The sequence below is a fragment of the Jatrophihabitans cynanchi genome (assembly GCF_027247405.1).
GTDB classification, from domain to species: Bacteria; Actinomycetota; Actinomycetes; order Mycobacteriales; family Jatrophihabitantaceae; genus Jatrophihabitans_B; species Jatrophihabitans_B cynanchi.
The window spans coordinates 3572160-3628106 of sequence record NZ_CP097463.1; the positions used below are offsets into that span (position 1 = coordinate 3572160).

General features: G+C 71.1%; 56 protein-coding genes (2 of these 56 running past the window's edge). 35 read left to right on the top strand and 21 right to left on the bottom strand.

Annotated features, from left to right (window positions below):
- The 5 genes in view from M6B22_RS17365 to M6B22_RS17385 are tightly spaced (at most 5 nt apart) and all read left to right on the top strand, a layout consistent with a single transcriptional unit that may run on beyond the window.
- Positions 1-841, top strand: partial view of an acyl-CoA dehydrogenase gene (locus tag M6B22_RS17365; protein WP_269442830.1) — the 3' portion only. Its footprint begins 161 nt before the window's first position; 841 of the gene's 1002 nt are visible here — the last part of the coding sequence; its start codon lies beyond the left edge, outside the window; its stop codon occupies positions 839-841.
- Positions 842-846: 5 nt separating this feature from the next.
- A complete protein-coding gene (locus M6B22_RS17370; protein ID WP_269442831.1) occupies positions 847-1701 on the top strand; it encodes an enoyl-CoA hydratase in 855 nt (284 codons plus the stop codon).
- Positions 1698-2573, top strand: a complete 876-nt coding sequence (locus M6B22_RS17375) for an SDR family oxidoreductase (RefSeq protein WP_269442832.1) — start codon at positions 1698-1700, stop codon at positions 2571-2573. Before M6B22_RS17370 ends, M6B22_RS17375 begins: the two co-directional genes overlap by 4 nt.
- A gap of 4 nt (positions 2574-2577) precedes the next feature.
- Positions 2578-3753: an acyl-CoA dehydrogenase family protein gene (locus M6B22_RS17380; RefSeq protein WP_269442833.1), complete on the top strand. Its 1176-nt coding sequence runs from the start codon at positions 2578-2580 to the stop codon at positions 3751-3753.
- 2 nt (positions 3754-3755) lie between these two features.
- Entirely contained in the window at positions 3756-4790 is a 1035-nt protein-coding gene (locus M6B22_RS17385) for an acyl-CoA dehydrogenase family protein (protein ID WP_269442834.1), read from the top strand.
- Positions 4791-4797: 7 nt separating this feature from the next.
- Here M6B22_RS17385 and M6B22_RS17390 read toward each other — a convergent pair whose 3' ends face one another.
- Genes M6B22_RS17390 through M6B22_RS17400 form a run of 3 tightly spaced genes read right to left on the bottom strand, consistent with a single transcriptional unit; the run spans position 4798 to position 6889 of the window.
- Positions 4798-5811 (bottom strand): MBL fold metallo-hydrolase, encoded by a 1014-nt coding sequence (locus M6B22_RS17390; RefSeq protein ID WP_269442835.1) that lies wholly within the window; start codon positions 5809-5811, stop codon positions 4798-4800.
- The gene (locus tag M6B22_RS17395) at positions 5808-6359 is read right to left on the bottom strand and encodes a nuclear transport factor 2 family protein (RefSeq protein WP_269442836.1); all 552 of its coding nucleotides are present in this window, start codon (positions 6357-6359) and stop codon (positions 5808-5810) included. Before M6B22_RS17395 ends, M6B22_RS17390 begins: the two co-directional genes overlap by 4 nt.
- Positions 6356-6889 (bottom strand): nuclear transport factor 2 family protein, encoded by a 534-nt coding sequence (locus M6B22_RS17400; RefSeq protein WP_269442837.1) that lies wholly within the window; start codon positions 6887-6889, stop codon positions 6356-6358. The genes M6B22_RS17395 and M6B22_RS17400 overlap by 4 nt, the downstream gene beginning before the upstream one ends.
- A gap of 97 nt (positions 6890-6986) precedes the next feature.
- On the opposite strand from M6B22_RS17400, the gene M6B22_RS17405 reads away from it, so the two are divergent.
- Genes M6B22_RS17405 through M6B22_RS17415 form a run of 3 tightly spaced genes read left to right on the top strand, consistent with a single transcriptional unit; the run spans position 6987 to position 9393 of the window.
- A complete protein-coding gene (locus M6B22_RS17405; protein ID WP_269442838.1) occupies positions 6987-7874 on the top strand; it encodes an LLM class F420-dependent oxidoreductase in 888 nt (295 codons plus the stop codon).
- The gene (locus M6B22_RS17410; protein ID WP_269442839.1) at positions 7871-8752 is read left to right on the top strand and encodes an SDR family NAD(P)-dependent oxidoreductase; all 882 of its coding nucleotides are present in this window, start codon (positions 7871-7873) and stop codon (positions 8750-8752) included. Before M6B22_RS17405 ends, M6B22_RS17410 begins: the two co-directional genes overlap by 4 nt.
- Positions 8753-8763: 11 nt before the next feature.
- On the top strand, positions 8764-9393 hold the full coding sequence (locus M6B22_RS17415) for a hypothetical protein (RefSeq protein WP_269442840.1): 630 nt from the start codon (positions 8764-8766) through the stop codon (positions 9391-9393).
- Positions 9394-9499: 106 nt separating this feature from the next.
- Here M6B22_RS17415 and M6B22_RS17420 read toward each other — a convergent pair whose 3' ends face one another.
- Together M6B22_RS17420 and M6B22_RS17425 are read right to left on the bottom strand one after the other, a co-directional pair.
- Positions 9500-10939: an HNH endonuclease signature motif containing protein gene (locus M6B22_RS17420; protein ID WP_269442841.1), complete on the bottom strand. Its 1440-nt coding sequence runs from the start codon at positions 10937-10939 to the stop codon at positions 9500-9502.
- Positions 10940-11494: 555 nt separating this feature from the next.
- A complete protein-coding gene (locus M6B22_RS17425; protein WP_269442842.1) occupies positions 11495-11920 on the bottom strand; it encodes a nuclear transport factor 2 family protein in 426 nt (141 codons plus the stop codon).
- A 102-nt stretch (positions 11921-12022) separates the two neighbouring features.
- On the opposite strand from M6B22_RS17425, the gene M6B22_RS17430 reads away from it, so the two are divergent.
- Entirely contained in the window at positions 12023-13255 is a 1233-nt protein-coding gene (locus tag M6B22_RS17430) for an amidohydrolase family protein (protein WP_269442843.1), read from the top strand.
- Between the two features lie 19 nt (positions 13256-13274).
- Here M6B22_RS17430 and M6B22_RS17435 read toward each other — a convergent pair whose 3' ends face one another.
- From M6B22_RS17435 to M6B22_RS17445, 3 genes are read right to left on the bottom strand one after another with little or no spacing between them, the layout of a single operon-like run.
- The gene (locus tag M6B22_RS17435) at positions 13275-14249 is read right to left on the bottom strand and encodes an LLM class flavin-dependent oxidoreductase (protein ID WP_269442844.1); all 975 of its coding nucleotides are present in this window, start codon (positions 14247-14249) and stop codon (positions 13275-13277) included.
- Positions 14246-15352, bottom strand: a complete 1107-nt coding sequence (locus tag M6B22_RS17440) for a Rossmann-fold NAD(P)-binding domain-containing protein (protein ID WP_269442845.1) — start codon at positions 15350-15352, stop codon at positions 14246-14248. Before M6B22_RS17440 ends, M6B22_RS17435 begins: the two co-directional genes overlap by 4 nt.
- On the bottom strand, positions 15349-16833 hold the full coding sequence (locus M6B22_RS17445; protein WP_269442846.1) for a class I adenylate-forming enzyme family protein: 1485 nt from the start codon (positions 16831-16833) through the stop codon (positions 15349-15351). The genes M6B22_RS17440 and M6B22_RS17445 overlap by 4 nt, the downstream gene beginning before the upstream one ends.
- Positions 16834-16934: 101 nt before the next feature.
- Here M6B22_RS17445 and M6B22_RS17450 point away from each other — a divergent pair, with 101 nt between their 5' ends.
- On the top strand, positions 16935-18080 hold the full coding sequence (locus tag M6B22_RS17450) for a thiolase C-terminal domain-containing protein (protein WP_269442847.1): 1146 nt from the start codon (positions 16935-16937) through the stop codon (positions 18078-18080).
- 8 nt (positions 18081-18088) lie between these two features.
- On the opposite strand, the gene M6B22_RS17455 is transcribed toward M6B22_RS17450, so the two are convergent.
- Genes M6B22_RS17455 through M6B22_RS17475 form a run of 5 tightly spaced genes read right to left on the bottom strand, consistent with a single transcriptional unit; the run spans position 18089 to position 22975 of the window.
- Complete coding sequence (locus tag M6B22_RS17455) at positions 18089-18805, bottom strand: enoyl-CoA hydratase/isomerase family protein (protein ID WP_269442848.1); 717 nt, start codon at positions 18803-18805, stop codon at positions 18089-18091.
- A 10-nt stretch (positions 18806-18815) separates the two neighbouring features.
- The gene (locus tag M6B22_RS17460; RefSeq protein WP_269442849.1) at positions 18816-19715 is read right to left on the bottom strand and encodes a cyclase family protein; all 900 of its coding nucleotides are present in this window, start codon (positions 19713-19715) and stop codon (positions 18816-18818) included.
- Positions 19715-20959 carry a CaiB/BaiF CoA transferase family protein gene (locus tag M6B22_RS17465; RefSeq protein WP_269442850.1) on the bottom strand — a complete coding sequence of 415 codons (1245 nt, stop codon included), beginning with the start codon at positions 20957-20959 and terminating at the stop codon, positions 19715-19717. The genes M6B22_RS17460 and M6B22_RS17465 overlap by 1 nt, the downstream gene beginning before the upstream one ends.
- A 13-nt stretch (positions 20960-20972) precedes the next feature.
- Positions 20973-22148, bottom strand: a complete 1176-nt coding sequence (locus M6B22_RS17470) for a CaiB/BaiF CoA transferase family protein (protein ID WP_269442851.1) — start codon at positions 22146-22148, stop codon at positions 20973-20975.
- Complete coding sequence (locus M6B22_RS17475) at positions 22145-22975, bottom strand: SDR family NAD(P)-dependent oxidoreductase (protein WP_269442852.1); 831 nt, start codon at positions 22973-22975, stop codon at positions 22145-22147. The genes M6B22_RS17470 and M6B22_RS17475 overlap by 4 nt, the downstream gene beginning before the upstream one ends.
- A 106-nt stretch (positions 22976-23081) precedes the next feature.
- On the opposite strand from M6B22_RS17475, the gene M6B22_RS17480 reads away from it, so the two are divergent.
- Genes M6B22_RS17480 through M6B22_RS17490 form a run of 3 tightly spaced genes read left to right on the top strand, consistent with a single transcriptional unit; the run spans position 23082 to position 27115 of the window.
- A complete protein-coding gene (locus M6B22_RS17480) occupies positions 23082-25160 on the top strand; it encodes an acetate--CoA ligase family protein (protein ID WP_269442853.1) in 2079 nt (692 codons plus the stop codon).
- The gene (locus M6B22_RS17485; RefSeq protein WP_269442854.1) at positions 25153-26391 is read left to right on the top strand and encodes a CaiB/BaiF CoA transferase family protein; all 1239 of its coding nucleotides are present in this window, start codon (positions 25153-25155) and stop codon (positions 26389-26391) included. Before M6B22_RS17480 ends, M6B22_RS17485 begins: the two co-directional genes overlap by 8 nt.
- Entirely contained in the window at positions 26384-27115 is a 732-nt protein-coding gene (locus M6B22_RS17490) for a hypothetical protein (RefSeq protein WP_269442855.1), read from the top strand. The genes M6B22_RS17485 and M6B22_RS17490 overlap by 8 nt, the downstream gene beginning before the upstream one ends.
- A gap of 37 nt (positions 27116-27152) precedes the next feature.
- On the opposite strand, the gene M6B22_RS17495 is transcribed toward M6B22_RS17490, so the two are convergent.
- The 5 genes from M6B22_RS17495 to M6B22_RS17515 are packed head-to-tail and all read right to left on the bottom strand — an operon-like array spanning position 27153 to position 33319.
- Entirely contained in the window at positions 27153-28805 is a 1653-nt protein-coding gene (locus tag M6B22_RS17495) for an amidase (protein ID WP_269442856.1), read from the bottom strand.
- Positions 28806-28807: 2 nt separating this feature from the next.
- Entirely contained in the window at positions 28808-29677 is an 870-nt protein-coding gene (locus tag M6B22_RS17500) for an amidohydrolase family protein (RefSeq protein ID WP_269442857.1), read from the bottom strand.
- A gap of 53 nt (positions 29678-29730) precedes the next feature.
- A complete protein-coding gene (locus M6B22_RS17505) occupies positions 29731-30708 on the bottom strand; it encodes a zinc-dependent alcohol dehydrogenase (RefSeq protein WP_269442858.1) in 978 nt (325 codons plus the stop codon).
- Positions 30705-32219, bottom strand: coding sequence for a class I adenylate-forming enzyme family protein (locus M6B22_RS17510; RefSeq protein ID WP_269442859.1), 1515 nt, complete (start codon positions 32217-32219; stop codon positions 30705-30707). The genes M6B22_RS17505 and M6B22_RS17510 overlap by 4 nt, the downstream gene beginning before the upstream one ends.
- On the bottom strand, positions 32216-33319 hold the full coding sequence (locus M6B22_RS17515; protein ID WP_269442860.1) for a zinc-dependent alcohol dehydrogenase: 1104 nt from the start codon (positions 33317-33319) through the stop codon (positions 32216-32218). Before M6B22_RS17515 ends, M6B22_RS17510 begins: the two co-directional genes overlap by 4 nt.
- Positions 33320-33464: 145 nt before the next feature.
- Here M6B22_RS17515 and M6B22_RS17520 point away from each other — a divergent pair, with 145 nt between their 5' ends.
- The 13 genes from M6B22_RS17520 (at position 33465) to M6B22_RS17580 (ending at position 43887) form a co-directional block, all read left to right on the top strand.
- Positions 33465-34025: a 2-oxoacid:acceptor oxidoreductase family protein gene (locus M6B22_RS17520; RefSeq protein ID WP_269442861.1), complete on the top strand. Its 561-nt coding sequence runs from the start codon at positions 33465-33467 to the stop codon at positions 34023-34025.
- 1 nt (position 34026) lies between these two features.
- Positions 34027-35136 (top strand): hypothetical protein, encoded by a 1110-nt coding sequence (locus M6B22_RS17525; protein ID WP_269442862.1) that lies wholly within the window; start codon positions 34027-34029, stop codon positions 35134-35136.
- Entirely contained in the window at positions 35133-35939 is an 807-nt protein-coding gene (locus M6B22_RS17530) for a thiamine pyrophosphate-dependent enzyme (RefSeq protein WP_269442863.1), read from the top strand. Before M6B22_RS17525 ends, M6B22_RS17530 begins: the two co-directional genes overlap by 4 nt.
- Entirely contained in the window at positions 35936-36673 is a 738-nt protein-coding gene (locus M6B22_RS17535; protein WP_269442864.1) for a GntR family transcriptional regulator, read from the top strand. Before M6B22_RS17530 ends, M6B22_RS17535 begins: the two co-directional genes overlap by 4 nt.
- A gap of 2 nt (positions 36674-36675) precedes the next feature.
- Positions 36676-36927, top strand: coding sequence for a 4Fe-4S dicluster domain-containing protein (locus M6B22_RS17540; RefSeq protein ID WP_269442865.1), 252 nt, complete (start codon positions 36676-36678; stop codon positions 36925-36927).
- A gap of 6 nt (positions 36928-36933) precedes the next feature.
- Positions 36934-38136, top strand: coding sequence for an ABC transporter substrate-binding protein (locus M6B22_RS17545; RefSeq protein WP_269442866.1), 1203 nt, complete (start codon positions 36934-36936; stop codon positions 38134-38136).
- A gap of 9 nt (positions 38137-38145) precedes the next feature.
- The gene (locus M6B22_RS17550) at positions 38146-39021 is read left to right on the top strand and encodes a branched-chain amino acid ABC transporter permease (RefSeq protein ID WP_269442867.1); all 876 of its coding nucleotides are present in this window, start codon (positions 38146-38148) and stop codon (positions 39019-39021) included.
- Positions 39018-39995, top strand: coding sequence for a branched-chain amino acid ABC transporter permease (locus M6B22_RS17555; protein ID WP_269442868.1), 978 nt, complete (start codon positions 39018-39020; stop codon positions 39993-39995). The genes M6B22_RS17550 and M6B22_RS17555 overlap by 4 nt, the downstream gene beginning before the upstream one ends.
- Positions 39992-40792: an ABC transporter ATP-binding protein gene (locus M6B22_RS17560; RefSeq protein WP_269442869.1), complete on the top strand. Its 801-nt coding sequence runs from the start codon at positions 39992-39994 to the stop codon at positions 40790-40792. The genes M6B22_RS17555 and M6B22_RS17560 overlap by 4 nt, the downstream gene beginning before the upstream one ends.
- Positions 40789-41547, top strand: coding sequence for an ATP-binding cassette domain-containing protein (locus M6B22_RS17565; RefSeq protein ID WP_269442870.1), 759 nt, complete (start codon positions 40789-40791; stop codon positions 41545-41547). The genes M6B22_RS17560 and M6B22_RS17565 overlap by 4 nt, the downstream gene beginning before the upstream one ends.
- 42 nt (positions 41548-41589) lie before the next feature.
- On the top strand, positions 41590-42564 hold the full coding sequence (locus tag M6B22_RS17570; RefSeq protein WP_269442871.1) for a YihY/virulence factor BrkB family protein: 975 nt from the start codon (positions 41590-41592) through the stop codon (positions 42562-42564).
- Positions 42565-42595: 31 nt separating this feature from the next.
- The gene (locus M6B22_RS17575) at positions 42596-43084 is read left to right on the top strand and encodes a general stress protein (RefSeq protein WP_269442872.1); all 489 of its coding nucleotides are present in this window, start codon (positions 42596-42598) and stop codon (positions 43082-43084) included.
- 170 nt (positions 43085-43254) lie between these two features.
- The gene (locus M6B22_RS17580) at positions 43255-43887 is read left to right on the top strand and encodes a TetR/AcrR family transcriptional regulator (protein ID WP_269442873.1); all 633 of its coding nucleotides are present in this window, start codon (positions 43255-43257) and stop codon (positions 43885-43887) included.
- Positions 43888-43889: 2 nt separating this feature from the next.
- Here M6B22_RS17580 and M6B22_RS17585 read toward each other — a convergent pair whose 3' ends face one another.
- Both M6B22_RS17585 and M6B22_RS17590 read right to left on the bottom strand, forming a co-directional pair.
- Positions 43890-44384: a nuclear transport factor 2 family protein gene (locus M6B22_RS17585; protein ID WP_269442874.1), complete on the bottom strand. Its 495-nt coding sequence runs from the start codon at positions 44382-44384 to the stop codon at positions 43890-43892.
- Entirely contained in the window at positions 44381-45244 is an 864-nt protein-coding gene (locus tag M6B22_RS17590) for an LLM class F420-dependent oxidoreductase (RefSeq protein ID WP_407935541.1), read from the bottom strand. Before M6B22_RS17590 ends, M6B22_RS17585 begins: the two co-directional genes overlap by 4 nt.
- A gap of 155 nt (positions 45245-45399) precedes the next feature.
- On the opposite strand from M6B22_RS17590, the gene M6B22_RS17595 reads away from it, so the two are divergent.
- From M6B22_RS17595 to M6B22_RS17625, 7 genes are all read left to right on the top strand, one after another.
- Complete coding sequence (locus M6B22_RS17595) at positions 45400-46197, top strand: SDR family NAD(P)-dependent oxidoreductase (RefSeq protein ID WP_269442876.1); 798 nt, start codon at positions 45400-45402, stop codon at positions 46195-46197.
- Between the two features lie 124 nt (positions 46198-46321).
- The gene (locus tag M6B22_RS17600; RefSeq protein ID WP_269442877.1) at positions 46322-47752 is read left to right on the top strand and encodes an ABC transporter substrate-binding protein; all 1431 of its coding nucleotides are present in this window, start codon (positions 46322-46324) and stop codon (positions 47750-47752) included.
- A 136-nt stretch (positions 47753-47888) separates the two neighbouring features.
- A complete protein-coding gene (locus M6B22_RS17605) occupies positions 47889-50111 on the top strand; it encodes an ABC transporter permease (RefSeq protein ID WP_269442878.1) in 2223 nt (740 codons plus the stop codon).
- 8 nt (positions 50112-50119) lie between these two features.
- A complete protein-coding gene (locus tag M6B22_RS17610) occupies positions 50120-50845 on the top strand; it encodes an ABC transporter ATP-binding protein (protein ID WP_269442879.1) in 726 nt (241 codons plus the stop codon).
- 13 nt (positions 50846-50858) lie between these two features.
- A complete protein-coding gene (locus M6B22_RS17615; RefSeq protein WP_269442880.1) occupies positions 50859-51608 on the top strand; it encodes an ABC transporter ATP-binding protein in 750 nt (249 codons plus the stop codon).
- Between the two features lie 4 nt (positions 51609-51612).
- On the top strand, positions 51613-51963 hold the full coding sequence (locus M6B22_RS17620) for a hypothetical protein (RefSeq protein WP_269442881.1): 351 nt from the start codon (positions 51613-51615) through the stop codon (positions 51961-51963).
- A gap of 29 nt (positions 51964-51992) precedes the next feature.
- Positions 51993-52871, top strand: coding sequence for an IclR family transcriptional regulator (locus tag M6B22_RS17625; RefSeq protein WP_269442882.1), 879 nt, complete (start codon positions 51993-51995; stop codon positions 52869-52871).
- A gap of 51 nt (positions 52872-52922) precedes the next feature.
- On the opposite strand, the gene M6B22_RS17630 is transcribed toward M6B22_RS17625, so the two are convergent.
- Positions 52923-53459, bottom strand: coding sequence for a flavin reductase family protein (locus tag M6B22_RS17630; RefSeq protein WP_269442883.1), 537 nt, complete (start codon positions 53457-53459; stop codon positions 52923-52925).
- 167 nt (positions 53460-53626) lie between these two features.
- Between M6B22_RS17630 and M6B22_RS17635 the strand changes: the two genes are divergently transcribed.
- Positions 53627-54490: an alpha/beta fold hydrolase gene (locus M6B22_RS17635; protein ID WP_269442884.1), complete on the top strand. Its 864-nt coding sequence runs from the start codon at positions 53627-53629 to the stop codon at positions 54488-54490.
- Positions 54490-55947 carry the 5' portion of an FAD-binding protein gene (locus M6B22_RS17640; protein WP_269442885.1) on the top strand. It continues 219 nt past the right edge of the window, so only the first 1458 of its 1677 coding nucleotides appear in the window; the start codon lies at positions 54490-54492; the stop codon falls past the right edge of the window. The genes M6B22_RS17635 and M6B22_RS17640 overlap by 1 nt, the downstream gene beginning before the upstream one ends.

The following is a 55947-nucleotide window of genomic DNA, read 5'->3' on the forward strand; positions in this document are numbered from 1 at the left end:
CGGCACGCTCGCCCCCGAAGCGGCCGGCGGGCTCGGGCTCGACCTGAACAGCGCGTTGCCGGCACTGGAGCGGTTCGGGCACAGCGGGCTGCCGATGCCGGTGGTGGAGACCATCGCCGTCGCGGCCCCGCTGCTCGCGGACGCGCGCTCGGACCGGCTCGGCGACGTGCTGTCCGGCACCGCGGTGCTCACCGCGGCTCTCGGCGACAGCGGCCTCGTCCCGTTCGGTGCGGGCGCGGACCTGCTGGTGCTACGCCACGGCGGGCAGCTGCGGCTGTACGAGCGCGGCGAGCTGGCCCTGGAGCCGGTCGATGCCGTTGACGGGTCGCGCGCACTCGCCCGGCGGACCGGCCCGGCCGCCGGCGGCACCGTGCTCACCGACGATCCGGACGAGGTCGAACTCGCCTGGCAGCGCGGTGTTATCGGCACCGCGGCGGTGCTGGTCGGGCTGGCCGACCGGATGCTGGCGATGACGGTCGAGTACGTGCAGCAGCGGCAGCAGTACGGCGTCCCGGTGGGCAGCTTCCAGGCGATCAAGCACGCCTTGGCGTCCGCGCTCGTGGCGGTCGAGTTCGCCCGCCCGGCCGTGCTGGCCGCCGGCTGGGCCCTGGCCGCCGGCGTTCCCGACGCGGACGCGCAGGTGGGCGCGGCCAAGGTGCTCGCGTCCGACGCCGCCCGGCTGCTCGCCCGCACGTCGATCCAGTGCCACGGCGCGATGGGCTACACGACCGAGCACGATCTGCAACTGTTCGCCAAGCGCGCCTGGGCGCTGGCCCCGGACTGGGGCTCGCCGGGCTGGCACCGGGCCCGGCTGGCATCCGCACTGGGAATAGGGGAGTGAGTTCGATGGCCGACGAGGTGCTGTACCAGCGGGACGGCGCGATCGCGCGCGTCACGCTGAACCGGCCCGAGTACCGCAACGCGCAGAACTCGGCGATGACCTACGCACTGGACGACGCGTTCTATCGCGCCGCGGCCGACGACGACGTCAAGGTGATCATCTTGTCCGGCGCGGGCAAGCACTTCTCCGCCGGGCACGACATCGGCACGCCGGGCCGCGACGTGGACACCTCCTTCGACCGGCGCGCCGGGCTGTGGTGGGACCACGTCGGCAAGCTCGGCGGGGAGAGCCGCTACGCGCGTGAGCAGGAGGTGTACCTGGGCATGTGCCGGCGCTGGCGCGAGCTGCCGAAGCCGGTGATCGCGCAGGTGCACGGCGCGTGCATCGCGGGCGGCCTGATGCTCGCCTGGATCTGTGACCTGATCGTCGCCTCCGACGACGCGTTCTTCGCCGATCCGGTGGTGCGCATGGGCATCCCCGGCGTCGAGTACTTCGCGCACCCGTGGGTGATGGGGGCGCGGCAGGCCAAGGAGTTCCTGTTCGTCGGCGAGCGCGTCGACGCCGGGCGGGCGCTGCAGCTGGGCATGGTGAACCGGGTGGTGCCGCGCGAGCAGCTCGAGGCCGAGGTCGACGCGCTGGCCGCGAAGATCGCGACGATGCCGCGTCTCGGTCTCGCCCTCACCAAGAAGGCGGTCAACCAGGCCGAGGACGCGATGGGGCTGCAGGTGGGCATGGACTCGGTGTTCGGGCTGCACCACTTCGCCCACGCGCACAACGCCGAGGCGGGCGTGGACTCACTCGGCGGGCACGACGCACGCTCGATGCGCGACGCCCGCCAGGAAGGGGAGGGAACGTCATGACCGCGATGAGCGACGGGCGCACGGTGATCATCACCGGTGCCGGTCAGGGACTCGGGCGCGAGCACGCCCTCGAGTTCGGCAGGCAGGGCGGCCGGGTCGTGGTGAACGACGTCGGCGACGCGGCCGAGGAGGTGGCGGCGCAGATCCGCGCCGCGGGCGGCACCGCGATCGCCTTCGCCGCCGACGTCAGCGACTGGCAGCAGGCCGAAGCCCTGGTACAGAAGGCGATCGCCGAGTTCGGCACGCTGCACGCGCTGGTGAACAACGCCGGCATCAACCGCGACCGGATGCTGGTCGGCATGTCCGAGGACGAGTGGGACCTGGTGCTGAAGGTCGACCTCAAGGGCCACTTCGCGCCGATGCGGCACGCCGCCGCGTACTGGCGCGACCAGAGCAAGCAGGGCACGCCGGTGCAGGCGCGCATCGTCAACACCAGCTCCGGCGCGGGGCTGATGGGCAGCGTCGGGCAGGGCAACTACGCGGCGGCCAAGGCCGGCATCGCCGCGCTCACCCAGGTCGCCGCCGTCGAGTTCGCGCGGTACGGCATCACCGTCAACGCCATCGCACCCTCGGCCCGCACCCCGATGACCGAGACCGTCTTCGCCGAGCAGATGCGCGCGCCGGAGACCGGCTTCGACGCGATGCACCCGGGCAACGTGTCGCCGCTCGTAGTGTGGCTGGCGAGCGCCGAAGCCGGGGACGTGACCGGCCGGGTGTTCGAGATCGAGGGCGGCACCGTCAGCGTCGCGGACGGCTGGCAGCACGGCCCGCGAATCGAGAAGGACGCGCGCTGGGACCCGGCCGAGCTGGGCGCGCCGCTGCGCGCGCTGCTGAACCGGGCACCCGCGCCGGCACCGGTCTACGGGGCCTGAGCCGGTGGGCGGGCAGGACAACGACGCTGCCGGCGACGCCGCGTTCCGCGACGAGATCCGCTCGTGGCTGGCCGCCAACCTCACCGGCGAGTTCGCCGCACTCGTCGGCAAGGGTGGTCCGGGCCGCGAGCACGAGTTCGTGCCGGAGCGCATTGCCTGGGAGCGGCGGCTCGGTGAGGGCCGCTGGATCGGGATCGGCTGGCCGCAGCAGGACGGCGGGCGCGAGCTGAGCTGGCAACAGCAGGTGATCTTCCATGAGGAGTACGCGCGCGCCGGAGCCCCCGCGCGCGTCGGGCACATCGGCGAGCAGCTGCTCGGCCCGACGCTGCTCATGTGCGGCACCCCGCAGCAGCGCGCCCGGTTCCTGCCCGGCATCCTGACCGGCACCGAGCTGTGGTGCCAGGGCTACTCCGAACCGGAGGCGGGGTCCGACCTCGCCGCGGTCAAGACCCGCGCGGTGCTGCGCGAGGGCCAGTGGCACATCCACGGGCAGAAGGTGTGGACCTCGCTCGCCCAGTTCAGCGACTGGTGCTTCGTGCTCGCCCGCACCGATCCCGGCGAACAGCGCCATCGCGGGCTGTCCTACCTGCTGGTGCCGATGGATCAGCCGGGCGTCGACGTCCGGCCCATCGTCCAGCTCACCGGAACCTCCGAGTTCAACGAGGTGTTCTTCGACGACGCGCGCGCAGCCGAGGCCGACGTCGTCGGTGCGCCCGGCGACGGGTGGCGGGTCGCGATGAGCACGCTCGCCGTAGAGCGCGGCGTCTCGACGTTCGGCCAGCAGCAGGGCTTCGCCCGCGAGTTCGAGGCGGTACTCGCGCAGGCGCGGGCGAACGGCGGCATCGCCGATCCGGACCTCGCGGCGCGCCTGGTCGACGCGTGGATCGGGCTGCGGGTGCTGCGCTACACCGCGCAGGCGACGCTCGGCGTGCCCGCGGGCACCACGCCGGGCACCGAGGCCAACATCGTCAAGCTGCTCTGGGCGCCGTGGCACCAGCGGCTCGGCGAGCTGGCGGTCGACGTGCTCGGCGCGGCCGGCACCGAGGTCGGCCCGGACTACGACCTGTCCGACGCGCAGCGGCTGTTCCTGTACACGCGCTCGGACACGATCTACGGCGGCTCGAACGAGATCCAGCGCAACGTGATCGCCGAGCGGCTGCTCGGCCTGCCGCGGGGATAGCCATGGAATTCACCGATTCACCCGATCAGGCAGAGCTGCGCGAGGTGGTGCGCGACTTCCTGGGCCGGCACGTCACGCCCGAACGGGTCCGCGCGGCCGCCGCCGGGTCCGATGGCTACGACGCCGCGCTGTGGATGCGGCTCTGCGGCGAACTGGGCCTGACCGCGCTGCCTGTGCCCGAGGCGCTCGGCGGTGCCGGGGCGGGCTTCGCCGAGGTCGCCGTCGTCCTGGAGGAGACCGGCCGGGTGCTCGCGCCCGTCCCGTACCTGTCCGGGGCGGTCGCCGCCACGCTGCTGGCGTGCGGCGAGCCGGACGCGGCTCGGCAGTTCCTGCCCGGCCTGGCCGACGGGACGGCGAAGGCTGCGCTCGCGCTCGACGGCGAGGTCACGCTCGAGGACGGCACGGTGAGCGGCACAGCGCGAAACGTGGCCGACGGCGCAGCGGCGGACGTGCTGCTGGTGCGCGCCGTCGACACGCTGGTCGCGGTACGCGCCGCGGACGCTGACGTCGAAGCCGTCGGCACGCTCGATCAGACCCGGCCACAGGCGAACGTGACATTCCGCGCGTCGCCGGCCATCACAGTCGGCGTGCCGGCGGACCTCGCGCAGGACCTGCTGCGGACGGCACTGGCCGTCGAGGCGGTCGGCGCCGCCGACCACTGTCTGGCCGCGACGGTGGCGTACCTGAAGGAGCGCGTTCAGTTCGGCAGGCCCATCGGTCAGTTCCAGGCGCTCAAGCACCGCTGCGCCGGCCTCGCCGTCGAGGTCGAGTCGGCCCGGGCGACCGCGCGCGCCGCGGTGTGGACGGCCGTGCACGATCCCGATTCGCTCGCCGTCGTCGGCCCGCTGGCCAAGCGGCACTGCGCGGACGTGTTCATGCACGTCACGGCCGAGATGATCCAGCTGCACGGCGGCATCGGCTTCACCTGGGAGCACGAGGCGCACCTGTACTTCAAGCGCGCCAAGTCCACCCAGCTGACGGCCGGTACGCCCGCGCAGTTGCGCCGCTTGGTGGGCGAGCGCGCGGGGCTGATCTGACGTGACGTCAGGCGTAGTGCGTGACGCCGTCGAGATCGGTGGCCGTCACCAGCCCGCGCGCCGCCAGCACCTGCAGGTGCGCCCAGGTCTCGATCACGGCGAGCATCCGGTTGAACACGTCGAGGTCGTCGAGCTTGTGATTGCGGCGGGTCCAGGTCAGCCGGCCGGCGACCTCGCGTGCCGTGTGCGCGCCAGCAGCGACCGCGGCGAGCGTGTGCTCGAGCCGGGCGCCGTGATGATCGAGCAGCTGGTCGACACGGGCGTGCACGCTGCCGCCGGCCGGGCCGTGGGCCGGCAGCAGCCGCGCGTCCGGCATCGTCCGCACCAGTAGCAGCGAGGCGAGGTAGGCCCCGAGCGGTGACTCGCCGGGGAACGGCTCGAAACCGATCGACGGGGTGATGTGCGGCAGCACGTGATCGCCGGCGAACAGCACCCCGGCGTCGGCGTCGTAGAAGACCGTGTGGCCCTGGGTGTGGCCGGGCGTGGCGAGCGCGCGCAGCGTGCGGGTGGCCAGCGGGATCTCGGTACCGCCGTGCAGCCACTCGTCCGGCAGCGCCCACGTGGTCGCGGTGACCGTCGGGTCGTCCGGCAGCGCACGCAGCTCGGCAGCGATGTCCGCGGCGCCACAGACGAGCAGTTGATCCTGCTGCCGGACCGGGCGGGCGACCCGGTCGGTGGCCAGCCACTCCATCGCTTCGCGCTCGCCGTCGCCGAGGCTGATCGAGGTGCCCAGGCTGCGGCGGATCGCGACGGCCTGCGTGTAGTGGTCGCGGTGCGCGTGCGTGATCAGGAACCGGGACACCTGCGGCAACGAGTAGCCGATCGAATCGAGCGCCCGCACGAGGGCGTCCTCGCTCTCGGCCAGGGCCCATCCCGAGTCGACGAGCACCAGTCGCTCGGCATCGGCGATCGCGTAGACATTGACCGCGCGCAGTCCGTCGTCCGGCAGCGGCAGCGGGATGCGCCAGATGCCGGGAGCGACCTCGTCGGCCGCGGGCTCGGTCCAGGCCGGTGAACTCATCGCGCCTCGGCCCAGAACTCGCGCCAGCTCGGCCACGCGTCGGGCAGCGTCCCGCGCCCGGTCTGGCTCGCCGGCCAGTTCGCCGGCGGAAGCGCGTTCGGCCTGGTGAGCGGCGCTGCCCCGTACAGCAGGTCGTGCTTGCGTTGCGTGGCGAAGTACCAGGCGCCCTCGTGTCGCGCGTAACGGTCGGTGTAGACGACGGCCTGCTGGTACCCGCTGCCGTCACGGCGGTGCACCTCGACGTGGCAGTAGACGCTGCCGGTGGCGGCGTCCGGCCCGGTCACGTCGATGACGTGGTTGTCGGTGTGCAGGATCACGGTCGCCAGGCCGCGGCCAGGGGTGGCGCCGCGAGTGGCCCGCTCGAAGTGGTCCCGCAGCGCCGCGCGGCCGGTTTCCGCCGTCCCGTCGGCTGCGGGGCGCAGCGGCACGTCGGGCAGGTACAGAGCGGCGAGCGCGTCCAGGTCCAGCCGCGCGTAGGCGTCGGCGTAGCGCGGCGGCAGTGCCCGGATCGCCTCGCGCGCCTCGAGGGTCGCCAGCCTGCTGTTCATGCCGTCGGACTCGCCTGCCAGAACCGCTGCCAGCTCTCCCATCGCTCGGGCAGGTCCGCCTTGGTGATCAGCGGGTTGCCGGGGAACTGGAAGCGACCAGGCACCGTGGTCGGGTTCGCCAGGACGTCCGCTGCGTAGAAGGCGTGCACGCTGCGGCTCTTGAACAGCCACTGCCCGGCACGCCGCTCATAGCGGTCCCAGTACTGCAGCGGCATCACCACCCACAGATCGCCCACCTCATGCTCGGGCCGGCAGTAGAGCACCCCGGTCGCGTGCTCGTCGTCGACCAGGTCGATCACGTGGCCACCGATCAGGTGGAACGTGGTGGTGTACGGGCGCAGCACCGCGTCGAACCAGGTCGCCAGCGCGTCGCGACCCACGCCACCGTCGCCGGTCCGCACGTCGGGGACGAACAGTTCGACCAGGTCGCGCACGTTGCGGCTGTCGAGCGCCAGCGCGTAGCGGGCCACCAGTTGCCGGATCGCCTCCTTCGCTTCGAGGGCGGCGAGGCGGGACTCGATGTCGCTCACGGTGTCGGCCTTCCTGTAGTGATCGACGCGGCGGTACGCTTGCCATCGCTGTCAAACAAGCGCTTGCTAGAGACTACTCGACGGGATCGGATCGTTGATGGAGTTCGCCGTGTTGTTGCCGCCGGAGCTGGGCCACACTGCCGAGCCGGAGTGGGCCGGCGAGTTCGCGATTCAGGCAGAGAGGTTGGGCTTCGACGAGATCTCGGTCGTCGAGCACTCCGTGGTCATCGACAGCACGACGAGTCGCTACCCGTACTCGCCGACCGGCCGTTCGCCGTTGCCCGACGACTGCCCGCTGCCCGATCCGCTGGAGCTGCTGGCCTTCCTCGCCGGGCGCACCACCCGGCTGGGCCTGGCGACCGGCGTGTTGGTGCTGCCCAACCACCACCCTGTCGTGCTCGCCAAGCGGCTGGCGACACTGGACCGGCTCTCCGGCGGACGCACCCGGATCTGCCTCGGGCTGGGCTGGATGCGCGAGGAGATCGAGGCGTGCGGCGGTGATTTCGACCGGCGCGGCGCGATTGCGGACGAGGCTATCGAGCTGATGCGCACGTTGTGGCGTGGCACCGAACCGAACGGGACGTCGTTTCACGGCGCGACATACGCGATCGACGGCGCGCACAGTTGGCCGAAACCGGTCCGGCCCGAGGGCGTGCCGCTGTACATCGGCGGGCACAGCAAGGCGGCCGCGCGCCGTGCCGGGCGGCTCGGCGACGGCTTCCAGCCGCTCGGACTGGCCGGCGACGAACTGAGCGCCGCGATCGAGACGATGCGCTCGGCCGCGCGCGAGGCCGGGCGCGATCCGGCCGAGCTGGGCCTCGTGCTCGGCGGGACGCTGGGCCGGGCCGACGCCGCGCACGTCGAGTGGGCGCGCGCGCTGGGCGCCACCACTGTGCTGCTTTCGCCGTCACGTGGCGCGAACTCGCTGGAGGACCTGATCGAGCAACTGACCGGGTGCGCGGCGCGACTGGGCCTGTCGGCATGAGCCGCCGCTACCTGCAGCCGCCGCCCGAGCCCGAACTGCCGAGCAGCCTGCCCCGCAGCGCCGACGCCCCGCTGCTCGGCGGTCGCGTCGCGGTCGTCAGCGGTGCCGCGCGAGGCATCGGCGCCGGCATCGCGCGCGCACTCGGCTATCACGGCGCCACGCTCGTCCTGGTCGACACCGACGAAGCGGCGCTCGCCGCGACCGCTGCCGGCATCGCCGCGTTCGGGGTGTCGCCGGCCGCCATCGTCGCGGACGTGACGGCTTCGGGTACGCCGGGGCTCGTGTGCACGGCCGCCGACGACCTCGGCGGCGCGGACATCCTGGTGAACAACGTCGGTGACTTCCGTCCGGACGGGCCCTTCCTGGACAGCACGCCGGACGGCTGGGGCCGGATGTTCGCCCTCAACCTCGGGCACGTGCTGGCGATGACGCACGCGCTGCTGCCGGGCATGGTCGAGCGCGGTGGGGGCAACGTCCTGAACGTGTCCTCGGTCGAAGGTCTGCGTGGGATCCCCGGCAATGCCGTCTACGGCGCGATGAAGGCCGCGGTCATCAGCTTCACCGCGAGCCTGGCCGCCGAGGTCGGCCAGCACGGGGTACGGGTGAACGCGCTGGCGCCGGACTTCACCGACACGCCGCAGACGCCGATGTGGGCCAGCACCGACGAGCGGTATTCCGACCACGTGGGCAAGTGGGTGCCCGCCGGCCGGTTCGGTCATCCACGTGATCACGGCGACGCCGCGGTGTTCCTGGTGTCCGACCAGTCGGCGTTCGTCACGGGCAGCACGCTGCGGGTCGACGGTGGCACGCTCGCCGCGCCGGGCTGGTTCCGCCGCGACGCGAAGAGGTTCACCAACCTGCCGCGTCCGCTGGGCTGAAGGAGGAGCTGATGGGTGGTTGCTACAGCATCGACGGGGTGCTGCCGGTCGTACACCCGAGCGCCTTCGTGCACCCGGACGCGGTGCTGATCGGCGCTGTGCGGGTCGGTCCGCGCTGCTACGTAGGCCCGCTCGCGTCGCTGCGCGGGGACATGGGGCAGATCGAACTGCAGGACGGCAGCAACGTGCAGGACGGTTGCGTGCTGCACTGCTTCCCCGGGCGCGAGACGGTGGTCGAGCCAGACGGGCATATCGGCCATGGCGCGGTGCTGCACGGCTGTCGGGTGGGCCGCGGGGCGTTGATCGGGATCAACGCCGTGCTGCTCGACGGTGTGGTGGTGGGCGCGACCGCGTTCGTCGGTGCGCACAGCTTCGTCAAGTCCGGGTTCGAGGTCCCCGCCGGCTGGCTGGCCGCGGGAAGCCCGGCGACGGTGCAGCGCGTGCTCACCGACGAGGAGAAGCGGTGGAAGGCGAACGGCACCGCGGTGTACCAGGAACTCGCGGTCCGCTCGCTCGCGACGATGCAGCGTGTCGACCCGCTGCCGGAGCCGCCGGTCGGGCGACCGGCGCTCGCCGTCGGCGCCGAGCGAGCCCGCCCATTGTCGGAGTTTCGCGCCGCCGCGACGCGCGAGCGCCACTGATCGCCAGAATTCCGGTGGCTGGTGGCGAACATTCACGACACGCAGCGCGACCGACCGCGCACTGCCGCGCGACTTTCTCGGGCATGCAGGAACAGATGCGTCAAGATCAGAAGGGTGGCGGTTCGTCGTTGGGGTCCGGTTCCGTTGCCACCGGTGGTGGTGGTTCGGGGACGGGGAGTTCGGGTGGCCGGTAGCGGTAGTGGTGTCTGGTGGCGGTGGTCCAGTGGTAGGTGCCGTCGGGGGTTCGGGTGAGGGTCCAGCCGGCGTGATGCTTCAGGTCGTGGTGCCGTTTGCAGAGCGGTTCGAGGTTGACTGCGCTGGTCGCGCCGTCCGGCCATGGGAGCCGGTGATCGAGTTCGCAGGTGTGGGCGCGGCGTCGGCAGCCGGGCATGATGCAGTGTTGGTCGCGGGTGATGACGTGTCGGGCGATCGTCACGGTGGGTTGGTAGGTGGCGGTGGTGAGGCTGTTGTCGATCACCGGCCCGGTGGGCACTGTGGATGCTGCGGGTGCGTGCGGGCAGGTGGTGTCGAGGAGTCGGCCGGTGCTGTCGACGGGCCAGTAGAACCGCTTGGCGCCGGGTTGGGTGGCGACGCGTCGGGCGATGTCGGCGGGGATGGGTTCGCCGTTCAGGTGGCCGGGTTGGTTGTCGGCACCGGTGAGGGTGCTGGCGGCGAGGGTGATGTTCACCGTCGGCCTGAGTCCGTGCTGGGCGGGTAGTCCGGGCATGGCCAGGGCTGCCGTGCAGATCTCCACGAGTGCGTCGGCGCGGCGTTGGTCGGCGGTGCGCTGGTCTTCCCGGCTGGTTCGCGTGCCCCAGGTGGTGACGGCGGTCCAGACGGTTTCGATGCCGTCGGCCGGGGCGAACAGGGTCAGCCACCCCATCCCGTCCTCCACCTGCTGTTTGCGCACGTGGCGTTGCGCGGCCGCCTGGCGGTGTTTCTCGTTCTGGGTCTTCGCGTCGTGCCTGGCGATGGCGCGGCGCACGGAGGCGCGGAACTCACCGGGTGTCTGACCGGGCGCCCGCTTCAGGACCTGTGCCTGGACTTTCGCGACCACCGGATCGGGCAGGTCGATGGTGGCGGTGGCCAGGATGCGGGCGTGCACCGCGGACAGGTGCCCGGCACGCAGCAGGTCGAACGTGTCCCACAGGCGCGACGTCAACTCGGCCGCGCAGTCGAGGCGGTCCTGGCTGGTGGCCGGGGCCAGGTGCAGCGCGAGCGCCGCTTCGTCGCGCAGGAACTGCTCGCCGTCCGGGTCACGGCGGGCGAGCTCGGCCAGCAGTTCGCTCTGTTTGGCATCCACCAGGGCCCGCAGCCGGTCACAGGCCTGCAGGGCGTCGATCAGGCCGGTGTCCGACAGCCGGCCCGGCAGCAGCGACTCGACCGCGGTCAACACCGCACCCGAGGGTGTCAGCACGGTCGCCGCGCAGGCGACCTGGTCGGGTCGGTGCAGCACGTCCGACGCGGTCGGTAGTGGGGTGCACTGGGCGGGGTCGACCAGGTCGACGGTGATCCCGTCGACGATGATCTGATCGGATTCGCCCATGCGTCTGATTCTACGGCATGGATCCGACATGTCAATCCTTTGGGACAGACTTTCGCCTTATTTTATCGACTGATCCCGACAGAAGGAGAACGTCCGGAGCGGATGCAAACCACCAACGGACGGCGACCCAGCAGCGCGAACCGACCATGCAGCCAACTCCTCGTCGCCGCGCTCTTGGAACCAGAGCAGCGCGAGCGAGAGGCGACCCGACAGCGGCAACCGACCGAGCACTCAGCTCTCGTCGCCGCGCTCTTGGAACCAGAGCAGCGTGAGCGAGAGCCGGCCCGGACTCGGCAACCGACCGAGAGCCATTCTGGCTCGTCAGCGCGCTCTTCGACGGACAGCAACCAGGACCAGCAGCGACCCGGCAGCGGCAACCGGCCGAGCGCCCAGCTCCTCGTCGGTGCGCACTTCGACGCGGAGCAACCCGAGCGGAAGGCGACCCGGCAGTGGCAACCGGCCGAGCGCCCAGCTCCTCGTCGCCGCGCCCTTCGACCGCGGCGGCCCGAGCGAGAGCCGAGCCGTCAGCTCAAGCGCTGTAGAGGGATGAAGAGCTCAGCCGACTGTGATGGTGCGTTCGGCCAGTTGCCAGCGGCCGTCGCTACCGCGCAGCACATCGTCGTAGCGGCCGACGCTGACCACTCGCGGGGCGGTGCTGGTGTCGGAGAAGAACAGCCAATAGGAGACGGCCTCGGCCAGTTCGGCCGAGCGGACCTGCACGTCGATGCTGATGATCGCGTGCCTGGTCGCGGTGCCCGGCCCCTGTAGTCCGCTCTCCCGACGGGCGCGGACCCCGGCCGCGATGTCCTCGCGCCCTTCCCGGCGATCGGCCGGCGCCCCGACCGCCTCGTTCGCCGGCATCTGCCATACGGCGTCCGCCGTGAACAGTTCGAGGTACTCCTCGATCGATCCGTCGTCGGCCAGGTGGGCGATGCGCGCGAGCAGGCTGCGGATCTGCCCGTCGGCGGCCTCGATGTTCATCCGGCCATGCTGCCACATGAATCAAGCAAGCACTTGACCGGTAACCTGACGGGGCGTCAGACTGGCTGCGGAGCCCCGTAATCCGTCGAGGAGGCGCACACCGTGACCGCAGTTCAGGACCAGCCCGCAACCGAGTTCAGCTTCGGCACCCTGCCGAAGATCATCAGTGTCGACGATCACGTGGTCGAGCCGGCGCATACATGGGAGCGGTGGCTGCCGGCCAGGTTCCGTGAGCGCGGGCCGCGCATCGAGCGCCGGCACATCGGCGCGATGCGGCACATCGGCGGCGGCGCGTACGAGCAGACCTTCGCGGACGAGGGGCCGGAGGCGGACTGCTGGATCTACGAAGACCTGGTTTACATCCACAAGCGGCACGTCGCGGCTGTCGGGTTCAGCCGCGACGAGATGACGATGTCGCCGATCACCTACGACGAGATGCGCCCGGGCTGCTACGACCCGAAGGCCCGCGTCGAGGATCTCGTCGCGAACTGGGTCGACGGCTCGCTCTCGTTCCCGACGTTCCCGCGGTTCTGCGGCCAGACCTTCGCGGAGGCGAAGGACAAGGAACTGGCCGAGGCCTGCGTGTACGCCTACAACGACTTCATGGTCGAGGAGTGGTGTGGTGACTCCGGCGGCGTGCTGATCCCGCTGTGCATCGTCCCGCTGTGGGACGCCGAACTGGCCGCCGCCGAGGTGCGCCGCAATGCCGCTCGTGGCGTCCGTGCCGTCTGCTTCAGCGAGATCCCGCCGCACCTGGGCCTGCCGAGCATCCACAGCGGCTACTGGGATCCGTTCTTCGCGGCGTGCGAGCAGACCGGGACGGTGGTGTGCATGCACATCGGCTCGTCGTCGCGGATGCCGGCGACCTCCGGCGACGCGCCGGTTGCGGTGGCCGCCACGCTGAGCTTCAACAACGCGATGGCTTCACTCGCCGACTGGCTGTTCTCCGGCAAGCTGGTGCAGTACCCGCAGCTCAAGATCGCCTACTCGGAGGGGCAGATCGGCTGGTTGCCGTATGCGCTGGAGCGGGCCGACGACGTATGGTCGGAGCACCGGGCCTGGGGTGGCGTCAAGGACCTCGTCCCGGAACCGCCGTCGAGCTACTTCAGGCGCCAGGTGTACGGCTGCTTCTTCCGCGACCAGCACGGCGTGAACTCGCTGGCCGACATCGGCATCGACAACATCACCTTCGAGACCGACTATCCCCACACCGACTCGACCTGGCCGCACACCAAGAAGCTGGCCGAGGAGATGTTCGCCGGGCTGACCGCCGAGCAGGTGTACAAGATCACGCGCGGCAACGCGATCACCATGCTGGGCCTGGACCGCACCTGATCCCGGCGCTCGCCGGCCGTCAGCCGGGCTGCGCGCGCAGCGCGGGAAGCACCTGCGTGCACAGCAGTTCGACGTGACGGCCGGCGAGCTCGTCCGGCATGCCGGCGACGCTCGCCCAGAGGTACACGTGTTCCACCGGCAGCCCCGCGGTGCGCTCACCGATCGCGGCAACAGCAGCGGCCGGCGTGAGCACGCTGAGCCCCGGGATGCGCCCCTCGCCCCGGCGGCCGGAGGCGAGTTGCGCGACCGTGACGGGCGCCGGCGGCGTACCGCCGACGGGCGTCGCGGCGGCGCGATAGCTGTTGAGCTGGTGCGCGTAGTACGGAAGCAGCGCCGCCAGGCAGGCGGGCGGATCGTCGGCGACGATGATGTCGAGCATGCCGCCCATGCGCGCGGTGCCCGGGTCATGGCCGCCCTCGGCCAGGCCGGCCCGGTACGGCTCGAGCAGTTCGGGCGCCAGGCTCAGCAAGCCGGCACCCAGGCGCCCGGCCCGCCGTGCGCCACGCGGCCCCTGGTAGCCGAGCCACATCGGCAGCGGCTGCTGCACCGGCGGCGGCGTCACCCGGTTCGCCAGCGCCTCCCGGACAGCGACGAACGCCTCGTCGGTAAGGCGGAACCGTCGCGTCAGGTCCACGCCGAACGCCGCGTACTCGGCGGGGGAGAAGCCTGCGCCGAGACCGAGTTCGAGGCGTCCGCCGCTGAGGACGTCGACGACCGCGGCCTGCTCGGCCAGGTGCAGCGGGTGGCGCAGCGCGGCAAGCACGATCGCGGTGCCGATCCGCACCCGCGAGGTCCGGGCGGCGATCGCGGCGGCCATCGTCAGCGGCTGGGGCAGGTAGCCGTCGCCGAACAGGTGGTGCTCGGACAGCCACACCGAGTCGATGCCGGCGCGCTCGGCCGCCTCCACCGTTGCGAGCGTGTCGCGGTACAGCTGTGCCCACGGTCGCCCCCAACCGGGCGGGTTGCGCAGGTCGAGGAACAGGCCGACCTTCACCCGGTCACCTCGCCGGCCGGCGTGCGGCGCGGGTGCGCGTACGGGTGCCAGCCGGCCGGCCCGCCGTCGACGTCCTGCCAGCCCAGCTGCGCGGTGAGCTCGGCGGCCATCCGGTCGTGCGCGGCGAGCACGGCGTCCTCGGCGGGCAGGTCCAGCTCGACGGACGGCGCGCGTTCCCACAGCTCGCGCATCACGTCGGCGAGCACGTCGGCCGGCCGCACCACGTCGCGATAGCCGAGCTCGCGCCGCGCCTTGCCCGTGTCCACGAGGGTGTGCCGGCTCGCGACGGGGCCGGTCGGCAGCAGGTCCCACCACGGCCGCGCCAGCTCCAGCGGGACGGGCACGAACTCGACCTCGACCGACAGCGCCGCGCACGCCAGCTCGGCCCACTGCAGCACCGAGTACGCCTGGTCGTCCGCGCACTGGTACACCTGGCCGGCGCTGACCTCGGGGTGGTCGACCACGAGGCCGACGAGGTGCGCGGCGTTGCGGTCGGCCATCCGCGAGTAGATGCTCAGCCCGCCGTCCGGCAGCACGATCCGGCGCCGCCCGGCCCGGAGCCTGGCGACGAGGCCGCGCTCGAACCCGAGCATCGACCGGCGTCCGTACACCATCGGGTAGCGCAGGTGGGTGGCGACGAACCCCGCGTCGGCAGCCGTGCTGAACACGGCCTCCTCCGCGGCGCGGACCCGCGCGGCGAAGCGGTCGCGGTCGCTGCGGTTCGCGGTCGTCTTCGGCCCGTCCTCCGCAGCGAGGATCCGCATCCCGGTGGGCCAGGTTCCCCGCCGGTCCAGGTGGCCGGCGTGCACCGGGTTGCCGCCCACACCGATGAAGCGCGGGCAGCGGTTGCGGCATGCCTGCGCGTTGAGCGTCATGCGGCCGTAGGTGGCAAGCATCAGGTCGAACTGGCGCGTGCCGAGCGCGGCGCCCAGTGTGTCGGCGAAGTGCGGGTCGGTGTGGATGTGCTCGACCTGCGAGAGAACCGGGTCGTCCGGCTCGTGTGCACCGCGGTGCAGCACCACCACCTCGTGATCGCGCGCCAGCAGTTCGCGGACGACGTCCGGGCCGGTCGGCCCGGTGCCGCCGATCACGAGCGTTCTCATCGGGCCAGCCCGGTGGTGCGGGCGATCAGCGCGCGACGATCGATCTTGCCCAGCGGGGTCACCGGCAATTCGTCCACCAGCACCACGTCGTCGGGCGTCTTGTAGTCGGCCAGCCGTTCGCGCACCCAGGCCTTGAGCTCGTCGCCGCCGACCGGACCGTTTGCGACCACGAACGCGACGCCCGCCTCGCCGAGCACGGTGTCCGTCCGCGCGACGACCGTGGCCTGCACGACCGCTGCGTGCTCGGCGAGCACCTGCTCCACCTCGATCGGGTAGATGTTGTAGCCGCCGCGCACGAACATCTCGCCCAGCCGGCCGACGACACGCAGGTTGCCGGCCTCGTCGAACGTGCCGAGGTCGCCGACGGTGAGCCAGCCCTCGGCGTCGATCGCGGCCGCCGTCGCCTCCGGGTCGCGCCAGTAGCCGCGCATCACTGCGGCCGAGCGCACCTGGATCCGGCCGACCGCGCCGGTGGGCACCTCGGCACCCGCGTCGTCGCGGAGCCGGATCTCGATCCCCGCCCCGGGCCGGCCGACGGTGCCGATGATCACCTCGTCCGGATCGTCGGGACGGGTGCCGCTGATCACGGCCGCCTCCGTCGAGGCGTACCGGTTGATCACCGGGATGCCGAGTTCCTTGCGGATGCGATAGACCAGGTCGACCGGCACCCGGCTGCCGCCCGTCGCGGCGAGGCGCAGGCTGCTGGTGTCGGTCGTCGCCAGGTCGGGGTGACGCAGCATCAGTTCCCACTGCGTGGGCACCCCCTGAGCGACGGTGACCCGCTCCGCGGCGATGACGCGCAGCGCGTCGGCAGCGGTCCAGCGCGCGGGCGTGATCACCGTCGTGATCGCCCTCCCGATCTCGTCCCACGCCCGGGTCATCGTGCCGACGTGCGCGAACGACAGTGGCGACAGCCGCCGGTCGAGCGGTGCCGACAGCGGCCCGGCGGCGGCGGCGACGGCGGCCAGGTTGTCGTGGTCGAACTCGACGCCCTTGGGACGGCCGGTGGTGCCGCCCGTCCAGCACAGGACGACGACGTCGTCGCGATGCAGGGCGGGCAGGTCGGGCGCGGGCTCGGTGCAGAACCCGCGCAGTTCGGGCCACGCCAGTACCCGGGTGCCCGGCGGCGGTTGGGGACCGTCCGGATCCACGACGACCACGGCGGGCCGCGCGCTGCCCACGATGTGCTCGATCTCGGCGCGCCCCAGCCGCTGGTTCAGGCCGCTCGTGATCGCGCCCAGCCGCATCGCCGCCTGGAAGCACAGCATGTAGCGGATCGACGACGGCAGCATCAGGCACACCACGTCGCCGCCTCGCACGCCGTGCCGGGCCAGCCCGGCGGCGATGCCGTCCGCGGCCCGGTCCCAGGCGGCGAAGCTGATCCGGGCGCCTCCGGCCTCGACGAAGGCGTCGACATCGGGGTGCGCGGCAGCGGTCCGGCGGAGCAGGTCCACGGTGTGCTGCGCCGGTTGGTCTGCCATCGGCTCGTTTCGCTCCCTACAGGTGGACGTCCCGCGCTAGCCTAGCAATCGCTTGCTTGGGTAGCCTAGAGCGAATCAGCAACCGGCGAAGGGACGTGTCGATGGCGCGCAGTGAGGTAGCGATCGTCGGCGCGGCACTGTCGGACTGCGGCCGGGTCGACACCGCGACGCCGTTCCAGCTGCACTTCCAGGCGGCGGCGCGTGCCCTCGCCGACGCCGGGCTCACCCACCACGACGTCGACGGCTTCGGCTCGACCGGAACCGGCGTACTGCCGCCCATCGAAGTGGCCGAGTACCTGGGCCTGCGGCCGACCTGGGTCGACTCGACCTCGGTCGGCGGCAGCACCTGGGAGGTCATGCTCGAGCACGCGGTGGCCGCGATTGCCGCGGGCCACGCGAACACGGTGCTGCTCGTGTACGGGTCGACGACCCGCGCCGACCTGAAGAAGGGCCTGCGCACCGCGAATGTGGCGATCTCCTCACGCGGCCCGAGCCAGTTCGACGCGCCGTACGGTCACACGCTGATCGCGAAGTACGCAATGTCGGCGCGGCGGCACATGCACGAGTTCGGCACCACTATCGAGCAGCTCGCGAACATTGCCGTCGACACCCGCTACAACGCGGGATTCAACCCCGACGCGTTCTACCGGGAGCCGATAACGGTCGACGACGTCGCCGCGTCGACGATGGTCGCGGACCCGCTGACCAAACTGCACTGCTGCATCCGCAGCGACGGCGGCGGCGCGGTGGTGCTCACCTCGGCCGAGCGCGCTGCCGACCTGCGTGCACTGCCGGTGCACGTGCTCGGCGCGGCCAGCGCGAGCAACGTGACGACGATGAGCGAGTGGGCCGACTTCACCCGCTCGCCCGCGGCCGACTCGGGGCGGCTGGCGTTCCAGCGCGCCGGGCTCACCCCGGCCGACGTCGACTGCTGCCAGTTCTACGACTCGTTCACGCCCACCGTGCTGCTCACGTTCGAAGCGCTGGGCTTCTGCGGCCGCGGCGAGGGCGGCGCGTACCTCGAGGGCGGCACGATGCGGCTCGGCGGCGCGATGCCCACGAACACCGACGGCGGCGGGCTGTCGGCCTGTCACCCCGGAATGCGCGGGGTGTTCCTGCTGGTCGAGGCGGTGCGCCAACTGCGCGGCGACGCGGTCGGGCGGCAGGTGCCGGACGCGAAGGTCTGCTGCGTCAACGGCACCGGCGGCTGGTTCTCCTCCACGTCGACCGTCCTGCTCGGCGTCTGACCCAGCGGTCAGCTGTCGTCGGCCGCTTTGAGCGCGTGCCGTCGCTCGAACGCGGCCTCCAGTTCGACCTGCCGGGACGCGGCGAAGTCGGCGGCCTCGAGCCCGGCCCAGAGCAATGCCTTGGTCTGCTGTACTGCGCCGGTGTCGCGCTCGGCGATCTGCTCGGCGAGCGCCTGGGTGACGTCCTCGACGTCGTCCGGCGCCACGAGCCGGTCGACCAGCCCGAGGCGGTAGGCCTCCTGTGCGTCCACGGTGCGACCGGTCAGGCACAGGTCCATCGCCCGGCCGAGCCCGAGCTGCCTGCTGAGCAGGTACGACGAGCCCCACTCGGGGGTGATGCCGACGTTGACGAAGCCGAACGTGAAGCTGGCGCGGGTGGACGCGACCCGCAGGTCGCACGCGGTGGCGGTGGTCGCCCCCATGCCGAAGGCCAGGCCGTCGACGCAGGCGATGGTCGGCGTGCGCGACTTCACGAACGCCTCGACGTCGAACGGGGTGGCGACCGGGATGTCGCCGCTGAGCACGCTGCGGTCGATTCCGGCGCTGTACACGCCGCCGACGCCGGCCAGGACGATCACCTTCACCGCCGGGTCGGCGTCGGCGGCGGCGAACTGCTCCGTCAACTGCGCGGCCATCTCGTAGGTCCAGGCGTTCAGCTTCGCGGGCCGGTTCGGCGCCATCCAGCGCACCGGGCCGCGCATCCAGGCGCGGAAGTCGTCGTTCATCTGTACCCCTTCAGAAGATGGCGATCGGATTGACCGGACTGCCGGTCCCGCTGGCCAGACGCAGCGGGGCGATCACGAACAGGAAGTCCCAGCGCCGCTCGCTCTCGCAGGCGGCCGCGAGCTCCTCCAGATCGCAGTTGTCCAGCAACCACAGGCCGAGCCGCACGATGCCGGTGACGTGCAGTTCGTACCGGACGTCGGCGGGAGCGGGCAGCGGATCCTGCGCGGTGTCGGCGCCGGCGACAGCAGCATCGTGCCGGTGCAGCCAGGGCAGGCAGGACGGCGCCCAGCCGGCGTACCCGGTCAGTGGAGCGTCGCCCGGTCGCCACGCGGCAACCCGGGCGCCGTGACCGGTGCGCAGCAGCACCGCGTCGCCGGGCCGCGGCGTGACGCCCTGCGCGCGGGCGATGGCATCCAGTTCGTCCGCCTCGACGGGCGTGCCGTCCGCCAGCTCGGTGACACCGCGGTGACGCGCCGCATCGAGCAGGACGCCCCGGGTCACGATGCCCTCACTCGCGACGGTGACCGCGTGGGTGCGCGTGCCCGCCGGGCTCACCTCGCGCGCGTCCACCTCGTTGTACAGCCGGCCGCGGTCGAACACGTGCGCCAGGCTGTCCAGGTGCGTCACGTACCGGCCGTGAAAGACCATGCCGAGGTGTTCGCTGGCCCCGGCGGCCGCGTCCGGCGGCGCGTCCGCGCCCGAGCGCACCATGTCGAACTCGACCGCGGTGGCGCCCCGCGCGTACGGCATGAGACCGGGTACGAGATCGCGGGCGCAGGACACCGTCCGGCCGCTGCGCACCGAGCCGAGCGCGGCGCGGCGTCGCTCCGGCGTGATCAGGTTGAGCGTGCCGCGTTGGTCCTCGGGTCCCCATCGGTTCCAGTTCGACGGTGCGGTGCCGGACGCCATCAGCCGAGCACGCCCGCGTCGCGCAACCGGACCAGCTCGGCCGCGCTCAGCCCGATCTCGGCGGCCAGCACCTCGTCGGTGTGCTCGCCGAGCCACGGCATCCGACGCTCCGGCCCGATCGCCACGTCGGTCATCTTGATCGGGTTGCCGGGCACGAGGATCGGCTGCGCGACACCGTCGGTGCGGTCGACCTCGACGAGCATGTCGTGCGCCTCGACGTGCGGGTCGGTGACGACCTCTCCGGCGCGCAGGCACGGCGCGGTCGCGACACCGGCCGCGCCCAACTCGGCGCAGGCCTGCTCGCGCGTTCGGCCGGCCGCCCACTGCTCGATGCCCGGCCGGACCACCGTCTCGAGGTGTTCGATCCAACCTGCTCGAGTGGCCAGCCGCGGGTCGGTCAACCACTGGTCCTGCCCGATGCGGCGCGCCAGCCGTTCGAACTCGTACTCGCGGATGACCATCACGATGAACCACCCGTCGGACGCCCGGAAGCCGTGCATGATGTGCGGCGCGAGCTGACCCTCGGCCAGCCCCATCGACCAGAAGTTGGTGACCAGGTCGGTGATCGACAGCATGCAGTCGAACATCGCGACGTCGACGTGCTGCCCACGCCCGGTGTGCTCGCGGTGGCGCAGCGCCGCCAGCACGCCGATCACCGCGAACAGCGCCGAGCCGATGTCCCCGACACCGCCCATCGGCACCGGTATCGGCGCGGCGCCGGGCAGGCGCTTCATCTCGTAGATGCCTGACATCGCCTCCGGCACCGGCGCGTACGCCGGCCGGTCCCTGTACGGGGACGGCTGCGTGTTCCCGAAGCCGGACACGGACAGGTAGACGCTGCGCGGGTCGATGCTGCGGACGTCGTCGTACCCGAGCCCGAGCCGGTCCAGAACGCCGGGACGGAAGTTCTCCGCGACCACGTCGAAGTGCGGGACCAGCTCGAGCACCAGCTGACGGCCGGCGTCCCGGGTGATGTCGATCGCCACGCTGCGCTTGCCGAGGTTGTTGCGCAGGAAGGTCGCACCGACCTGGCGACCCGCGGGGTCGGTCATCGCCGGGAGCGACCCGCGACCCGACTCGCCGGTGCCGGGCTTTTCCACCTTGACCACGTCGGCGCCGAGGCGCGCCAGCAGCTGGGTCGCGAACGGCAGGGCCTGCAGCTGCTCCAGGGCCAGCACGCGCACGCCGTCCAGCGGCTTGCCGGAGGCGAGCGCCTCCGCGTTGCGAATCTCGCCGAGCCGCATGGGCTCTCCTTCCTCAGCGAATGGCCCCGGCGGCGCGCAGCGCGCGCAACCGGTCGGCGGTGTAACCGAGTTCGCCGAGAACGGCGTCGGTATCGAACTGGTCGTCGGCGGGCAGCACGACCGGTTCGGACGGCGGGACGCTGCCCGCCCACACCGCGCCGAGCTGGCCGAAGCTGCCGCGGTCGCGATGCTGCGCCGTGGCGAACAGGCCACGCGAGCGGTGGTGCGCGTCGTGGGTGGCCTCCGCGACGGACAGCACTGGCGCGACGCAGGTGTCGTGGTCGGCCAGGCGCGCGACCCAGTCATCCCGGTCGCGGGTCGCGAACGTCGTGGTGAGTGCGAGGCGCACCTGGTCCTGCCGGTCGTCGTCGTACTGCAGCGCAGCAAGCTCGGGGCAGTCCAGCTCGCGGCACAGGTTGTCGAAGAACTTGGCCTCGACGGCGGCCACCGAGAGCCAGCCGCCGTCGGCGCATTCGTACAGGCCGTAGCAGGCGTAACGGCCGCTGAGGACCCCGCTGAGCGGGCCCGGGTCGCTGCCCGTTGCCAGCTGTTCCTCGATCGGCATCGCCATCAGTCCGAGCATGCCGTCGGTCGCAGCGACGTCGAGATAACAGCCGGACTGCTCCGGGTCGTTCGCCCGCCCGAACAGCGCCGCGAGCACGGCAAGCGCCGCATGCATGCCGCCGCCGGCAGCGTCGGCCACGGTCGCGCCGGGGAGGGTGGGCCGGTCGCCGGCCCGCTCGCCGGCATGCAGGAAGCCGGTGACGGCGAGGTAGTTCAGATCGTGCCCGGCCCATGTCGCGCGGGGCCCGTGCTGGCCGTAGCCGCTCGCGGCGCAGTAGACGACGCGGGCGTTGCGCGCGTGCACCGCGTGGTAGCCGACACCGAGTCGATCGGCGACGCCCGGGCGGAAGCCCTCGACCACCACGTCGGCGGCTACGGCGAGGTCGAGCGTCGCCGCCTTGCCCTGATCCGTGCGCAGGTCGATGCCGCAGCGGCGCACACCGCGCATGGCCGAGTACGCGTAGAACGGCAGCGCCGTGCCGATGCCGGCCGGCGCGACCACACGGGTGACCGACGCCCCCAGATCACCGAGGATGCGGCAGGCTCGCGCGCCGGGGCCCACCGTGCCGAGGTCGAGCACCCGGACGCCGGTGAGCGGGCCGGCCGAGTCGCTCACGGCGTTCATCGCGCTCCGCCGGCGACCGGGACGGTGACGCCCGTGACGTAGGACGCGTCGTCCGAGCACAGGAACTCGACGACTGCGGCCGTCTCGTCCGCCGACTGGCCACGCCCGAGCGGGACGCCTTCAGCGAGCCACGCGGACAGCGAGCCCGCGGCGCGCTCGGCGAACGCGACCAACCCGGGGTTGGCGAACCGATCCTCGGGCAGCACGGCGAGCGGGCTGACCGCGTTGCACCGGATGCCGTGTGGGGCCAGTTCCTGCGCCAGCACCGCGACCAGGTGCTGCACCGCCGCCCGCGCCGCTCCCACCGCACCGACGCCCGCGGCCGGGGACTGCGCGGCGTGCGAGGACAGCGCGACGATGGCGCCCGGACTGCCGCGACCGATCAGCGCGCGCGCCGCCTCCGTCATCAGCGCGAACGACGCCGTCAGGTTGCCGTCCAGGCAACGCTGCCAGGAGTCCGCGGTGAGTTCGATGAGCGGGCCGTTGCCCGCCTCGGCTCCGGTCACGCCGTTGAGCGCGCAGCAGATGTCCAGCCGGGCGAACCGGGTGAGCACCGAATCGACGACACGGTCCCACCCGCCCAACTCGCTCATCGGCAGGGCCAGCACCTCGCCCGGCCCGGCGTCCTCGACCTCCGCGACGATCCGGTCGAACAGCGCGCGGTCCGCCGAACCGGTGTCCGCCGATCCACTGTCGCCGACGAGTTCGGCGCATGCGACGTGTGCCCCGGCTCGGGCAAGACGCAGTGCGGTCGCCCTGCCGATGCCGGGCGAACGGCCCACGCCGGACACCAGGGCGACCTTGCCGGCAAGGTGAGCTGCATGCACGAGCGACCTCCGGGAACGGGCGAAACGATGGCGTCGAGATTAGTTGACGCCCCGTCAGGTTCACCATAGGCTCTAGCAAGCGCTTGCTACAACGAGAGGGTTCCGCGTGCCTGCCGACAACGACACCGCCTCCACTCCACCTGATCTGGACCGGCTGTTCCACCCCCGCACGGTGGCGGTCATCGGCGCTTCGGACACCCCGGGCCGCCCCGCCACCCTCAACTGGCGCCGGGTCCGGGACTGGGCGGCGCGGGCAGGCGGGCAGGCCATCCCGGTCAACCCGAACCGCGCGTCGGTCGACGGCATCACCACCTACGCGTCGATCGTCGACGTCCCCGACGAGGTCGACGTGGCGGTGCTGCTCGTCAACGATGTCGACGACGCGTTGCGCGCGGTGGCCAAGAAGGGCCCGGCGTTCGTCATCGTCTTCGCCGCAGGATTTGCCGAAGTGGGTGAAGACGGCGCGCAGCGGCAGCGGGAGTTGCTGAGACTGCTCGACGGCAGCGGCGTGCGCATGCTCGGCCCGAACACGAACATGAACGCCTTCGAGGAGTTCCTCGACCTGCCCGGCAAGGCGATCGCGCTCATCACGCAGAGCGGCCACCAGGGCCGCCCGGTGTTCCAGGGCCAGGAACTCGGCATCCGGTTCAGCCACTGGGCGCCGACCGGCAACGAGGCCGACCTGGCCGCCGCCGACTTCATCCGGTACTTCGCCGACCAGCCCGGTACCGGCGCGATCGCCGCCTACCTCGAGGGCGTGCACGACGGTGCGGCGTTCCGTCGCGCGGCCGCGCACGCGGCGCGCCAAGGCGTGCCGATCGTGATCGTCAAGGTCGGGCGTACCGCGGTGGGCCGCTCGTGGGCGCAGTCGCACACCGGTCACCTGGCCGGCGCCGACGACGTGACATCCGCCGTGCTGCGCCAGTACGGGATCGCCCGCGTCGACGGGCTGGACGAACTGCTCGACACCGCGGCGCTGTTCGCGCGCGCCCGCCGGCCGTCCGCGCCCGGCGTGTGCGTCTACTCGATCTCCGGAGGAACCAGCGCGCACCTGGCCGACCTGCTCACGGCGGCCGGCATCGGACTGCCGGAGTTGGCGGCCGAGACGCAGACCGCGCTGCGCGAGTGGATCCCCGGCTACCTGCGCATCAACAACCCGGTCGACAGCGGCGGGCACCCGGTGGGCGACTGGCGCGGCCGCAAGATCCTCGACACGATCCTGGCCGATCCCAACGTCGGCATCCTGGTCGTTCCGATCACCGGTGCCTTCCCGCCGATGAGTGACAAGTTCGTGGCCGACCTCGTCGCGGTGTCCGAGACGACCGACAAGCCGATCTGCGTCGTGTGGGGTTCGCCGTCGGGAACCGAGGACGCCTACCGGGTCGCCCTGCTCGGCTCCCAACTGCCGGTGTTCCGCACGTTCGGCAACTGCGTCGGGGCCATCCGCGCCTACCTCGACTATCACGCCTTCGCCGACCGGATCGACGACCTGCTCGACCCGCCAGCCGGGCCGGTACGCATGCCCGCGCCGGGTGCGGTGCTCAACGAGGTCGCGTCCAAGGCACTGCTCGCCGGGTACGGCGTGCCGCTGACCCGCGACGTGCTCTGTGCCGACGCCGACGATGCCGTCGCGGCCGCCGCTGGCTTTTCCGGGCCGGTCGTGCTGAAGGCGGTGTCGGCCGCGATCACGCACAAGTCCGACCTGGGGCTGGTGCGGCTGGGCGTGGCCGGCGAGGCCGCCGTGCGCGAGACGGTGGCCGATTTCGAGCGGATCGTGGCCGGGCAGCCGGGCGCCGGCTACGAGGGGACGCTGGTGTGCGAGCAGATCTCCGGCGGCGTCGAGACCGTAGTCGGCATCGCCACCGACGCTGTCTTCGGACCGGTGGTCATGTTCGGGCTGGGCGGTGTCGCTGTCGAGGTCTACCGCGACGCGACCTTCCGGGTTCCGCCCTTCAGCCGCGCCGAGGCGCACCGCATGATCGCCGAGGTGCGCGGCTTCCCGTTGCTCACCGGACACCGTGGTGCCCCGCCGGCAGACCTGGAGGCGCTGGTCGACGCCGTGATGGCCGTGCAGCGGCTCGCGCAGGACGGCGCCGTGACCGAGTTGGACATCAACCCGCTGGTGGCGCTGCCCGATCGCGTGGTCGCGTTGGACGCGCTGGCCAGGGGAGTGCGCGATGCGTGAACTGCTCGCCGGCGTCCGGGTGTTGGAGAGTTCGCTGCTCGAACCCGGTGCCCTCGGCATGACGCTGGCCGAGCTCGGTGCCGACGTGATCAAGGTGGAGCCGCCCGGCGGCGACTACGTGCGCAGCATGTCCTGGCCGATCATCGACGGCGTCTCGCTGCTGCACTGGCACGTGAACCGCGGCAAGCGCAGCGTCGAGCTGGACCTGCGCACCGACGAGGGCGTCGCGCTGTACCTCGACCTGGTCGAGAAGTCCGACGTGGTGATCGAGGCGATGCGACCGGGCGCTCTCGCACGGCGCGGGATCACCGTCGAGCGGATGCGCGAGCGCAATCCGGCACTCGTCATCTGCAGCGTCTCCGGCTGGGGGATGACCGGGCCGTACCGCGACATCCCCTCGCACGGCATCGGGTTCGACGTATGGGCCGGCCTTGCCGCGCCGGCCACCGACGACGAGGGCTTCGTCTACATGCCGGACCACACGACCGTCGGCACCCGGGTCACCCCGGTGTTCGGCGCGCTCGCCGTGTGCGCCGCGCTGATCCGTGCCCGCTCCACGGGCGAGGGCGCGCACATCGACCTGGCCCAGAGCGACGTCGCCGCGGCGATGAACTGGTTCCGGATCGAGGGCGAGCGCGCGTACGAGCGTCCCGAGGACGAGGTGACCGGCAACCCCGCCGACGGCGGCGAGCGGCGCGCGCCCGGCGTTGCCGGCATGGCCGGATCGGTGCGCTACCAGTACTACCGCACGCTGGACGGGCACGTGCTGCTGATGGCCTCCGAGCGCGAGTTCTGGCAGAACTTCTGCACCGCCGTGGGCCGCGAGGACCTGTTCGAAGCCACCCGGGGGAGTCATCACGCCGACCACGCCCGCGGCAACCGGCAACTGCAACGCGAGCTACAGGACATCTTCGCCACCCGCAGCAGCGCCGACTGGGTGCAGCTCGGTGCCGACAGCAACTGCCCGATCGCCGCTGTGAACAGCGCGGCGACGATCAGCAACGACCCACAGTTCCAGGCCCGGCTGGGTTGGTTGCCGGCGAGCGACGTGGGCACCGACATGGTGCCGAACCCGATCCGGTTGGTCGGCGAGTCGTTGCCCCGCCCGTCCGCCGCGCCGACCGCCGGCCAGCACACCGCCGAGGTGCTGCGCTCGGTGTTGCAACTGGACGAGGCCAAGCTCGACGAACTGGCCCGGGCCGGCGTGTTCGGGGCCGAGCCGCGTGAATGACAAGGTCTACATCCACGAGTTCATCGACATCATCGGCCGGCACCGCAGCGACTACGTCTACCACATGCTGGCGAACTACTCGCCGATCGCGCAGGACGAACGCGGCCAGCAGTGTTTCGGCGTGTGGGGCACGATCGGCAGTACCGGCCGGTGGCCGCAGGTCGTGAACCTGTGGGAGGAGAACGGCTTCGACGGCCTCGCCGCGTCGTTCGGACACGAGACCGGCAACCCCGCCATGCAGGACCCGAAGCTCGCGCAGTGGTGGGCGCGGGCGGCACGGTTCCGCTCGGGAGGCACCGACCGGATCCTGGTCCCGGCACCGTGGAGCCGCCCGATCGACGCCCTCGTCGGCGCCGGAGTGCGCGGCGTGGTCTACGCGCACGAGCTGGTCGTCGTCCCGCCCGGACAGGCTGTGCGGTACCTCGACGGCGTCGGCGACCTGGCTCCGGGAGTGACCGCGTCGTTCGGCTGGCAGCTGGCCGGTGCGTGGCGCACGGCAATGTCGGACGACTCGGAATGCCTGATCCTGTGGGCGATCCCGAGCTGGCCGCAGTGGGCTGCGTTCGAACAGGAAGCCACCCGGACGCTCGGCCTGGGACGTCCCGCCGGCGTCGAGGTGCGCTCGGCCCAACGCATCCTGCTCGTCGAAGCACCGCTGTCGCCGATGCGCACCGGCAGGCAACCGTCCCGTGCCGATCGCCTCGAGCCCTACGAAGAGGCCTGACCCGACGCGTCTGAACACGACGCGGCGCACGTCCCCGTCAGTGCGGCAGGTCGGGAGCGAACCGTACGGCGGGCGCCAGGTCGCCGTACGGTTCGGCGTACAGCGAGTCCAGCGCCCGCCGGTGGCCGGGATAGGCGTACGCGAGCGCGGCGAGTTCGTGCTCGGAGGCACCCGTGATCCCGGCCGCCGCGAGCAGCGCCCGCACCGTCTGCAGGTTCTCGCTGTCGGGCACGGGTGTGCGGAGCACCCGCGGCCCCGGTGTACGCGGCGTGCCCAGCTGCGCATGCCACGTGCCCAACTGCTCACCCGACGGCATGCGGCGATGCCAGTCGGTGGCCCGCTGGATCGCCTCACCGACATCGGTGACCAGGTGGTCGTGGAAGGGTGCGCCGACGATCTGGAACGACAGCGGCAGCCCGGTTGCGGTGAATCCCATCGGAATGGCGAGAGCGGGTGAACCGGTGCAGTTCCAGTACCCGGTGTGGATGGTGTCCAGCATGGACCCGACGTCCACTGCGAAGTCCGGGCCGTACGCCGGTGAGCCGATCGTCAGGGTCGGGGTGACCACGACGTGGTGATCCTCGAACAGCGCCGCAGCCCCGCGCTGCGCGGCCGCGCGGACCCGCTGCGCCTGCACGTAGTCGGCGCCGCTCAGCAGCGCGCCGTACGCCAGCATCTCGCGCGTCGTGTCGAAGAAGTCGCTCCACCGTCCGGCCAGGTTGGTGCGGTGATACGCGAAGCCCTCTGCCTGGATCACCGCCAGGCCGGCGGCCCGGGTGGCGCGGTAGCGAGGCAGCGTTGCCGCACGCACCTCGGCGCCCAGTTGCTCGAGCACGCCGAGTACCGCGTCGAAGCACGGTTCGGCCGCCGGGTCGCAGCCCGGCCCGAAGTGATCGGCGCGAACCGCGCCCACCCGTAACCCGCGAAGCGGACGATCGGCGTTCGCGCCGGCCAGCCGGCGCAGCCGGGTCCGCCGCGAGCGGCGCAGCCCCGAGGGGTCGGCGATCACCTCGAGGATCGTGCGGCAATCCTCGGCGGTGCGTGCCATCGGCCCGACATGGTCCTGGCTGAAAGCCAGCGGGACGCAGCCCTCGGTCGGCACCAGGCCGTACGTCGGCTTCAGCCCGCTGATCCCGCAGAACGCGGCGGGAATCCGGATGCTGCCGCCGGTATCGGTGCCGATCCCGGCGAGGAACAGCCCGGCCGCGATACCGACCGCGGTGCCCGAGCTCGACCCGCCGGGCCAGGTGCCCGGATTCCACGGGTTGCGGGGGATCGGGAACGGCTTGCTCGGGTCGGGCCGGCCGATCGCGAACTCCGACAGGCTGGCCTTGCCGGTGATCACGGCACCGCCGCGTCTGAGTGCGGTGACCACCGCGGCGTCGCGACCGGCTCCCCAGGCCGGATCGAGAACCAGGCTCTGCGCGGTCGTCGGCGCCTCCGCCGTGCAGAGCAGGTCCTTGATCGCAACGCTGATGCCTTGCAGCGGGCCTGCGTCCGCGCCGACTGCGAAGCCGGCGTCGGCCCGTTCGGCGGCGGCCAGCGCAGGGTCGTCCAGGCGCGTCACGTAGGCGCCGAGGAAGCCGAGAGCGTCGGCACGCGCCAGTGCCGACCGGGTCAACCCGACGCTGGAGCAGGCCCCGCTGCGCAGCTCGCGGGCGGCATCGGCGACGGTTGCCGGACCGGCCATGTTCAGCTCGGCAGGTCGAGAACCCGCAGCGCGTTCTCGCGCAGGAACTTCGGCCACACCTCGTCCTTCAGGCCCAGCTTCGGAAGCTCGGCGAAGATCCGCTCGAGCTCGAGCCCGTACGGGTAGTAGCCGGCGTAGAGGATCTTGTCGGCGCCCCGCGTGTTCGCGTAGTCGATGATCGCCTGCGGGTAGTACTTGGGGGCGAACGCGCTGGTCGAGTAGTACAGGTTCTCCCACTTGAGCATCAGCTTGATCGTCAGGTCGACCCACGGTTCGCAGCAGTGCCGGAACACGAACTTCAGCTCGGGGAAGTACCAGCACACCTCGTCGACGTGCCCGGGATACTGGCTGTCCATCGGCACGCGGGGCCCGGGCACCCCGCCGTTCACGAAGATGGGCAGATCCAGTTCCACGCACTTGGCGTAGATGGGGAATGCCTTCTTGTCGTTGATCGGCACCGGCGGAAAGACGCCGGCGGGCATGAACTGCGCCGCGACGACGCCGATCTCCTCGACCGCGCGTTGCAGGCCGCGAACCGCCTCCATGCCGCGATTGGGGTCGACCATCAGGCTGCCGCTGAGCCGGTCCGGGTGCTCGCGAACCGCGGCCACCACGAACTCGTCGGACGGATCGATCGACACCAGCCCGCGTTCGATGCCGAACCGGTCCATCTCGGTGAGCAGTGCTCCAGCACTGTCGGCGGTACGCGGCACGTTCGGCGTCTCGTGATACATGTACTCGGCAGGGTGCCGGAACGCCTTACTGCCCTCGTCGTGCAGCATCGGCTTGAACGCCTCGTACCAGCCGCGCCGGTCGGCGTTCGGCAGCCCGATCAGCGTGTCGACGACTCCGATACCGCTCGGCATTCCCATGGCCCGGAGCCTAGCAAGCGTTTGATTGGCTGACCAGACTTGCTGACGAGTCGTCAGCCCGCCGGCTCCACCGCGACCTTGAGCGAACCGCGGGCGGGATCGCGCGCCAGTTCGAAGGCCTCGCCGATCCGCTCGAGCGGGAAGCGGTGCGACACGAGCCGCTTCGCCGGTTCGGGGTCGGAGAGGATCAGCTGCACGGCGGTGTGCATCGAGCTGAGCCCGGGCTCGAACTGCGCGCCCCAGGCCATCTCGACCGTCGGGCGCCGCCGGAACACCTCCGCTAGCGGGAACGTCGAAAGCCCCGGATGCTCCTCCAGCCCGAACAGCCCGATGCGTCCGTCGAGCCGGACCATCCGCATCGCCTGGTGCCGGGTGACGTCACGCCCGGCCGCCTCGATCACCAGCTCAATGCCGACGCCGGCGGTAAGTTCCAGCGCTGCGGCGAGCGCATCCTCGTCGGGCGCCCGCACGACCGAGGTGGCGCCGAACTCGCTCGCCGCGGCCAACCGGACCGGCGAGGTGTCGCTGGCCAGGATGGGCGCAAACCCCGCTCGGCGCAGGAGTTGGACGAAGGCCAGGCCGGCCGGCCCGCACCCCAGGACAGCTGCCGAGCGCCCGGTGCCGGCGCCGAGCGAGCTCGGCCAGAAGCGTTTGAGCGCGAAGATGGCCGTACCGAGTTGCTGCGCGGTGACCATGGTGTGCGCCGCGCAGGTCGCCGGTAGCGGGACGACAGACTCGGCTGGCAGCACCTGCAACTGCGCGAAGCAGCGGGCCGTGGCAGCCGGCGGGGCGCACAAGACGCGGGCGCCCGGAGCGAGCGCGTCAGTGCGGCTGGACAGCACTGTCCCGACCGCCTCGTGGCCCGGCGCGCCGGGTGCGAGCGCACCCTGGGCCTCGCCTGCCGCATGCAGGTCCGAACCGCAGATCGCGGCCACGTGCGTGCCGATCAGCACCTGGCCCGGCCCAGGGACGGGATCGGGGACCTCGTCTACCACCCAGCGGTGCGGACCGACGAGGACGGCGGCCTTCACCGCTTCGCGACAATCAGGTCACGTAGCACCCGGCGTTGGACCTGTCCGGTCGCTGTGGTTCGCGGGATCTGCGCGACACTCGCGACCAGCCGCGGCTGTTTGAATCGTGCGAGCCTGCCATCCAGGTGGGCAGCTACCAACGTCAGGTCGGGCACCGGTGCGTCCGGCTCCGGGACGAACACGGCGCAGACGAGCTCACCCCACCGCTCGTCCGGCACGCCGATGACGGCCAGGTCCGCGACACCCGGGAGCCCGCGCAGCGCCTGCTCCACCTCGACCGGCCAGACGGACTCGCCGCCGGTACGGATCAGCTCCTTGGTCCGCCCGGTCAGGTACAGGAAGCCCTCGTCGTCGAAGTGCCCGACGTCACCGGAGTGATAGACGCCGTCACGCAGGGCGAGCGCGGTCTCCTCGGGCAGCCGCAGGTAGCCATCCATCGTCGTCGGCGACGACGCGCACACCTCACCGGTGTTCGGATCGGTCCAGAGCACGCCCGGCGTCGCGGGCTGCCCGACGCTGCCGGGATGCGTGGCGATATCGGCGTCGCGCAGCGCGGCCATGCGCCCGACCTCGGTCGAACCGTAGAGCACCGTGGTCCTCGTCTGGGGCAGGAACTGCTTGATCCGTGCGAGCAGCTCGGCAGATGTGTGCGACGTCCCGGTGTCTGCGTGCGCGAGCGAGCGCGGGCCGGTTCCGGCGCCCGAGGCGAGGATGCGCTCCCACACGGCCGGGATCGCGTAGAGCGCCGACGCCTGCCAGCGGGTCACCGCTCCGAGCACCTCATCGGCGGTTGCGCGGCGGACCAGGTGGATCGGCTTGCGGTTCTGCCACGCCTCTAGCACGTAGTGCCAGCCGCCGTAGTGGTACAGCGGGAAGGCGGTGACCACGCCGCCACCGCCGCGGACGCCGCGGCTGAAGGTGCCGCCCCCGGGCGCCGCACGCAACCAACTGGCCCGATGGCTTACCAGCGCGCCCTTCGGCCTGCCGGTGCTGCCGCTGGTCAGGTACACGATGTGCGGGTCGCGGTCATCGACCGCAATCGCGGGTGCGGCCGGCGAGCCCGCGTCCGCGAGCGCATCGAAGTCGAGCCCGGGCAGCGCGGCAGTACCCGGCAGATCGGCCGCACCCGAGATCGCGAGCGGCACGCCGAGTTCCGCGCAGATCGCCGCGGCCGCCTCGGCATGCGCCAGATCGCAGACGAATAGCCGTGGCTGCAAGTAGGAGGTGATTCGCGCGATCTCGCCGGCCGGGAGCAGCGGGTTCAGCGGGGCGAACAGCGCGCCGGCTCGTGCCGCGCCGACGCAGACGTCGAGGCTGCGCAGTGCCGGATCGGACCACCACACGACGACGTCCTGCCGGCCGATCCCTGCAGCCTGCAATGCATGTGCCACCCGGTTCGCCGCGGCGTCCAGTTGGGCGAAGGTCAGCGTTCGTTCGCCGAGCGTGGCGGCCGGACGGTGCGGTTGCGCCCGTACGCAAGCATCGACGATCTGTCCGATGGTGAGCGTCACGAGCCCACCTGCACCTGGGCGGGATTGATCGCGCCGAACCGCTCCTTGTCACAGGTGATCTCGAGCGCCTCCTGGACCGCCTCGAGTCCGCTGAGCCGGTGGGTGATCAGCGCGCCGACGTCCACCTGCCCACGGGCTATCAGACCCAGGGAGTGCTCGAACACGCTGGTGTGCTGTGCGTAGTAGCCCGCGCCGGAGCGCGGATGGACGAGGGTGATGGCCTTCTCGCGCATCGTCCCGGCAGGCAGTTCCGCGCGCGTCGGCAGAACCGAGACGATCGCCACCCTGCCCCCGCGCCGCGCCGCTTGCACCGCCGCATCGACGGTCTCGGTGCCGGCGAGGCCGACGGATCGGCTACCGCCCGCGGTCTCGACGACGACGTCGAAGCCCGCGCCGCCGGTGAACTCGGCGACCGCTCGGGTCAGTTCCTCGCCCGCGCCGACAGCGTCGTCGGCACCGAAACGTCGCGCCAGCTCCCGCTTGCGCTCGCTGCGGGTGCTCACCAGCACCCCTCCGGCGTTGCCGTGCCGGGCGACCGCGACCGCGAGCAGCCCCATCACCCCGCCACCGATCACCAGGATCGACTCGCCGGGTCGCACGGCAAGGGCCGCATGCGCGTGCACCGCCCCGGCAAGGGGCTGCACCGCCGCCGCCTCGCTGAAGCCGACCTCGCTCGGCAGCGGCACCACCGCGGTGGCCGGCACACAGACCCGTTCGGCCAGCGCACCAGGACGGGTGAAGCCGATGACGCCGGGCGTGAGGCAGCCGTCGCCGCGGCCGCGCGCGCACGACACGCAGTGCCCGCAAGGGAGCGTCTCGACCGCTGTCACCCGCTGACCCACGCGAACGCCCGTCACCGCCGCACCGACCGCGCTGACCACGCCGGCGAACTCGTGGCCGCCGAACTGCACCGGGCCGCGCCGCAGCCGATCGGCGAGCTGGTCGTGCAGCGCGACGTCGTCGCCTGCGATGAGCATGCACTCGGTCACGCTCAGCTGCACGCACCGCACATCGATCACCGCGTCGTGCGGCCCGCACTCCGGCTCGGGCACGTCGCCGAGGCGGAGCTCGCCGAAGTCATGAAGCAGAACGGCCCTCATAGCGGCGAAGTCCTCCGAGCGGTGATGGGGGCGGGAGAGGGGCAGCCTAAGAGGCCGGACGGCTCGAAAGCAACGGCTTGCGCACAACGGATCGGTCCGCTAATTTCTGATTCTTGATTTTAGATCTAAAATCTACGGAGGTTGTGTGGAGCGCCAGGTCATCGTCTCGGGCATCGGCGGTCAGGGCATTCAACTGATCTGCAAGGCCCTCGCCCTGGCAGCCACGCGCAGCGGCTCGTACGCCATGCTGGCGGCGGAGTACGGCGGTGAGATGCGCGGCGGCCCGACCCAGGCGAGTGTCGTCGTCGGTGACGCCCCACTGCGCGCCCTGCCGATCCTGCCTTCGACCGAGTCGGTGATCCTGATGCACCACAAGCACTCCGAGCACGCTCGCGGCAGGCTCGTCCCAGGCGGCCTCGCGCTGATCAACACCTCGATAGTCGACGCCGCGTTGCTGGGACCGGACGTGACCGTCGCCGGCCTTGCCGTGACCGACCTCGCCCGCGAGATCGGGGCACCGCAGGCCGCCGGCTTCGTGCTGATGGGTGCGTTTCTCACGCTGCGCCCGCTGGCCGAACCGGATGCGCTGACCGAGGCGATGCGTGAGCTGCTCCCGCCGTACCGGGCGCAGCACGCCGAGCTGAACGCGCGGGCGATCGAGCTCGGCGCCGCACGGATGCGTGCGCAGGCAGGGGCGGTGGCGTGAGATGACCGCGACCCAGGCGCCACGGCTGCAGTTGCTCGACGGCGGCGCGGCGATCACCGCATCCGCGCTGGCCGCCGGTTGCCGGTTCTTCGCCGGTTACCCCATGTCACCGTTCACCGGGCTGCTGGAGAGCATGTCGCGCGAGCTGCCCGAGGTCGGCGGGGTGTGCATGAACGCCGAGAGCGAGATCGAGGCGGTGAACATGGCTCTCGGTGCCTCGGCGGCCGGAACGCGTGCCGCGACCGGCTCGTGCGGGCAGGGCATCGCCCTGATGCAGGAGGCGGTCGCCGAGATGGCGCTCAACGAGACGCCGATGGTGCTGTTCAACATGGCCCGCAACCAGCAGGACTACTTCCAGTGCACCCGGGGCGGGGGCTGGGGCGACTACCGGACGATCACGCTGGCGCCCAAGGACGTGCCGGAGGCGGTCGAGCACACCCAGTTGCTCTTCCACCTCGCCGAGAAGTACCGCGCGCCGGTGATCATGTACGGCGATCCGATCCTCGCGCAGACCCAGGTCGGGGTGGAGATCCGTGAGCTCGACTTCGGGCCCCTCCCGCCGAAGGACTGGGCGCTGGACGGCTCGACGGGCGGGTCCGGTCGTTCGCGGCAGATCTGGACGTGGGCGATGGGTAAGACCACCGACCCCGGCCTCGGTCCCGACGGGCAGTGGCGCATGATCGCGGAGAAGTTCGCGGCCATCGAGGCCGTGGAGCAGCGTTCCGAGAGTTACCTGGTCGAGGACGCCGAGACCGTCGTGGTCGCCTTCGGCACGGCTGCCCTTTTCGCGGCGCACGTGGTCGACGAACTGCGCGCACAGGGCCATCTGGTAGGGCTCTTCCGGCCGATCACCCTTTGGCCGTTCCCTGCCACGGCGCTCGAGGCGGCGACTCGCTCGGCGCGCCGCGTCCTCGTCTTCGAACTCAACGCCGGGCAGATGCTCGACGACGTCCGCCAGTACGTGTACGACCGGGATACCGTCAGGTTCATCGGTGGAGTCAGCATCCACGATTCCGGGATGTCGTTCGGTCCGCTGTTGGACGCCGCGCCGATCAAGGAGCGCATCCTCGCCGAACTGGATCGGCCGAGCACGCAGGAGGTCGCGCCGTGACCGAGTCCCGCATCATCGACACGACCAAGGCTCCGCCGCCACCGGCCGAGCTCGCGGCCAAAGCGCACCCGGACCTGATCCTCGGCGAGCACGGCCTGTGCCCGGGTTGCGGGGAGCCGGTCGCGCTGCGCCTGCTGCTCGAGGTGCTGCAGGAGCTTGATGTGGTGCAGCGTTCGATCGGGGTCGTCGGACACGGCTGCTACGGCAGCTTCGTGCAGATCATGGACGTCGAGGTGCTCCAGTGCCTGCACGGCCGCGCTCCGTCATGCGCCACCGGTATCAAGCGAGTGCGCCCTGACGGTGTCGTGTTCACCATGCAGGGCGACGGGGACATGGTGAACGAGGGGTTGCAGGAGGTGCTGCACACTGCCGCTCGCGGGGAGAACGTCACCTGCATCCTGTTGAACAACGGCGTGTTCGGTGACACCGGCGGCCAGCAGACCGCCACTACGGTCATCGGCCAGCGGACCAAGACCAGCCTCGACGGACGGGATCCGAAGACTCACGGCTACCCGATCCCCATCGCCGACCTCGTCGCCTCGCTCGACGGCGTCGCCTACGTGGCTCGCGGCGCGGTCTCCTCGGCGGGGTCGGTGGCGCGGACGAAGCGGCTGATCCGCACGGCGTTCGAGCATCAGCTCGCCGGCAGCGGGTTCAGTCTCGTCGAGATCCTGACGATGTGCCCGACCGGCTGGTTCGTCCCAGCGGCGGCCGGCCCGGACTACCTGACCGAGTCGCTCGAGAAGACCTACCCGCTCGGCGAGTTGCCGCTTCGGCCGATCCGATTGGAGGCCGGCCGGTGAGCGTGCCCGAGCCCAAACTGCAGCGCAAGCGGACCAGCGACGCGGTCGTCGACTACATCCTCGACGAGCTCTTCTCCGGCAAGCTGCGCGAAGGTGATCGTGTCGACCTGGACCTGCTGGCCGAGACGCTCGGCGTGAGCCGCGTGCCGGTACGCGAGGCCCTTGCGCAGCTCGAACGCGACGGGGTGGTGCGCATGCCGCATCACCGGGGCGCCTTCATCGCCGCGTTCGACGCGCGCACGATCCGCGAGGCTTTTGAGCTGTACGGGATGCTCAACGGTCTGACCAGCAGCCGCGTGGCCACCCGCCGGGACCGCGAGGTGATCGAGGTGCTCGACGCGTTGGAGAAGCGGATCGAGCGCACCCGCGACGTCGACGAGTTCGAGCTGCTCGCCCGTGAGGTCCGCCGCGTGGTCAACCTGGCCGGTGGCGGCCCGCACCTGCGAGCGCTGCTGAAGATCTTCCGTGGGCTTGTCCCTGCTGCGGCCCGGCTCGGCATGAGGGACGCGATGCCGCAGGAACGCCAGTACATCAGCGCCGAGCTCGCGGCGATCCGCCGTGGCTCGGCCGCTACCGCGGCCAAGACCGTCATCGAGCACATCCGCTACTCCGGCGAGTGCGCGATCGCCGGCCTGGTCCGGCGCGGCGTGTTCGAGGACGTCCACACCGAAGAGGTGCCCGAGCCGTCCACCGAGCTGCTGCGCGTGATCCGCGCGACGCTTGGGGGCGCGTGATCATGACCGGAGATCGGCGATCGGCTCCGCGCGGCACCGTCACCATCAGTGCCGAGCTTTGCAAGGGCTGCGAGCTGTGCATCGCGGCCTGCCCACCGGACGTGCTCGCCATGTCCACCGAGGTGAACGGCATGGGTTACCGCTACCCGGTCCTGCACGACGGCTGTACCGGCTGCACCGCCTGCCAGATGGTGTGCCCCGACTACGTCTTCGACGTCTACCGACTGCCCCGCACCACTACCCCGACTTTGTGAGGACCCATGTACCTGCGATCCAAGCGACTGCTTGCCGTGGCGGCAGCCGGACTGCTTCTCGTCTCGACCACAACGGCTTGTAGCGACAAGAACCCCGGCGGCGGGTCGTCCGACACGATCGTGATCGGCCTGGACTGCGACACCACCGGCCCCGGTGCCTCGTACGCCAAACCGTCGTGCGACGCCACGAAGGACACCATCGACCTGGTCAACAGCAAGGGCGGCGTGAACGGCAAGAAGTTCAAGGTCGTCGAGGGCAACGACGAGAGCGACCCGACCAAGACGCCTACGGTCATCCAGAAGCTGGTCAGCCAGGGCGCCAAGGCGCTGATCCTGCTGACCAGCAGCGCCGGGGCACTGCAGGCCAAGTCGCTCATCGAGCGCACCGGCATCCCGGTGTTCATGCCGGTGGCGTCGAACCCGCTGGTGACCCAGGCGCCCAACAACACGTACTTGTACGAACTGGCCGAGACGACTGCCGACTGGGCCAAGCTGCTCTGCGGCGCGTTCGAGGCCAAGGGCATCAAGACTCTCGGCTTCCTGCAGGACAACTCGCCCAGCGAGGTGCAGTTCAACCAGGGCTTCCTCAAGGCCCTGACCTGCGTCAAGGTCGACGTACAGTCGGCCCCGATCGATGCGACGGACCTCAGCGCCGAGGTTGCGCGCATCAAGTCGAAGAACCCCGACGCGGTCATGGTGGGCACCTCGGCGATCAACTTCGAGATCCTCGCGCAGAACACCTTCCACCAGCAGATGGCCGACACCCCGCGGTTCACCGAGGCGACGCTCGGCGCCGTCCCCTCGGCGTGGGCACAGGCACACAGCGGCGCCCTCAACGGTGTCGTCGGCTTCTCCGGCATCACGGCTGCCAACCCGGCCACCAAGAGCGCGGAGGCGTACTTCAAGTCCAAGCACGGTGACTCGTTCACCATGACTCAGTTCTGGGCGCAGGCCTATGACGGCGTGCAACTGCTCGCGAAGGCGTTCGAGCAGGCCGGCAGCACCGACGGCAAGAAGGTGAACGACGCCGTTCAATCGATCACCGGCCACACCGCCAGCTTCGGCTACACAGGGTTCACGCTGTCCTTCAGCAAGGACAAGCACCTCGGTGCGGACGGGCTGTGCGGCGAGGTGCTGGTCGAATGGGGACCGGACAACCAGCTCAAGGGCCCGTGGTCGGGGTATCAGCCGGACTGCACCGCGAGCTGAGCCTCCGCGATGCTGAACTCCCAGCTGTGGGTCGCCGTCATCGAGGACGGTTGCTTCTTCGGCCTGCTCGCCCTGGCGTACTTCATCAACCTGATCGGCGCGGGGTTCTTCAACTTCGCGATCGGTGCGGTAGCGATGGGTGCCGCGCTCGGCGCGAGCTGGTTGGTCGGCGACCACGACTGGGACGTCTGGCCAGCCACCGTGACGGCCGTCTTCGCGGCGATGGTGCTCGCCGCGACTATCGAACTCGCGATCGTGCGGCCGGTGCAGGCGCGGTCCGGGCGCGGCGAACTGCCCGCCCTGGTCGCGGTCGCCGCCACGTTGTTCGCGGTGGTGCAACTCGCTGGCGAGGCGTTCGGGCGCGACTCGCGCGCCGGGCACCCGGTATGGACCACAAGCCAGTTCCACGTCGGGTCCGCCGTCGTGGACCCGATCACCGTGCCGCTCCTGGCAGTGACAATCGCGCTGACCGCCGGACTGGCACTGTGGCTGAGGCGTAGCCGGGCCGGCCGCCTGGTGCGCGCCATCGGCGACAACTCCGACACCGCCCGCACGCTCGGCCTGCCCGTGGGGCGGACCCGGCTTATCGCGTTCGTCATCGGCGGGTTCATCGCGGCCGTCGCTGGGCTGCTGTTCGCCGGCAAGTCCGGAGTGAGCACCAGCAACGCACTGCAGTGGACGCTGAACGGCTTCCTCGCCCTCGTCATCGGTGGAACCGGCTCGGTGTGGGCACCGCTGTTCGGCGGGCTGCTGCTGGCGATGGGACAGATCTTCATCCCGTACTACCTGGGCGGCGCGGCGTTCTCCTACGCGCTCGTCCTCGTGGCCATGGCGTTCTTCGCGTTCCGGCCCGAGGGAATCTTCACCGCGCGGGTGCGCGTATGAGGCGTTACCTGCCGCCGCCCGACGTGTGCACGGCGATCCTCGGCGCCATCGTGCTGCTCGCCCTGACGAACTGGGCGAACGGCAACGGGTTCCGCAGCAGCCTGATGATCACCGGCTACACGTACGGGCTGATCGCGCTCGGCATGTTCGTGCCGTTCGTGCTCGCCGGTTCGCTCTCGCTCGCCTACAGTGCGCACGCGGCGATCGGCGCGTATGCGGTCGCGATCCTGTCCACCCGCGAACACTGGCCGCTGTGGACGGGCTGGCTGGTCGGCCCGCCGATCGCGGCCGCGGTGGCAGTGTTGCTCGGGCTGGCCACGCGGCGACTGTCCGGGTTCTTCCTCGGCGCGGTGACGCTGCTGTTCGCCAACGCGTTCACCCAGTTCCTGGGGCAGTCGCACTTCACCGGCGGCGCCGCTGGAATCTCCACCCTGCCGTTGCTGAGCTTCTTCGGCTGGCAGCCGTCCGTCCAGGACCAGGTGATCGCGGGGGCAGTGCTGATCGCAGTCCTCGCCTTCGCGCTGGACCGGCTGCGGCTGAGCCGCTGGGGGATCCTGGTACGGACCTCGCGGGAGGTGCCGATCGTTGTCGAGACAGGCGGTGTCTCGGTGGCGGCGCTGGAGCTGGTTGCGCTGGGAATCGGTGCAGCGATCGCCTCACTCGGCGGCGCGTTGTTCACGTCCAACATCGGCGCCGTGAACCCCGAGACGTTCAGTACGAACGTCATCTTCCTGGCGGTGTTCATGCCGATCATCGGCGGCATCGGGACGGCCTGGGGCGCGGTCCTCGGCGCCGGCGTGATCGTCGACCTCACCCTGAACGTGGATGCGCTCAGCTCGAGCGGGACGCTGCTCGTCTCGCTCGGCGTGCTCATCATCCTGATCGTGTTCCCCAAGGGCGTCCTCGGCTTCACCGAGACCGTCTCGCGGAACACGAGCCTGCTGCTGCGACGGCGCGGCGCGGTGCGCACATGACGAACCTGACGAAGGCCGGCGAGGTCCTGCTGAGCGCGACCGGCCTGCGCAAGCGGTACGGCGGCGTCGTGGCCGTCGACGACGTCACCGTCGAGGTGCGCGCGGGGGAGGTGCTCGGTCTGGTCGGCCCGAACGGTGCCGGCAAGACCACGCTGGTCGACCTGATCACCGGTGCGCAGGTGAGCGATGCCGGGACCATCAGAGTCGGCGATCGCACCCTGCCGGCCGGTGCGGCCGCCCGGGCGGCCAGCGGGCTGGCCCGCACCTTCCAGCATCCGCAGCTGGCGATGGACCTGTCCGTGCGCGACAACATCGCGCTCGGTTTCATAGCGGCCCGGCACCGCTCCGTCGCGGCCCTGATCGGCGGCGCCGTCCACGGAGTGATCCAGCCGCGGCACCGCGCTGACGACGAGCTGGTGGCGCGGCTCGCGGCCGAGGTGCACCTGAGCGATCTCGATCGGCTCGCCGGCGACCTCACTCTCGGCGAGCAGCGCCTGGTCGAGGTGGCCCGAGCCCTCGGTGCCGACCCTCGCGTCCTGCTGCTCGACGAGCCGTTCGCGGGCGCTGACGGTTCGGGTGTCGGCGGCATCAGCGAGGTGATCGCGATCCTGAAGCGCCGTGATCACGGGGTGATCCTCGTCGATCACAACGTCGACCTGGTCGCCGGGCTGGCCGACCGCGTCCTGCTACTGGATCTAGGCAGGGTGGTTTTCGAAGGGAGCCCGCGCGATTGTATGCAGAGCCAGGAGATGCAGCAGGTGTACTTCGGCACAGCCACGGCGAAGGCGCCGGCATGAAGGGACCGGGTGGACTCACGCTGCAGTCCATCGAGGTGCGCTACGGCCGCGCGGTTGCGGTCTCGGACGTCTCGATGACGGTGCCGCCGGGCAAGGTCACGGCACTCGTCGGGCCGAACGGCGCCGGCAAGAGCAGCCTGGTGCTGGCGGCATTCGGCTCGGTCCGGGCGCGCGGCCGGGTCAGCCTGGACGGTGTGGACCTGACGCGGGCCGCGGCGTCCCGGCGCGGCCGGGCCGGTGTCGCCGTCGTGCCCCAGGGGCGGCAACTGTTCCCCAAGCTGACGGTCCGTGACAACCTGCTCGTGGCCGCGGAGCAGCTGCGGCTTCCGCGGGGGGCTGTCGACGCCGCGCTCGCCCGCTTCCCCATCCTGGCGCAACGTCGCTCGAGCCTGGCGGGCGTGCTGTCCGGCGGCGAGCAGCAGATGTTGGCGGTAACACGTGCGCTGATGGGCCGGCCCAGGGTGCTGCTGCTCGACGAACTGGCGACCGGACTGGCCCCGAAGATCGTGCAGATGCTGGCGACAACCGTTCAGGACTTGGCGGCCGGTGGCATGGCGATCCTGCTCGCGGCTCCGGAGCTGACCGTTCTCGGGCACGCGGTAGACCGAGGTTACGTGCTGGTTCGCGGCTCGGTCACGGCCACGGTCGAAAACGGGTTCGGGCCGCTGCAAGCGCGTTACGAGCAGGCCCTCGGCATACAGCGCAGCGGTTCGGCAGCAGAACCGGCGCGGTTGGAACAGGGGCTGCCCGGGTAGCACCGAGGCAGGAACGCCGCCCGCCCGACGACGAAGGACCCCGTGACCGTAGACACTCCTGCCCAGATGCCCCGGGCCGGCTGGCTGGCGATCGGCAAGCGCGCCGTCCGCCAGGTCAAGCACGACGATGTGACCGACCGGGCCGCGGCACTGACCTATTTCGGCGTCCTCGCGATCTTCCCCGGCATCCTGGTCCTCGTCTCGATCATGGGCCTGCTCGGCAAGGACAAGGCGCAGCAGGTGCTCGACAACCTCGGCAAGATCGCGCCCGGCGGGGTCAACAGCTTCCTGCGCACCGTGATCGAGCAGGTGCAGGGCAGGTCCGGGGCCGCGGGCCTCGCGGCAGTGGTCGGCATCGTGCTCGCACTGTGGTCCGCGTCCGGGTACGTCGCCGCGTTCATGCGGGCGTCCAACGCGATCTACGAGGTCGACGAGGGCCGGCCGATCTGGAAGACCGCGCCGATCCGGCTCGGCATGACGCTTGCGCTGGTGATCATGCTGGTGGCCAGCGTGGTCATCATCGTGGTGACCGGCTCGGTGGCCAGCCAGGTCGGCAGCGCGCTGGGCATCGGCGGCGCGGCCGTGCTGACCTGGAACATCCTCAAGTGGCCGGTGCTGCTCGTGATCGTCGCGCTGATGATCTCGCTGCTCTACAAGGCGAGCCCCAACGTGCGGCAGCCGAAGTTCCGCTGGATCACCCCTGGCGGGGCACTCGCGGTGCTCAGCTGGCTTGTCGCCTCCGGGCTGTTCGCCCTGTACGTCTCCTTCTCCGGCTCCTACAACAAGACCTACGGGACGCTCGCCACCGTCATCGTCTTCCTGGTCTGGCTGTGGATCTCCAACATCGCGATCCTGCTCGGCCTGGAGTTCGACGCGGAAACCCAGCGCGAGCGGGCCATCCGCGCCGGCATGCCGCCGGACCTCGAGCCGTTCGTCGACGTGCGCGACACCCGCAAGCTCGACGACGCGGAGAAGTTGCGGGTCGAGGAGGCGAGCCGGCTGCGGTCAGGTGAGTGAACGCGCGGCGCCGGCATGGCACGCTGGAGGCATGACGAACCCGCGTGGCTTTCCTGGCCCGTCGCTCAGCCTGAACTATCCGATGTCGCTCGGCGTGTACGACGACTACGTCCAGGCCCAGCGCGTGGTCGATCACCTGTCGGACAACGGCTTCCCGGTCGAGAACGTCGCGATCGTCGGCACCGAGCTCAAATCGGTCGAGCGCGTGACCGGCCGGCTCACCCGCGGCAAGCTCGCCGCGGCCGGTGCGGCGTCCGGCTTCTGGATCGGGCTGTTCGTCGGCATCGCCTTCGCACTGTTCAGTGCGGACGGGCAGGTCGGGTTCCTGATCACGACGCCGCTGCTGGGCGCGCTGTTCGGGCTGATCTGGAGCCAGCTCGGCTTCACCGCGGCCACCCGCGGCGGGACGCGCGATTTCACCTCGGTAACCCAGGTGATCGCGACCAAGTACGAGGTGCTCGTCGAGCACAAGTTCGCCGAGCAGGCCCGCGAGCTGATCACCACGATCAAGCCGCTCTGACCCGTCCCGCTGATCGGGAGAGCTGGTCGCGGGCCGGCGGGCACGGCTGGTAGTCAAGAGGCGTGAGCGCGCGCCGTCTCGAGGACAAGGTGGCGTCGTGGTGGGCCGAGCCGCTCGAGGATGCCTGACCGATACTGTCGGATCTGATACAGCGTGCGAGTGGAGGACCGGTGCCGAGAGTTGCCGAGGCGAGGGCTGCCGCCGAGCCCAGCTCGCCCGACCAGCACGCCCGGCAGCTGCGGATCCTGCAGGCGGCCGAGGACCTCGGCGCGGAGACCGACCTCGATCACGTGCAGATGCACGAGGTGGCCAAGCGCGCCGGCGTCGCGATCGGCACCCTCTACCGCTACTTTCCGTCCAAGACGCACCTGTTCGTCGGGGTGATGTCGTATCAGATCGAGCGGATGGGTGAGGCGCTCGCCAAGCGCCCCAAGCGCAAAGGTGACCCCGGGGAGCTGGTGTTCGACGTGCTGGTGCGGGCGAACCGGGCGCTGCTCAGCAAGCCGGAACTCGCCAGCGCGATGATGAAATCGTCCAACGCCGCCAACGCTGCCACCGTCACCGATGTCGCACGCATCGACAACACCATGCGCGACGTGCTGTTGCACGCCGCCGGTATCGAGCACCCGACGGCCGGGGATCTGGCGATCATGCGCGTGCTGCTGCAGGCGTGGGGCGGCATCCTGGCGTCGAGCCTGAACGGCCGGCTGTCGATGCCGGACGCCGAGAGCGACCTGCGGTTGGCGTGCACGATGCTGATGGCCGGCACTTCGGCGGCGCGCGCCGCGGCCGCAGCCCGCTGAGTTCAGCCGATCGTCGAGGCGAACAGGGCGCGCGCCGCGTCGTCGCCGTTCAGCAGCCGGTTGGTGCGATTCGCCACGCACCAGCCGTCGCCCGTGCGCACCAGCTCCCAGCGGTTCGCCGATACCCGGCTGACCTGGAAGATGCCGGTCTCGGTGACGTAGTGGTGCATCAGCGAGTAGCACGTCGCCACGGCGGTGTCGCCGGTGACGACGACGTGCGGCGCCGTGAGCACGTGGGCGCAGCCGCGGTGCAGGTGCGCCCGGTGCGCGTCACTGCGCACCATCGCCGCCAGGCCGGCACGGCCTCGTAACGCGGCCGCGCCGGCCTCGAACTCGTAGCTGCCGTCCTCGGCCCAGAGCGCGGCGGTCGCCTCGGCCGAGCCGCTGTCCACCCGCGGGCCGTAGCCGAGCACCAGCCGGGTGACGGCCAGTTCGTCCTCGACGAGCCGGAGCCGCTGCTCCAGTGCGTCCAGTCGCGCGTCCAGTTCGGTGCTCACTGTGTCTCCTCGTCGCGATGGAGTGCGCGCAGCGCACCGAGTTGCTCGCAGTAGTGCGCCGCCGACCGCGCCGCGATGCTGACGCCGACAACGGTCGCGCCGGCTGCTGCGGCGCGGTCGAGGGCGTGGCGCACGCCGTCGGGGTCGGCACCCGGGTCCAGCGGGCGCCCGGTGCTGACCACCACCTGGAAGCCGGCCGGCAGTTCGACGCGCCGCAACATCGCGGACAACTCATCGGTGGACAGGCCGAACGGCACCCAACCGTCGCCGGATCGCACCGCACGGCGCAGTGAACGCAGGGTGCGCCCGCCGATCCAGAACGGGACGTGCGGCTGCAGCGCGTGCGGCTCGACCACGACGTCCGCGAAGTCGTAGTAGCTGCCGTGGAACACCGGACGTGCGGTGCCGAGCGAGGCCCGCAATGCCGCCAGCGCCTCGTCCGCCCGCGCGCCACGGTCGGCGAACGGGACGCCGAGCAGGTCGAACTCCTGCTGCAGGCTGCCGACCCCGAGCCCGAGGACGAGCCGGCCGCCGCTGACCCGGTCGAGCGTCCCGTACCGCTTCGCGATGGCCAGCGGGTGGTGATAGCCCAGCACCAGCACCTGGGTCACCAACCGGATCTGCTCGGTGACGGCGGCCAGGTAGCCGAAGGTGGCCAGCGGGTCCCAGTAGGTGCTGCCGCGCTCGGCCGCGATCGGCACCGGGACCGCGACGTGTTCGCTGCAGGTCAGGTGGTGAAAGCCGAGCGTGTCCGCGGTGCGGGCGATCTGAGCCACCTGGGCGATGCCCGCGTCGCGCTCCCAGGCCGAGGCCACGCCGGGGTACCGCACGAGCACCGGGCTCACGATCCCGATCCGCATCCGCGCACCCCTCACAGCAACGAGCCGACGAGTGAGTCCTAACAGCACCGATCTGGGCCGGTTCGGCCCGGTCCCGGTGAGCGGGAAGGCGGGGTGCCAGGTGGCAGTTGCGGTGCCACATTCCTCGCAAGCAGCCGGGCAAGGAACGGGGTCCAGTGGTGTCGATCGACAGCAGCGTCTACGGCCCGTGGGCCGTGATCGCCGGGGGCTCCGAGGGTGTCGGCGCCGCCTTCGCCGACGAGCTGGCTGCGGCGGGCATCAACCTGGTGCTCTTCGCTCGCAAGCCCGGCCCGCTCGAGCAGACCGCCGGGCGCGCCCGAGAACGCGGTGTGCAGGTGCGCACGGTGGCGCTCGACCTGATCGCGGCCGGGGCGCTCGACGCGGTGCGCGCCGCGACCGCCGACGTCGAGGTCGGGCTGTTCATCTTCAACGCGGGCGCCAACACCTACGGCGCGGAGATCGTCGAGGGCGACCCGGACCGCTTCCAGCAGGTGATCGACCTGAACATCGGCGCCCAACTGCGGCTGACCCAGCACTTCGGCAAGCGGCTGAAGGATCGCGGCCGCGGCGGCATCATCCTGCTCGGCTCGCTCGCCGGCTACCTCGGTCAACCACAGATCGGCGTGTATTCGGCGGCGAAGGCGTTCGACCGCATCCTCGCCGAGAGCCTGTGGATCGAACTCGCACCGCACGGCGTGCACGTTCTCGGGCTGGTGCTCGGCGTGACCCGTACCCCGTCCATGGAACGCGCCGGGCTGCGGATGGACCTGCCCGGGCTGAACGTCGCCGAACCGGCCGACGTCGCGCGCGAAGGGCTCGAGCACCTCGCCGACGGTCCTCTGTGGATCGCCGGCGGCAACTTCGAGACCGCGCGCCGGCGCAACGGATTCGGGCGTGCCGAGATCGTGCGTCGCGCTGCCGAGGCGACCCGCCGGCTCGTGCCGAGCCGCTGATCCACCCGGCTGCTAACACTCGCGGCCGGATAACGAGACGGGAACGATTCCGTCCTGACAACTGAAATTCATACTACTGTCGGGCCCCATCCGGAGGGACCCGCCGACCCGAGGAGTGCGAATCGTGCAACGCAGGAGCATGAAGCTGGGGGCCGCGTTCGTCGCGCTCCTGGTGGCCGTTTCGGCCTGTAGCAGCAACAAGCGCGGTGGCGGTGGCGGCGGTCCGACGAGCACCGCGCCGGTGGGCGCGGCGAGCAGTGTGGGGTCCACGGGCGCCGCAGCCGACGCGGCCAAGTTCGGCACGCTCGACTCGCCGTGCGGAAAGGGCGACGCGAAGGGCGCCACCGAGCAGGGGGTCACCGACACCTTGATCTCGATCGGCTACGGCGATGACCGCGGCTTCGCGCAGAATCCCGGTCTGAACAAGGAGATCGGCGACGCCGTCAAGGCCATGATCAAGTGGTGCAACGACCAGGGCGGCATCAACGGCCGCACGATCAAGGGCGACTTCTACGATGCCGCGATCACCCAGGTCAACACCGCGATGCAGCAGGCCTGCAAGGCCGACTTCATGCTCGTCGGCGAGGGTTGGGCCGGTGACGAGGGCGCCGAGCAGACCCGGATCGGGTGCAAGCTGCCGGCCGTCCCGGCGTACACCGTCGGCCCGGACTTCGCGAACGCGCCGATGATGTACCAGGCGCTGCCGAACCCGGACGACTACCAGGTGGCCTCGATCTTCTACCAGCTGGCCAAGCAGTTCCCGGGCGCGCTCGACGGCTTCGCGATCGCCAACTCCAACCTGCCGGCCATCCAGGCGACCTCCGCGAAGGTGGCCGCGGCGGTGAAGACCGCCGGCTACAAGGTGCTCGACTGCGGCGTGACCACGAGCTACACCGGTGAGCCGAGCTACGTGCCGTTCGCGCAGAAGTTCAAGCAGTGTGGTGCGAAGATAATCTACCTGCCGACGCCGGGCCCGCTGACGAACAACCTGATCACCGCGATCCATCAGGTGGGTCTGGACCCGATCTACGTCATGCAGGCCAACGGCTACACGGCTGACTTCGCCAAGTGGAACACCGCCGGCTTCGGCAACAAGGTGTACGTGATGAGCGCCTTCGAGCCGTTGGAGAACGCCGCCGCAGTGCCCGCGGTCCGGCAGTACGTCGACGCGGTGCAGGCAGTCGGCGGCAAGACCGCCCTGCTGGGAATGCAGGGGGCCTCCTCGTTCCTGCTGTGGGCGACCGCAGCCAAGGCCTGTGGTGCCGACCTGACCCGGCAGTGCGTGGTCAACAATCTGGCCAAGGAGCACGAGTGGACCGGCGGTGGCCTGAACGCGCCCACCGATCCCGGAGCGAACCTGCCGTCCAAGTGCGGGCTGATCCTCAAGCTCGATGGCACCAAGTGGGTTCAGGACTTCCCGAGCGAGACAGGCAAGTTCGACTGCAACGACGAGTACGCGGTCAAGACGCCCGAAGCGACCTGGGGTACGACGCTGAATTCGGACCGGATCGCGACCAAGTTCCTGACCGGCGACGTCATCAAGCCGCAGAGCTGACCGGAAGCAGGGGCGGTGACCGGCGAGGCCGGCCACCGCCCCTGTCACGTGTGCGAACCGATCCAGGGCACCGGCATGTCTTGCCAAAACTGAAATACATACTAGTCTGAGTCCAGTCCGTCGAGCAGGGGCGCTGATGACGATCTTCCTGACCTACACCGTGCTGGGCCTGGTGCTCGGTGCCGTGTACGGCATCGCCGCATCCGGTCTCGTCCTGACGTACAACACCTCCGGGATCTTCAACTTCGCGCACGGCGCAGAGGCGATGTTCGGCGCGTTCGCGTACTGGCAGGTGCGTTACGGGTGGGGCTGGCCGACGCCACTCGCCCTGCTGGTGACGTTGGGTGTCGTCGCGCCGCTGCTCGGTGGCGGGCTGTACCTGCTCATCATCCGGGGGCTGCGCAACACCGCCGAGGTCACCAAGATCGTCGTCACGGTCGCGATCCTGCTCGGCACGGTAGCCCTCGCGCAGTGGCTCTGGTCGCCGAGCGAGCCGCATGCCGTGCAGCCGTTCTTCGGGTACGCGAGCGACGTGACGGTCGGTGGCGTAACGGTGTCCACGCACGCGCTGATCACCGCGGGCGTCGCGGTGCTGATCGCCGTCGGCCTGCGGCTGCTGTTCTACCGGACCCGGGTCGGCGTGGCGATGCGCGCCGTCGTCGACGACCCGGACCTGGTGCAGCTCAACGGGCACGAGCCGAACCGGCTGTCGCTGTTGTCCTGGTTGCTCGGCGGCGCGCTGGCCGTCCTCGCGGGCGTGCTGATCACGCCGCTGAGCGGTGGCTCGCTGGATGCGAACGCCCTGACGCTGTTGGTGATCGACGCCTTCGCCGCGGCGATGTTCGGCAAGCTGCGGAGCATCCCGCGGACCTTCGCCGGCGCGATCGTGCTCGGGCTGGCCGCAACGTACGTCCTGGCCTACTTCCCGTCGGCGTGGTCGTGGACCAGCAACTTCCGCATCTCGCTGCCGATGATCATCCTGTTCCTGGTGTTGGTCGTGCTGCCGCAGGACCGGCTGCAGGGCGCCGCGGTACGCACCCGCGAGCGGTACCGCGTGCCGACCGTCCGCACCGCCGCCTTCGCCGGGCTGGCGCTGGTCGGCGTGGTACTGCTGCTGCGGCTGCTCATGGTCGATTCGGACATCACCACGCTGACAGTCGGTCTGACGTTCTCGGTAGCCGCACTGTCGCTCACCGTCCTGACCGGGTATGCCGGCCAGCTGAACCTCGCGGTGTGCTCGTTCGGCGCGATCGCCACGCTGGTGGTGTTCCACCTCGGGCTGACCGGAACCGGGTTCGGCGCCCGGATGACGCTGTGGGGCGTGCTGCTGGCTGTGCTGGTCACCGCAGCCGTCGGCGCACTGGTCGCATTGCCCGCGCTGCGCATGCGCGGGCTGTACCTGGCCCTCGCGACCATGGCGTTCGGCGTGTTCGTCTCGGACATGATCCTGGCCGACATCTCGCCGCACCGGCTGCCACTGCTACACACCCGCTTCTCGCTGTTCACGCAGGGCAGCCTGATCGTTCCGCCGTTGAAGATCGGGCCGCTGGACCTGAAGGACGGCACCACGTTCCTGATGAGCGTCACGGTGATCTTTGCCGCGATCGGGATCGGCCTGGTGGCGCTGCGCAACAGTGGCTACGGCCGGCGGCTCGCCGCGCTCAAGGACAGCCCGGTCGCCTCGGCGATGCTCGGGCAGAACCTGGTACGGCTCAAGCTCAGCGTGTTCGCCCTGTCCGCGGCGATCGCCGGTCTCGGCGGGGTGCTGATGTCCAGCGCGATCGGCACCGTCACGATGGACAACTTCTCGATCTTCCTGAGCCTGTCTCTACTGATGCTCACCGTGTCCGCGGGCATCGGCTACGTGACCGGCGCGCTCGCCGGCGGCGTGCTGTCCGGCATCGGGTTCGTCATCATCATCGCGTCGTTCAACCACCTCGCCGACGGCAGCGCCGGGCTGCACGGGCTGTACGCATCCCTCGCCCACATCGCGGCCGTGCTGCCGGCGCTGATCGGCGTCACCATCGGCCGCAGCCCGAGCGGGTTCCTGCACGACCTGTTCGACGGGTACCGGCGGCTGCTGGGCCGCGCCCGGCCGGTCCTGTACGGCGGCGCCGCTGCCGAGGCGATCACCTACCTGCTAGCCCTCACCGGCGTGATCGGCAACTGGTGGTTCGGCGTGATCACCTACGTGCTGCTCGTGATGCTGCCGGTGTTCGGACAGCTGCTGATGCCGGCCGCGATGAGTGATCACCCGACCGAGCCCGAGCCGGACCTGGCCGCCGTCGGGGTGGACGAGCCCTACAGCGAGCGGGCGCTCGGGCTGCTCGACCGCCGGCTCGCCTTGCAGGGCAGGTGAGCGCGGCCATGAGCACCTTGCAGGTAGTCGGGCTCACCGTGCGGTTCGGCGGGCTCAAGGCGGTGGACGACGTCAGCATCGACGTCGCGCCGGCCGGCGTCACTGGCCTGATCGGCCCGAACGGTGCCGGGAAGACCACCCTGTTCAACGCGATCACCGGCCTGCAGCGGCCGAACGCCGGGAAGATCTTGCTGGACGGGCAGGACATCACCGCGCTGTCGCCTGCCAAGCGTGCCCACCGCGGGCTGGGCCGCACCTTCCAGCGCCTCGAGCTGTTCCTGTCGCTGTCGGTGCGCGACAACCTGCGGGTGGCCGGCGACATCCGAAACGCCAACCGGCGCGGGCGCATCGACGTCGACAGCGAGTGTGACCGGCTGCTCGAGCTGACCGGGCTGTCCGCGGTGGCCGACCAGGACGTCGCCGACATCCCCACCGGCCAGGCGCGTGTCGTCGAGGTCGCCCGAGCGCTCATGGCCCAGCCGCGGGTACTGCTGCTGGACGAGCCGGCCTCCGGGCAGACGGAGCACGAGACCGCGGCGTTCGGCCGGCTGCTGCGCCGGCTCGCCGGCGACGGCCTGACGATCTGCCTGGTCGAGCACGATCTGGGGCTGGTGATGGACATCTGCTCGCAGATCCACGTGCTGGACTACGGCGTGGTGCTGGCCTCCGGGACGCCCGAGCAGGTGCAGCAGGATCCGGCCGTGATCGCCGCCTACATCGGTACAGCCGCATGAAGGCGCCCCGCGAATGAACGAGACGCTGCGCAGGGACGTACCCGCCGAGGTCGAGCACGTGCTTCCTGAGCCGGTGCTCGAACTGTCCGCCGTGCGCGCCGGGTACGGCCCGATCGAGGTGCTGCACGGCATCGACCTGCAGCTTCAGCCCGGTTCGGTGCTCGCGCTGCTCGGCCCGAACGGCGGCGGCAAGACCAGCACGCTCAAGGTGTGCTCCGGGCTGCTCACGCCGAGCGCGGGCGAGCTGCGGGTGGCGGGCCGCGTCGTGAACGGGGTGAGCGCCGGCCAGCTCGCCGGCGTCGGCGTCTGCTCGATCCCCGAGGGGCGCGGCATCTTCGCCAACCTCACCGTGCGCGAGAACCTGTGGCTGGCCGCCGGGACGCGGGCCACGCTGGCACAGCTCGAGGAGGTCGCGTACACCCGGTTCCCGAAGCTGGGCGAGCGCCGCAAGCAGTTGGCCGGCACGATGTCCGGCGGCGAGCAGCAGATGCTCGCGCTCTCGCGCGCGCTCGGCACCGATCCGGCCGTCCTGCTCCTGGACGAGCTGTCGATGGGCCTCGCGCCGCTGATCGTGGCGCGCATGTACGAGTCGGTGGCACAGCTCGCGGCTGAGGGTATCGCGGTGCTCGTGGCCGAGCAGTTCGCCCGCGCCGTGCTGCCGATCGCCGACTGCGCCGCGTTGATCCTGCACGGCCAGGTGGTGCGCGTAGGCGCACCGGCCGACGTCGAAGACGAACTCTCCACCCACTACCTAGGAGGCTGAGGCGATGCTCGCCGAACAGCGTCGTGAGCAGTTCAAGGCCGACGTGGCCGAGCTGAAGTTGAAGTCCCGTGGCGGTCGCCGCGACGGGCTGTGGCGCGCCGTCGGCGTCGTCCTCATGCTCGTCGGCGTCGTGGCCGCGTTCCTGGTCTACGAGGTGTCGCTGTCCAAGACGGACTACCGCGACATCGCCTCCGAGCAGATCCTCGCGATCGCGTTCCTCGCGCTGGCGGTGCTCGGTGCTGCGCTGTACCTCGCCGCCGCGATCGCCTCGATCCTGCGGATATGGCTGCTGCGCCAGCTGTACGAGGGCCAGCAGCACGTGGAACAACTCGCCGCCGCAGTCCGCGGCGCGTGACCCGGACCGATCCCACAGGAGGTGTTGACATGAGTGTTGTCGACCTGGACGCGTCCGCCGCGACGCGCCAACTGCCACCGTCGATGGTCGAACGGGTAACGCTGATCATGGACGCCTTCGAGCGCCGGACCACCACGCTCACCTTGGAGCAGGTGACCGCGCGCACCAGGCTGCCGCGGTCCACCGCGCACCGCATCCTCGACCAGCTCGTCCAGGTCGCGTGGCTCGAGCACACGTCGTTCGGGTACGCGCTCGGCCCGCGAGCTCTCGGCTTCGGCGGCCAGGACGGCAGCCACGGCGAGATCCGTGCGGCAGCGGCGCCGGTGCTGCAGGAGCTGTTCCTGCGCACCGGGCTGGTCGTGCATCTCGCGGTGCTCGAGGACGCGCAGATCCACTACCTGGACAAGCTCGGTGGGCCGCTCGCCGCGATGCTGCCGTCCCGTGTCGGCGGGCGCGCACCGGCGCACACCACGGCGATCGGCAAGGCGATGCTCGCCTGGGTCGACCCGGAGCGGGTGGATCAGCTGTCCGGTGGACGGCTGGTGCGGCGCACCGAACGCTCGATCGGCGACCTCGCGGTGCTGCACCAGGAGCTGGGGAGGATCCGCACCCGCAACGGCCTGGCCTACGAGAGCGGCGAGAGCGTGCGCGGCATCGCCTGCGTGGCCGCCGCGATCCGAGGGCAGCGTGGGGCGGTGGCGGCGATCTCGCTGTGTGGCGAGGCGCGCAACACCCAGCTGGAACGGGTGGCGCCGCTGGTGCTCGACGGCGCACGCGAGGTGTCGCGCGAACTGTTCCCGGAGCTGGCCAAGCCGCGCCGCGTTCCGGTGCGAAGCGGCGAACGCACCTGGTCGCCGGAGGCGATGGACCGGTTCTTGGCCAGCGCGGTCGGCGGCAGCTGGGTGTGAGGCCGGTCGGGTGCGGTCGGCCGGTTGTGCGCGCCGCGTACTGCGACCGGCTCAGCCCCAGCCCCAGCCCCGGCCCAGGGTGTCCCAGGCATCGCCCACCGGGTCGAGGCTGAACCCGCCCCGGAAGAAGATCATCGGGCTGTGCTCGCCGGCGGACTCCAGCTCCAGCACGCGGCCGATCACCACGTCGTGATCACCGGCCACGTGCACGTCCTGGATCTCGGCATGCACGCGCGCGAGCACGTCGCGCAGCGCGGGCGTGCCCCAGCGCGAAGCGTCCCAGGGCAGGTCGGTGAACCGCGCGCCGTGCCGTGAACCGAACCGGTCGCAGACCTCGCGCTGGTGCTCGGCCAGGATGTTCACGCAGAACCGCCCGGCCGCCCTGATCCGGGGCCAGGACGTGCCCGCCCGGTCGGCGCAGAACAGCACGAGCGGTGGGTCCAGTGACACGGCGGCGAAGGACTGGCAGGCAAAGCCCACCGGCTGCCCGCCGTCCACGCCGGTGACGATGGTCACGCCGCTGGCGAACCGGCCGAGTACGCGGCGGAACTCGCTCGCGGTGATGCCGGTGGGCTGGCAGGTGTGCATGCCGTCGACGGTAGGGCGGTTGCGTGCGGCCGCGGCGGCACTTCCCGCTCAGCGGTACCGGCCGGTGGGGCCGGGTTCGGCCCGTCGTGGGCATCCCGGTCAACGGGACGGACGCGACCGGCACCGGCCCCGGTCGTTAGCGTCAGAGACAGGAAGGAGTGGTGTCGATGACCGGCGAGCTCACCCGGGACGGGACGCTGCGCGAACTGGCGACCGGGAACGGCGTGCTGCGTTACCACGAAGCCGGCGGCGGCCCGCCCCTGGTGCTCTTGCACGGCTCCGGTCCTGGCGTGTCCGGCTGGCAGAACTACCGAGGCGTACTGGCTGCGCTCGCCGAGCACCATCGCTGCCTGGTGCTCGAGTTCCCCGGCTTCGGTGTCAGCGATCCGGCGAAGGGCCACCCGATGATGACGGCGGCGGCCGCGGTGCTGCAGTTGCTGGACGGGCTCGGGCTGCAGAGCGCCGACGTGATCGGCAACTCGATGGGCGGCATCGTCGCGCTGAATGTCGCGGCCGCGCACCCGCGGCGGGTCGGCAAGCTGGTGACGATCGGCGGCGTCGGGCTCACCCTGTTCAGCGCCTCTCCCGCCGAGGGCATCAACCTGCTGATGGAGTTCGCGGCGAACCCGACCCGCGAGCGGCTCGTCGAGTGGCTGCACTCGATGGTGTACGACCGTGCGCTGGTCACCGAGGAGTTGATCGAGGAGCGCTGGGCGCTCGCCACGGCCGCCGACTCGCTCGCCACCGCGCGGGCGATGTACTCCCGCGAGACCTTCCTGGCGCGGCAGGCGGCGATGGCCGACTCCGATCAGCCGCCGTACTGGGCGATGCTGCACAAGGTCAGCGCTCCCACCCTGCTCACCTGGGGCCGCGACGACCGGGTCAGCCCGCTGGACTCGGTGCTGGTGCCGATGCGCACCATGCCGAACGCCGAGGTGCACGTCTTCCCGCGGTGCGGGCACTGGACCATGCTCGAGCAGCGCGACGCGTTCGTCGCGACGGTGCTGGCCTTCCTGGCCCGGAAGGCTTGATGGGCAGCGAGCACGTCGTCGACTTCCTCGTCGTGGGCAGCGGCGGAGGCGGGATGGCTGCCGCGCTCGCGGCGGCCGACGCCGGCCTGTCCGTGCTCGTCGTCGAGAAGGGCGGCAAGTTCGGCGGTTCGACCGCGATCTCCGGCGGCGGCATCTGGATCCCCAACAACTCGACCCTGGTGCGTGCCGGTGCGGGCGACGCCCCGGAGGCGGTGCTGCGCTACCTGCGGGCGATCACGGCGGGCCGGGTGCCTGACGCGCGGCTGCGTGCCTACGTCGACAACGGCCCGGCGTTGACCGAACTGCTCGAGCGCAGCAGGTGGCTGCGGTTCTACTGGGTGAAGGGCTATGCCGACTACCACCCCGAGGCCGACGGGGGACGGGCTCTGGGCCGCACCATCGAGGCACTGCCGTTCGACACCCGCAAGCTCGGCGCGGACGAGCAGTACCAGCGGCCGAACAGCTTGAAGGGCCCACTGGGACTCTGGGTCACCTCGCGTGACTATCACGACCTCGCGATGGTCAAGCGCACCTGGGCCGGACGGCGGGCCTCGTTGCGCGCCGCGTGGCGGGTGTCCTCGAACCTGGTGCGCCGGCGCCACATGGCCACCGGTGGACGGGCGCTGGTGGCCCGGCTGCGAATGGCGCTCAAGGACGCAGGCGTCGAACTGTGGTTGCGCAGCCCGATGCGCGAGCTGGCTATCGACGCGAGCGGCCGGGTGACCGGCGCGGTGCTCGAGCGCGGCGGCGAGTTCGTGGCGGTGCGTGCCCGGTACGGCGTGCTGCTGGCGACCGGCGGGTTCGACCACAACGCGCAGCTGCGCGCCGAGTACCTGCCTGCGGGCGCGCAGGACGACGCGAGCGCCGGCGCGAAGGAGAACGTCGGTGACGGCATCACAGCCGGCCTCGCGCTCGGCGCAGCGGTGGACCTGATGGACGACGCGTGGTGGATGCCCTCGGTACGGCACCCGGCGGGCCCGGTGATCCCACTGGTGTCCGAGCGCTGCATCCCGCCGTCACTGATCGTCGACGGCTCCGGGCGGCGCTTCACCAACGAGTCCGCGCCGTACGTCAACTTCGTGCACGCGCAACTCGCCGGTGGACACCAGCCCGCCTGGTTCGTGATGGACGCCAAGGCACGCGCGCGCTACCCGTTCGCGCAGGTGCTGCCGGGAGCCCCGTTCCCGAAGGCGTTCTACGAGGCCGGCACCGTGCACCGCGCGGACACGCTGGCCGAGCTTGCGGCCTCGATCGGGCTGCCCGCCGATGCGCTCGACGCGACGGTGGAGCGGTACAACGGCTTCGCGCGGGCGGGTATCGACGCCGACTTCGGCCGTGGCGACAGCGCGTACGACCGCTACTACGGCGACCCGACGCTGAAGAACCCGAACCTGGACGTGATCGGCAAGGCGCCGTTCTACGCGATCTCGCTGCTGACCGGTGACCTGGGCACCAAG

What these genes read in the sequence shown, in the direction of transcription:
- M6B22_RS17410 (WP_269442839.1), top strand. Translation starts at nt 7,871, where the DNA reads ATGAGCCGCCGCTACCTGCAGCCGCCGCCCGAGCCCGAACTGCCGAGC.
- M6B22_RS17540 (WP_269442865.1), top strand. Translation starts at nt 36,676, where the DNA reads ATGACCGGAGATCGGCGATCGGCTCCGCGCGGCACCGTCACCATCAGT.
- M6B22_RS17390 (WP_269442835.1), bottom strand. Translation starts at nt 5,811, where the DNA reads ATGAGTTCACCGGCCTGGACCGAGCCCGCGGCCGACGAGGTCGCTCCC.
- M6B22_RS17415 (WP_269442840.1), top strand. Translation starts at nt 8,764, where the DNA reads ATGGGTGGTTGCTACAGCATCGACGGGGTGCTGCCGGTCGTACACCCG.
- M6B22_RS17470 (WP_269442851.1), bottom strand. Translation starts at nt 22,148, where the DNA reads ATGAACGCCGTGAGCGACTCGGCCGGCCCGCTCACCGGCGTCCGGGTG.
- M6B22_RS17620 (WP_269442881.1), top strand. Translation starts at nt 51,613, where the DNA reads ATGCTCGCCGAACAGCGTCGTGAGCAGTTCAAGGCCGACGTGGCCGAG.
- M6B22_RS17460 (WP_269442849.1), bottom strand. Translation starts at nt 19,715, where the DNA reads ATGGCGTCCGGCACCGCACCGTCGAACTGGAACCGATGGGGACCCGAG.
- M6B22_RS17485 (WP_269442854.1), top strand. Translation starts at nt 25,153, where the DNA reads ATGCGTGAACTGCTCGCCGGCGTCCGGGTGTTGGAGAGTTCGCTGCTC.
- M6B22_RS17575 (WP_269442872.1), top strand. Translation starts at nt 42,596, where the DNA reads ATGACGAACCCGCGTGGCTTTCCTGGCCCGTCGCTCAGCCTGAACTAT.
- M6B22_RS17555 (WP_269442868.1), top strand. Translation starts at nt 39,018, where the DNA reads ATGAGGCGTTACCTGCCGCCGCCCGACGTGTGCACGGCGATCCTCGGC.
- M6B22_RS17550 (WP_269442867.1), top strand. Translation starts at nt 38,146, where the DNA reads ATGCTGAACTCCCAGCTGTGGGTCGCCGTCATCGAGGACGGTTGCTTC.
- M6B22_RS17445 (WP_269442846.1), bottom strand. Translation starts at nt 16,833, where the DNA reads ATGGCAGACCAACCGGCGCAGCACACCGTGGACCTGCTCCGCCGGACC.
- M6B22_RS17635 (WP_269442884.1), top strand. Translation starts at nt 53,627, where the DNA reads ATGACCGGCGAGCTCACCCGGGACGGGACGCTGCGCGAACTGGCGACC.
- M6B22_RS17395 (WP_269442836.1), bottom strand. Translation starts at nt 6,359, where the DNA reads ATGAACAGCAGGCTGGCGACCCTCGAGGCGCGCGAGGCGATCCGGGCA.
- M6B22_RS17375 (WP_269442832.1), top strand. Translation starts at nt 1,698, where the DNA reads ATGACCGCGATGAGCGACGGGCGCACGGTGATCATCACCGGTGCCGGT.
- M6B22_RS17515 (WP_269442860.1), bottom strand. Translation starts at nt 33,319, where the DNA reads ATGAGGGCCGTTCTGCTTCATGACTTCGGCGAGCTCCGCCTCGGCGAC.
- M6B22_RS17425 (WP_269442842.1), bottom strand. Translation starts at nt 11,920, where the DNA reads ATGAACATCGAGGCCGCCGACGGGCAGATCCGCAGCCTGCTCGCGCGC.
- M6B22_RS17455 (WP_269442848.1), bottom strand. Translation starts at nt 18,805, where the DNA reads ATGAACGACGACTTCCGCGCCTGGATGCGCGGCCCGGTGCGCTGGATG.
- M6B22_RS17525 (WP_269442862.1), top strand. Translation starts at nt 34,027, where the DNA reads ATGACCGCGACCCAGGCGCCACGGCTGCAGTTGCTCGACGGCGGCGCG.
- M6B22_RS17385 (WP_269442834.1), top strand. Translation starts at nt 3,756, where the DNA reads ATGGAATTCACCGATTCACCCGATCAGGCAGAGCTGCGCGAGGTGGTG.
- M6B22_RS17630 (WP_269442883.1), bottom strand. Translation starts at nt 53,459, where the DNA reads ATGCACACCTGCCAGCCCACCGGCATCACCGCGAGCGAGTTCCGCCGC.
- M6B22_RS17565 (WP_269442870.1), top strand. Translation starts at nt 40,789, where the DNA reads ATGAAGGGACCGGGTGGACTCACGCTGCAGTCCATCGAGGTGCGCTAC.
- M6B22_RS17370 (WP_269442831.1), top strand. Translation starts at nt 847, where the DNA reads ATGGCCGACGAGGTGCTGTACCAGCGGGACGGCGCGATCGCGCGCGTC.
- M6B22_RS17440 (WP_269442845.1), bottom strand. Translation starts at nt 15,352, where the DNA reads ATGAGAACGCTCGTGATCGGCGGCACCGGGCCGACCGGCCCGGACGTC.
- M6B22_RS17610 (WP_269442879.1), top strand. Translation starts at nt 50,120, where the DNA reads ATGAGCACCTTGCAGGTAGTCGGGCTCACCGTGCGGTTCGGCGGGCTC.
- M6B22_RS17615 (WP_269442880.1), top strand. Translation starts at nt 50,859, where the DNA reads ATGAACGAGACGCTGCGCAGGGACGTACCCGCCGAGGTCGAGCACGTG.
- M6B22_RS17420 (WP_269442841.1), bottom strand. Translation starts at nt 10,939, where the DNA reads ATGGGCGAATCCGATCAGATCATCGTCGACGGGATCACCGTCGACCTG.
- M6B22_RS17500 (WP_269442857.1), bottom strand. Translation starts at nt 29,677, where the DNA reads ATGGGAATGCCGAGCGGTATCGGAGTCGTCGACACGCTGATCGGGCTG.
- M6B22_RS17450 (WP_269442847.1), top strand. Translation starts at nt 16,935, where the DNA reads ATGGCGCGCAGTGAGGTAGCGATCGTCGGCGCGGCACTGTCGGACTGC.
- M6B22_RS17625 (WP_269442882.1), top strand. Translation starts at nt 51,993, where the DNA reads ATGAGTGTTGTCGACCTGGACGCGTCCGCCGCGACGCGCCAACTGCCA.
- M6B22_RS17495 (WP_269442856.1), bottom strand. Translation starts at nt 28,805, where the DNA reads ATGGCCGGTCCGGCAACCGTCGCCGATGCCGCCCGCGAGCTGCGCAGC.
- M6B22_RS17405 (WP_269442838.1), top strand. Translation starts at nt 6,987, where the DNA reads ATGGAGTTCGCCGTGTTGTTGCCGCCGGAGCTGGGCCACACTGCCGAG.
- M6B22_RS17465 (WP_269442850.1), bottom strand. Translation starts at nt 20,959, where the DNA reads ATGCGGCTCGGCGAGATTCGCAACGCGGAGGCGCTCGCCTCCGGCAAG.
- M6B22_RS17560 (WP_269442869.1), top strand. Translation starts at nt 39,992, where the DNA reads ATGACGAACCTGACGAAGGCCGGCGAGGTCCTGCTGAGCGCGACCGGC.
- M6B22_RS17605 (WP_269442878.1), top strand. Translation starts at nt 47,889, where the DNA reads ATGACGATCTTCCTGACCTACACCGTGCTGGGCCTGGTGCTCGGTGCC.
- M6B22_RS17545 (WP_269442866.1), top strand. Translation starts at nt 36,934, where the DNA reads ATGTACCTGCGATCCAAGCGACTGCTTGCCGTGGCGGCAGCCGGACTG.
- M6B22_RS17590 (WP_407935541.1), bottom strand. Translation starts at nt 45,244, where the DNA reads ATGCGGATCGGGATCGTGAGCCCGGTGCTCGTGCGGTACCCCGGCGTG.